A 56,028-nucleotide genomic window follows, 5' to 3' on the forward strand; every position below is an offset into this window, starting at 1 on the left:
GCTGCGCGCGGCCGGGCGGCTCATCGAGCTGCGCGGGCAGGCGGCCGTTGTGGACGGTCAGCTGTGCGAGGTGGCGCCGGCGCCGATGGCGGTGCTGCGGGCGCTGGCCCGCGAGCCCGGCCGGGTGGTCTCGCGCCGGGAACTGACGTCGGCACTGCCCAGCGGCGGTGAGGAACACGCGGTGGAGACCGCGATCGGGCGGCTGCGCACGTCGCTCGGTGAAGGGAAGCTCGTGCAGACCGTGGTGAAACGCGGATACCGGTTGGCGGTGGAACGATGATCGTGCTGGCAGCGCATGGCACGCGGGACCCGCAGGGCGCGCGGGTGATCGAGGACCTGGCGGACCGCGTGCGGGCGGAGACGCCGGTGCCGGTGCGGGTGGCCTACGCCGACGTGCGGCAGCCCGACGTGGCGACGGTGCTCGACTCGGTACGCGGCTACCAGGCGATCGTCGTGCCGGCCTTTTTGGCGGCCGGGTACCACGTGCGCACCGACATCCCGGCGCAGATCGCCGCGAGCGGCCACCGGAACGTGCGGCTGGCCGACCCGTTCGGCCCGGCGCCCGAGCTGGTCGGCGTGATGCGGGACCGGCTGGAATGGGCGGGCTACCGCGCGGGCGACGCGGTCGTGCTGGCCGCGGCGGGTTCCAGCGACCCGCGCGCGCTGGCCGAGGTGCGGCTGGCCGCGGACGCGCTTGGTGCTGTGTTGGGCACTTCGGTGGGGGTGGGCTACGTCGCGACGGCGCGGCCCTCGATCGCGGACGCGGTGGCCCGGGCGCGGGGGCGGGGCCGCCGGGTGGCGGTGGCGTCGTGGCTGCTCGCGCCGGGGCTGTTCCAGCGGAAGGTGCTGGCCGCGGGCGCCGACGTGGTGGCCGACCCGCTGGGCGTGCACCCGGACGTGGTGGACCTGGTGCTGGCGAGGTACCAGCAGGCGCAGCGCCGGCTCGCGGTCGCGGCGTGAGTCTTGTGGTTCACTGAATCCTGCCGCTTGATCCCGCCGAGCAATCCGGGGTGCTGGTGAAATGCCGCGCACATTCAGCACGGCGTCCGGTCATACGTTGCGGATCACGCCGGCGTTGTTGACCAGCAGGTCGACTCGTCCGACGCTCTCCAGCGTGCCGGGCCACTCAGCGGGCGGTCGCTGTTCGCGGTGCGCGATCGCGCTCGAAGGGGCCCGGGACGGGGTCACGACCGGGCGGGCGAAGCTGGCCGCGCGGGTGCCGATGGGGCACATCGGCGACCCGGCGGACATCGCGGAGGCGGCGGCGTACCTGTGCTCGGAGGCGGCGGGCTACGTGACGGGGGTGGTGCTGGACGTCGACGGCGGGATCAGCATCGGCAGTGCGCTGCGCTGATCTCACCGGGCACCCAGACCCCGGGGCGGACGAGCGATGACCGCTGGCCCACCGGCCACGAGACCCCTGTGCAGCCGCGACTCCCCGCGGCGGAGGCCTGGCAGGCCGGCGTACCCGAGCTCGCCACTCTCGTGGCGCCACGCCGTACTACACCCGGTCGGAACGGCCGCCGGCCGCGCGGTGCTTCCGCCTCACGGGCGGCCGGCTCTAGCTCCAGCTCACCTTCAGGTCCGCGAACCCCCGCGCCCGCGCCACCCGTTCGGCCTCCTCCTCGGCGGCCTTCCGCCACGCCGGCGGCAGTGGGTCGAACGCGGTGATCGTGAAGTCCAGCCGCTTGCGCCCGCTGCCCTTCGTCCGCCACACGCCGGCCACCTCGCCGCCCGCGAGGAGCGCCCCGGGGTTGCCCAGGATCTTCCAGACCTCCTTCTGCCGCGCCCGGTCCGGCACCAGCACCGCCCGGTCGCGCGACTGCAGGAACGGGTCCCACGGCGGCAGCAACCGCACGACGTCCGGCTCCGGCGGGTTCTCCAGAGCGCCCACATCCGCCGACGGCAGCCACACCGTCCGCCCGTCGAACCGCACCTCGGCCAGCTCCTCCGGCCACATCCGCTTCACCACGGCGGCCTTCGTCCCCACGAAATCCGCCGCCTCCTTCGGCGTCGCCGGGCCGTGCAGGTGCAGGTAGTCCCGGACGACGGCGGTCGCGGCGCCGACATCGGGTGTGGTCCGCATCCGCGGCCGGCCCTCCAGCGGCGCGAGCGTCGCGGGCTGGGCCCCGGCCTCCAGCCGCACCCCGCCGTGGATCGCCGCCAGCCGCATGACCTGCTCCAGGATGTGGGTCGCCTGGCAGCCGCGGCACCAGTACGACAACCCGTCCGGGATGATCTTCGTGACGGCCTCGCTCGCCGCGCCCTTGGTCATCACCCGGGTGACGACCTTGCGCATCGCCCGCGCCGCGGTGAACAACCCGTCCAGCGCGCTCATCCCGGCCGCCTCGACCTGCTTGCGTTGCCAGCCCATCCGCGCCATCGCGTCGTCCTCGTCGAGCGGGACCAGCGCGGCGGTGACCCGGCTGATCTCGTCCGCGCGGTGGAAGTGCGGCGCCCCGCGGTGCGTCCACGCCAGCACGAACCGCGGATCGTCCACAAGGGACTCCTCGGTGACCGGGCCGGGCAGCCGCGCCGCGAGGGAGATCGCCGCGGTCTCGCGCTGCGTGCTCTGCAGGCCGAGGTCGAACACGGTCAGCCCGAGCGGCTCGGCGACGTCGCGGTGCAGGCCGTGCGCCGCGATCCGGTAGGCGAGCACCTGCTCGCGGTCGACGTCGGGCATCACAACCGGTGGTCGAAGGTGTAGTTCATGGTCTCGCTCGCTCCTCCGATCGTGCCGGTCCCGGCCAGCCCGGTCAGCTCACCGGTGCCCGAGCCCTCGACCACGGTGAACGTGCCGTGCACGCCGTCGGCACCGTAGGCCACGTCGTGCCGGATCACGAAGCTGCCCTTCCGGCCGTCCACACTGCCCTCGATCCGCTCGAACCCGGGCGCGGTCTGCGCGCTGCCGGTGTAGCCCTCGCCCGGGTAGTACAGCAGGTAGTCGCACGCCGACTCGCCCTCGATCAGCCCGGAGTAGGTGAACGTGGCGTGCGCGTGGGCGTACCGGGGGCCGTTCTCGGGGCCGCTCACGACCTTCTCGTCCCAGGTCCGCATGGTGAAAGTGTTGGTCATGGGTCCATTCTGAGACCGGAGACTGACACCTTCTGTCAGGTTTTCGCGGAATACTGGATCCATGCGCGCGAGCAGGTTGCTGTCGGTTCTGCTGCTCCTGCAGAACCGCGGCCGGATGACCGCCGAGGAGCTGGCCGATGAGCTCGAGGTGTCGGTGCGGACCGTGTACCGGGACATCGAGTCGCTGTCGGCCGCGGGCGTGCCCGTCTACGCCGAACGCGGCCGCGCCGGCGGCTACCGGCTGCTCGACGGCTACCGCACCCGTCTGACCGGCCTGACCGGCGAGGAGGCCCAGTCGCTGCCGCTGGCCGGGCTGCCCGACGCGGCCGCCGAGCTGGGCCTGGGCACCGTGCTGACCGCGGCCCAGCTGAAGCTCTACGCCGCGCTGCCCGACGAGCTGCGCAGCCGCGCGGGCAAGGTCGCCGAGCGGTTCGTGCTCGACGTGCCCGGGTGGTTCCGCGGCATCGAAAGCCTGCCGCTCCTGGCCGACGTCGCCCAGGCGGTCTGGGATTCGCGGCGTGTTTCCGTCCGGTACCGGCGGTGGGACAACAGCGAAACGAACCGGCTCCTGGAGCCGCTGGGGCTGATCCTCAAGGCCGGGAACTGGTACCTTGCCGCACACTGTGAGGGTGCGATCCGGACCTACCGGGTGTCCCGGATCCTCTCGCTCGAACCCGGCGCCGTGTTCGAGCGCCCGGCCGGGTTCGACCTGACCGCCTACTGGCGGGAGTGGTCGGAGCAGTTCGAGCGGCGGATGTACCCGCGGGTCGCCGTGGTGCGGTTGTCTCCGCTGGGCCGGGACCTCGTACCGTTCTACCTGGGAGCGGTGGGCGCCCGCGCCCTGCGCGAGTGCCGCGATGTTCCGGACGAAGACGGGTGGTTGCGCGTGGAGTTACCGGTGGAACCCGGCGCCCCGGCGCTCGGGGAGCTGCTGCGGTTCGGGCCCGAACTGCAGGTGCTCGAGCCCGCGGACCTGCGCGACCAGGTGGCGGCCGCGGTCGGCCGGATGGGTGCGTTCTATGGGTGATCTGAGCGGAGTCACGATCGGGGTGACCGCGGAACGGCGGGCCGAGGAGTTCATCGGCGCGCTGGAACGCAACGGCGCCACCGTGCGGCACGCGCCGTTGATCCACATCGTCCCACTGCCCGACGACGCCCGGCTGCGCGCGGCCACCGAGGAGGTCCTCGCCGAGCCGCTGGACATCCTCGCCGTCACCACCGGCGCGGGGTTCCGCGGCTGGGTGGAGGCCGCCGAGGGCTGGGGTCTGCGGGAGGACCTGCTGGCGTCGCTCACCAGGGCGCGGGTGTTCGTCCGTGGCCCGAAGGGCAAGGGCGCGGTGCGGGGCGTCGGGCTCACCGAGGAGTGGGCGGCGCCCGAGGAGAGCAACCGCGAGCTGTTCGGCCACCTGCTGGAGGCCGGGGTCGCCGGGGCGCGGCTGGCGGTCCAGCTGCACGGCTCGCCGCTGCCGGAGCACACCGCGCCGCTGCGTCAGGCCGGCGCGCGGGTGATCGAGGTGCAGCCGTACCGGTGGGAGTGGCCCGCGGACCTGCACCCGGCGCACGAGCTGCTGGACGGCGTGCTGGACGGCCGGGTGCAGGCGTTGGCCTTCACGAGCGCGCCGGCCAGCGCGAACATGCTCGACCTGGCCCGCGCGCGCGGCAGGTACGACGAGCTGGTGCGGGCCCTGCGGGGCGACGTGGTGTGCGCGTGCGTGGGCCCGGTGACGGCCGCCCCCTTCACCACAGCCGGGGTGCCGACCCTGCAGCCGGAGCGGCAGCGGCTGGGCGCGCTGGTCAAACTGCTGGTGGCGGAGCTGGGCTCCTAGGGGACTCCCGGACGGCCGGATCGCGCGCGGCTCGCTGCCACCGTCTTCCTCGCCCGTGGCGGCAACCCGGACGCGGCGCGGCGTCCGCTGCCCGCCCGGGTCGGCCGCTCCCTCGACCTGACCCGGATCGGGATGTCCGGCCACTCCGCCGACGGTTTCACTGCCAGTTCCTGCTGCCCCGGCTCGGCGTCGATCCGGGGATCACCGCGCCGTGGACCGGCGACGTCGACGCCTTCCGCAGTCTGGCCTTCCAGCGGACGAGCCTCGTCGCGTTCTTCGACCAGCGCCTCTACGGCCGCCAGCGGTAGGTCTTCAGGTTCACCTTCTGCCCGTCCGCCAGCACGCCCTCCGCCCGGAGCAGCTCCAGCTGCCGGTGCACCAGGTGCGGCGCGGGCGTGCCGTTGGCGCGCAGCACCCGGTGCCACGGCAGGTCCGCGCCGTCCTCGGACAGGATGCGGCCGATCATCCGAGGTGAGGGGGCTCCGGCGATGGCTGCGATGTCGCCGTAGGTCGCGACCTTCCCCGGCGGCACGGTCGCGACCACCTCGCGCACCCGCTCGTGCAGCTCCTCGTCCACGTGACCAAACTACCGCCAGGGTGTGCCGGTCCCCGGTTCTGTCGGGCGGTCGTGATTCCATGCCAGACGTGAGCGGAGAGGGCACCCGGTCCCGGGCGGGCGCGCGGCTGGTTCGGCCGCCCGTCCCCGAGCCGCGCCCGGAACGCTGGGACGACGACGCGCGGGCGGTGCTGGCGGCGCCCCGCGGGTTCGTCCGCGTCCTCGGTGGGCCCGGCACCGGCAAGACCACCCTGATCACGAGCGCGGCGGCCGCCCGCATCTCGAGCGGCGCCGATCCGGAGAGCCTGCTGGTGCTCACCGCGTCCCGCCGCGCCGCGAACTCCCTGCGTGCCGAGATCACCCGGCGCGTCACCGCCGGTGACGGCGTGCCCCGCACGATCCGCGAGCCGATCGTGCGCACCGTCCACTCGTACGCGTTCTCGCTGCTGCGCCTGCAGGCCGGGCTGCAGGACGTGCCGGCGCCGCGGCTGCTGTCCAGCCCGGAACAGGACGTCGTGGTCCGCGAGCTGCTCGCCGGCGACCTCGCCGAGGGCGCGGAGGATTGGCCCGAGCAGCTGCGGCCCGCGCTGGCCGTGCCCGGCTTCGCCGAGGAGCTGCGCGACCTGCTGCTGCGTGCCGCCGAGCGCGGCCTCGGCCCGGAGGACCTGGTCAAGCTGGGGCGGCGCAAGGACCGCCCGGAGTGGGTCGCGGCCGGGGTGTTCTGGCGGCAGTACGAGGAGGTCACGGTCCTGCAGGGCGCGGGAGGCAACGCGCTCGGCGCGCCCGGTTCGCCCGCGCTGGACGCCGCCGAGCTGGTCGCGAGCGCGCTCGTCGAGCTGGAGGGCGACCCGGACCTGCTGGCGCGCGAGCAGGCGCGGATCCGGCACGTGTTCGTCGACGACGCCCAGCACCTGGACCACCTGCAGTTCCGCCTGCTGCGGCTGCTCGGCACGGCGGCCGAGGACTTCGTCGTGACCGGCGACCCGGACCAGGCGATCTTCTCCTTCCGCGGCGCCGACCCGGGCCTGCTCACGCGTGCCGACGCCGACGGCGGCCGCACCGTCACGCTGACCCGGACCCACCGGCTGAGCCTGGCCGTGCACGAGGCGGTGACGAAGCTCGGCACGACGCTGCCGGGCGCGAACCGGCACCGCGCGATCACCGTCGATCCGAAGGCCGACGAGGGCGAGGTCAAGGTCCGGCTGCTGCCGACCCCGTCCGCCGAGGCGAGTTGGGTCGCCGACCAGCTGCGCCGCGCGCACCTCATCGACGGTGTGCCGTGGTCGGAGATGGCCGTGCTGGTGCGCTCGCCGGGGCGGTCGTTCCCGGTGCTGCAGCGGGCGTTGCGCGCCGCGGGCGTGCCGATCGCGTCGGCGGCCGACGAGCTGCCGCTGGCCCGCCAGCCCGCCGTGCGGCCGCTGCTCGCGGTGCTGCGCGTCGCCGGTGATCCCGCGCTGCTCGACGTCGACACCGCCGAGATGCTGCTGGCGTCCCCGCTCGGTGGCGCCGACCCGCTGGCGCTGCGCCGGATGCGGCGTGGTCTGCGGCGGCTGGAGCTGGCCGGCGGCGGTGAGCGGTCCAGCGACGAGCTGCTCGTGGAAGTGTTGCGGGACAACGACAAGCTCGGCGGTCTCGCGGAGGCCGAGGCGGCGCCGATCCGCCGCGTCGGGGGCCTGATCGCGGTCGCGCGCGCGGCGATCGCGCGGGGCGCGGGGGTCGAGCAGGTCCTGTGGGACGTGTGGCAGGAGAGCGGCCTGCAGAAGCGGTGGGTGCGGCTGTCCGCGCGCGGCGGGACGCTGGGCGCGCAGGCCGACCGCGACCTGGACGCGGTGGTGGCGCTGTTCCACGCCGCGGGCAACTACGTCGACCGGCTGCCGAAGGCGAGCGTGGCGGCGTTCGCGGACTACCTGTCGTCGCAGAACATCGCGGGCGACAGCCTGGCGCCGGTGGCGATGCGCGGGGAGGGCGTGTCCTTGCTGACCGCGCACGGGGCCGCCGGTCGCGAGTGGACGGTCGTGGCCGTGGCGAACGTGCAGGAGGGCAGCTGGCCGGACCTGCGGCTGCGCGGGTCGCTGCTCGGGGTCGAGCGGCTGGTGGACCTGCTGTCCGGGCTGGAGGAGGAGACGGTGTCCGCGACGGCGCCGATCCTGGCCGAGGAGCGGCGGCTGTTCTACCTGGCGCTCGGCCGGGCGAAGCGGACGCTGCTGGTCAGCGCGGTGATCGGGGAGGACGAGCAGCCGTCGCGGTTCGTCGACGACCTGGAGGCCAACAGCGCGGACGAGTCCGGAATGGACTCGCGGGTCAAGCCGCCGGGGCGGTCGCTGGTGCTGGCCGAACTGGTCGGCGACCTGCGGCGCGCGGTGTGCGATCCGGACGTGCCGGCGGACCGGCGGGCGCGGGCGGCGCGGCAGCTGGCGCGGCTGGCGCGGGCCGGGGTGCCCGGCGCGCACCCGGATTCGTGGTACGGGCTGGTGGAGACTTCGACGGACACGCCGCTGTACGGCGAGGGTGACGTCGTGCGCATCTCGCCGTCCACTGTGGACACGCTGAAGAAGTGCCCGCTGCGGTGGCTGATCGAGCGGCACGGCGGGTCCGACCCGGCCCAGCTGGCGGCGATCACCGGGACGCTGGTGCACGAGCTGGCGCAGGCCGCGGCGGGCGGTATGGACGACGAGGGTTTGCGCCGCGCGCTGGACGAGGCGTGGGCGAAGGTCGACGCGGGCGCGCCGTGGTTCTCGCGGCGCGAGCGGAACCGGGTCGAGCAGATGGTGCGGAACTTCCTCGCGTGGCTGGCGAGTTCGCGGCACGAGCTGCGGCAGATGGGGATCGAGCAGGACATCGAGGTCGAGGTGCCGGTCGGTGCCGATGGCCTGCTGGTCAAGCTGCGCGGTCGGGTGGACCGGCTGGAGCACGACGCCGAGGGGCGCCCGGTGATCGTCGATCTGAAGACCGGGAAGACGGTGGTGAGCGCCGCGGACGCCGAGCTGAACCCGCAGCTGGCGGCGTACCAGTTGTCGGTGTTGCTGGGCGCGTTCGGCGGCGGGAAGCGGCCCGGCGGTGCCAAGCTGGTGTACCTGGCGAAGTCGCACAACAAGACGGGCGCGACGGTGCGGGAGCAGCCCCCGCTGGACGACGAGAGCGGCCGCGAGTGGCTGGAGCTGGTGCGGAAGGTGGCGGCGTCGGCGACGGGCCCGTCGTACGAGGCCACGGAGAACCCGGAGTGCGACCGCTGCCCCGCGAAGGGTTCCTGCCCGCTGCGGCCGGAGGGCCGGCAGGTGACGGGCCCATGAGCGGCTTGGTGTGGGGCGTGGTTGCCGGCGTAGCGGAGTGGGGAGTTGTTGCCGGGGGAGCGGTGCGGGGTGTTGTTGCCGGGGGAGCGGTGCGGGGTGTTGTTGCCGGGGGAGCGGGGTGGGGAATTGTTGCCGGGGGCGCGGTGCGGGGTGATGTTCCCGGGGGCGCTAAATGGGCGGGTGCCGCTGCCGGGGCCGCCGCCCCGGGCGCTGCTGCGCACGCTGTCGCGACGGTGAAGTCCGCTCCTGTGCGGGTGCCCGCCACGGGCGGGTTGCTCGCGGCTCCGCGAGTGGGACTTTGGTGCGGCCACGGTTGGTCCAGTCGTGCGGATGCGAGTGGTGACCGCGCGAGTGGACATCTCGTGGGTGCGCGACTGACCCCTCCGTGTGGGCGCGAAGGGGCCAGTCGTGTGGCCGCGAGTGGTGACCGTGCGAGTGGACGTGTCGTGGGTGCGCGAGTGGGACTTTCGTGCCCACACCAAGCGTCCAGTCGTGCGGACGCGACTGGTAACCGCGCGAGTGGACCTGTCGTGACTCCGCGAGTGGCACTTTCGTGCACCCACGAAACGTCCAGTCGTGTGGATGCGAGTGGTGACCGTGCGAGTGGACCTGTCGTGGGTGTGCGAGTGGGACTTTCGTGCATCCACGAGGCGTCCAGTCGTGTGGATGCGAGTGGTGATCGTGCGAGTGGACCTGTCGTGGGTGTGCGAGTGGGACTTTCGTGCATCCACGAGGCGTCCAGTCGTGTGGATGCGAGTGGTGACCGCGCGAGTGGGCATCTGGTGGGTGCGCGAGTGGGACTTTCGTGCTCACACGAAGCGTCCAGTCGTGTGGATGCGAGTGGTGACCGTGCGAGTGGGCATCTCGTGGGTCCGCGAGTGGGACTTTCGTGCCCACACGAAGCGTCCAGTCGTGCGGATGCGACTGGTGACCGCGCGAACGGACACGTCGTGGCTCCGCGAGTGGCACTTTCGTGCACCCACGAAACGTCCTGCCGTGGAAACGCGAGTGCGCCCACCTCCCGGGGAGCCAGGCCATGACCCACCTCGCCACCCCGGCCGAGATCGCCCACGCCCTCGGCCTTCACCCGCCCACCCCGGAACAGGCAGCGGTCATCGCGGCGCCGATCGAGCCCGCGCTCGTCGTCGCGGGGGCTGGGGCCGGCAAGACCGAGACCATGGCCGCCCGGGTGGTCTGGCTCGTCGCCAACGGGTTCGTCACCCCGGAGCGTGTCCTGGGCCTGACGTTCACCCGCAAGGCCGCCCGCCAGCTCGCCGACCGCGTCCGCGCCCGCCTGCGCCGCCTCGCCGGCTCCGGCCTCCTCGACCGCCTCGACCCGGGCGGCGCGCGCCGGGCCGCGGTGCTCGCCGGGGAACCCACCGTCCTCACCTACCACGCCTACGCCGGCCGCCTCCTCGCCGAGCACGGCCTGCGCCTGCCGGTCCAACCCGGCGTCCGCCTGCTCTCCGAAACCAGCTCCTGGCAGCTCGCCCACCGCGTCGTCTCCACGTGGGACGAAGACCTGGACACCGACCGCGTCCCCGCCTCGGTCACCGCCCAGCTCCTCGCCCTCACCGGCGAACTCGGCGAGCACCTGGTCACCGAGGACGAACTCGCCGAGTACACCCGCTGGCTCTGCGACCTCATCGAACGCGCCCCGCGCGCCAAGGGCCAGCGCGCCGCGATGCCGAAGACCCTGACCGACATCGTCGCCGCGCAGAAGTTCCGCCTCTCGCTCATCCCGCTCATCGAGGAGTACCAGCGCCGCAAACGAGCCGAGGGCGCACTCGACTTCGCCGACCAGATGTCTCTGGCCGCCACGCTCGCCGACGGCCACCCCCAGGTCGCCGAGGGCGAACGCGCCCGCTACGGCGCCGTCCTCCTCGACGAGTACCAGGACACCGGCCACGCCCAGCGCATCCTGCTGCGCGCCCTCTTCGGCGGCGTCGAGAACGAGCCCCTGCCGGTCACCGCGGTCGGCGACCCCGCACAGGCCATCTACGGCTGGCGCGGCGCGAGCGCGGCCAACCTGCCGCGCTTCACCACCGACTTCCCGCGCAAGGACCGCAAACCCGCCCACGAGTACGGCCTGCTCACCAGCTTCCGCAACCCCGCCGAAGTCCTCGTCCTCGCCAACGGCATCGCCGAACCGCTGCGCCGGCGCGGCCTCGGCGTCGAGCGGCTCCGCGCCCGCGACAACGCCGACCCCGCCGACATCGAGGTCGCCCTGCTGCCGGACATCCGCACCGAACGCGAGTGGGTCGCCGACGCCTTGGCGCGCCGGTGGTTCGCCCACCAGGACGAGCACGGCGCCCCGCCCACCGCCGCCGTCCTCGTCCGCCGCCGCGCCGACATGGCCCCGATCGCCGCCGAGCTGCGGGCCCGCGGCCTGCCGGTCGAGGTCGTCGGCCTCGGCGGGCTCCTCGACGAACCCGAGGTGGCCGACCTCGCCGCCACCCTGCGCGTCCTCGCCGACCCGCTCGCCGGCACCGCCGCCGCCCGCCTGCTCACCGGCGCCCGCTGGCGACTCGCGGCCGCCGACCTCGCCGCGTTGTGGCGGCGCGCCAACGAGATCTCCGCACCACCGCCTACCGAAGAGTCCAAGGTGGACGACCTGTTCGCCGAACGCGCCGAGCAGACCGGCCTCATCGACGCGCTCGACGACCCGGGCGACCCCAAGCGCTACTCCCCGGAGGGCTACCGCCGCATCCGGCGGCTCGGCCAGGAACTCGCCGCGCTGCGCCGCCGCCTCGACCAGTCGCTGCCCGAGCTGGTCGCAGACGTGGAGCGGACCATGCTGCTCGACGTCGAGGCGCAGGCCCGCCCCGGCAGCGCGCGCCGCGCCCACCTGGACGCCTTCGCCGACGTGGTCACCGACTTCGCGGAGACCTCGCCCACCGCCACCCTGATGTCCTTTGTGGACTACCTGGCGACCGCGGCGCACGCCGAGGACGGCCTCACCCCGGGCGAGGTCGAGGTGGTGCCGGATCGCGTGCAGGTGCTGACCGTCCACTCGGCGAAGGGCCTGGAGTGGGAGGTCGTCGCCGTGCCGCACCTGGCGCGCGAGGTCTTCCCCAACAAGCGCCGCTCCTCGTCCTGGCTGCGCACCGTCACGTCGCTGCCCGCCGCGCTGCGCGGTGACTCCGCGGACCTGCCGAAGCTGCGCGTGTCCGACGGCATGGACCGCAAGGAGGTCATCGAGGCCTTCGAGATCCACGAGCAGGACTTCGCCGAGCGCGAGGCCGACGAGGAACGCCGCCTCTGCTACGTGGCGCTGACCCGCTCCGAGCGCGCGCTCATCGTGTCCGGCCACTGGTGGAACCAGACCAGCACACGCCCCAAGGGCCCGTCGGACTTCCTGCTCGAGGTCGGCGAACTGGCCGCCGACGGTGTCGGCAAGGTCGCCGCCTGGGCCGACGAACCGCCCGCCGACGAGGAGAACCCGCTGGTCAGCCAGGCCCGGTCGGCGCAATGGCCGTCCGATCCGCTGACCGGCCGCCGCGACGCCGTGCACGAGGGCGCCGACCTGGTCCGCACCGCGCTCGACGAGGGCGAGATCGAGGACGAGGACGAGGACGACCCGGACGGCTGGATCGCCGACACCGACGTGCTGCTCGCCGAGTACGCCAAGCGCGCCGGCACAGCCGAGCAGGTCACGCTGCCCGACCACCTGTCGGTGAGCCAGCTCGTCGAGCTCGCCGCGGACCCGGCCGGGCTGGCCCGCCGATTGCGCCGGCCGCTGCCCGTGCCGCCCAACACGTTCGCCCGTCGCGGCACCGCGTTCCACGGCTGGCTGGAGCGGCGCTTCGCCGGTGACCGCCTGTTCGACCTCGACGAGCTGCCCGGCGCCGCCGACCCGGACGAGGCCGGCGACGACGCGCTCGAAGCGCTGCAGGAGGCCTTCGACCGCAGCGCCTGGGCGTCGCGCACCCCGCACGAGGTGGAGGTGCCGTTCTCCACCGAGGTGGACGGCGTGACCGTGCGCGGGCGGATGGACGCCGTGTTCGCCGATCCGGACGGCGGCTGGACCGTCGTGGACTGGAAGACCGGCGCCGTGCCCGAGGAGGGCCGGATGGCCTCGCTCGCCGTGCAGCTCGCGGCGTACCGTCTGGCTTGGGCGTCGCTGTCCGGAACGCCGTTGGAGAAGGTGCGCGCGGCCTTCCACTACGTGCGCGAGGACCACACGGTGCGCCCGGTGGACCTGCTCGACGCGGACGGTCTCCGTGATCTGCTCCGCAGCGTGCCACAGCCCTAGCGAGGCCTGACATGATCGCTTACGATCCGCGGGTGCGTGTCGCGGACGAACCGGACCACTCGCTCGTCGGCGTCGTCCGGATGCCGGAGCCGGCGCTCAGCCCGATCCGGTCCATCGGCAGACGGGTCCTGTGGGCGCTGGTCGCGCTCGGGGCGGCCGTGGCCATCGTCTACCTGGGGCGGGACGGCTACCGCGACGTCAACGAGGACGGGCTCTCGCTGCTCGACGCGTTCTACTACGCCACGGTGTCGCTGTCGACCACCGGCTACGGTGACATCACCCCGGTCACCAGCTCGGCCCGGCTGATCAACGTGCTGGTGATCACCCCGTTGCGGGTGCTGTTCCTGATCGTCCTGGTCGGCACCACGCTCGAGGTGCTGACCGAACGGTCGCGGCAGGCGTTCCGGATCCAGAAGTGGAGGACCAAGGTGCGGGACCACGTGGTGGTCGTCGGGTTCGGGACCAAGGGTCGGGCCGCGGTCAAGACCCTGCTCGGGGACGAGGCGGTCGAGCCGAACAAGATCGTCGTGGTGGACACCGACCAGCAGGCGCTGGACGCGGCCGCCGCACTCGGGCTGGTCACCGTGCACGGCTCGGCCACCCGGTCGGACGTGCTGCGGGTGGCGGCGGTGCAGCGGGCGCGGGCGGTCGTGGTCGCCGCGGACCGCGACGACTCGGCGGTGCTGGCCACGCTCACCGCGCGGGAGCTGGCGCCCAAGGCGCACATCGTGGTTTCGGTGCGCGAGGCGGAGAACGTGCACCTGCTCAAGCAGTCCGGCGCGAACCAGGTGGTGGTGTCGAGCGAGACCGCGGGGCGGCTGCTCGGCATGGCGACGTCCACCCCGGTGGTGGTCGACATGTTCGAGGACCTGCTGACCCCGGAGTCCGGGCTGGCGATCGCCGAGCGCCCGGCGGAGAAGTCCGAGGAGGGCGGCTCGCCGCGGCACCTGCCGGACATCGTGCTCGGCGTGGTGCGCGACGGGCAGCTCTACCGGGTGGACGCGGCCGCCGTGGACGCCATCGAGCCGGGCGACCGGTTGCTCTACGTGAGGAAAGTGACCCCGGCCGACCAGGTTGAGTGATAGCTCTCGGCAGCCTGTCGGCGGCTGGGCTTCACCCGGAGCTTCTGGAAGCATGGAGATCGTGCTGCGCTGGAACACCCTCGCCGTCGCCGTGCTGGTCGGCATCGCCATCGTGACCGCCGTGTGGTGGGCGGGTCCGGGCATGCTGGGCACCGCGGCCGCGGCGCAGGGCACGGTCGCGCAGGCCACGGTCACCAAGGGTGCCGAGTGCACGGCGCCGAACCCGCAGGAGACGGTGGAGATCACGCTCGACGGCCGGACCCGCACGGGGACCCTGGACGCGTGCGGGCACGACCAGAACGACCGGGTCGACGTCACGGTGCCGGCCTCGGCGGGCGACGGGGACATCCAGGTCCACCTGGCGGACGTGGTCACCGGCCACGACGACCTGCGCCGCCCGGTCGGGCTGGCGCTGCTGGCGCTGAGCTGCCTCGGTGGAGGCACCTACGCGTTCCTGGTGCACCGCGGCCCGCGCCGCGCGGAGGCGCCGACCGCGGCCTGACGTCCGGCGGGGGAGTGGATGGTGTGCCGGCGGTTGCGTGAGCCTGGGGCCTCCGCGGCCGGTGGGGTGGCTCCGCGTCGGGGCGGATGCCGCCCAGCGGCCGGCACCGGCGCGAGTCGTTGCCGGCTTCGGCGGTCGGTGCCGCGGGCCCGAGCTGAGTTTCGAGGCCCTCCGGCGGTGGCTGCCGTCCCCGCGCCCGGCCCCCGCCGCCAGGCTCAGCTGACCTCGGCCGCCGGCGCGGCGAACGTGTTGCACTTCGCGATCCGGTTGAACTGCGCGCCCGTCCGCCACCACTGCGCGTAGTGCGCGTTGGTGCCGTGGTCGGCGCTGCCGGAGGTGTTGTCGCCGCGGGTGTCCTGGTCTCGCCAGGCCTTGGAGTACATGTCGCGCGTCACCGAGCCGCCCCGGTCGACCACCGCGCCCAGGAACATCCCGGAAAAGCACTGCGCCTGCAGCTCCTTGCGCCGCGACAGCTCCAGCCCGGCCGGGGTGTTCTGGCCGACGGCGTAGATCTGCTGCCACACCGCGTCCATGATCCCGGCGACCTCCTGCACGTGGTGGCCGTACTCGTGCGCGAACAGCGCCAGGTACACACCCGGGTTGTCGCCGTACTGGTCGGTCTGCAGGCCGCGGAAGGGCACGTACAGGTTGTCGTCGCAGTAGTAGGCCGCCGTCGCCACGCTCACCGCTATCGTGCCGCACGCGGTGGTGAAGTGGGTGCCGGTCGGGAAGTGCAGCGTCGGCGGCGTGAACGGCAGGTGGTAGCGCTCCAGGAACTGGCCCCACGCCTGGTTGAGGCACTGGTCGGCGGCGGTGAAGAACGCCTCGGCGGAGGCCTGGTCGCTGTGCCACTCCGGCAGCTCGCACGCGAAGTTCTGCAGCCCGTCGTCCGGGTTCCGCAGGATCGGGTGGTTCGCCAGTTCCAGGATCTTCTCGCCGTCCACCGAGCTGGTCGCCGCGCCCGCCGCGTTGCCGCCGCTGGCCGCGGTGCTCGTCGGCGCGGCCACCGTCGGTGACGGCGCGTCCGGCCCGTTGCCGACCGCGATGAACACCACCAGCCCCGCGAGCAGCACCACCACGGCGCTCAGCGCGAACGCGGTCACCGGCCGCGAGGAACGACGCTCCGCCCGGTGCCGCGGCGCGGACGAGGGCGGCGGCAACGGGTCCCGGGGCGGGGGAGACGTCATCGGCCGCCAGCATAGTCAGCGCGTGCCGCGAGGGAGAGATCACGACTCGGCGGCGGCGGCGTGCCACCCGTGGCCGGTGCCGGACCGCTCTGCGAGAGTGGGCGGCGAAGCGACCCGCAGGAAGTTGGAGAAGACCCGATGAGCGACACCGGAGGCTGGACCGGCCCCGATCCGAAGGACCGGCCGGACGACAAGACGCCTCCCGCCGGGAACCCGATCCCGCCTGCCCCGCCGCCGCCCGGCGCGCCCTACCAGCAGCAGGGCTGGGGACCGCGGCCCGGCTACGGCAAGCCCGGCGTGATCCCGCTCCGCCCGCTGTCGGTCGGCGAGATCCTCGACGGCGCCATCACCACCATGCGCCGTCACCCCGCGCTCGTGTTCGGCTCGTCGGCCGTGGTCGCGGTGATCGGCGCGGTGCTGCAGCTGCTCGCCAGCCGCTACCTGCTGCCGGACTTCCAGAGCCTGCAGAACCTCAGCCCCGCCGCCACCGACCAGCAGGTCCAGGACGCCGCCCTCCGGGCCCTCGGCGACAGTGCCATCGTCATCGGTGTGTCGGTGATCATCACCGTGCTGACGCAGACCTTCCTGTCCGGCTTCCTGACCGTGGTCATCGGCAAGGCCGTGCTCGGCAGGCCGGTCACGTTCGGCGAGGCGATGGCCGAGGCGCGGCCGCGGTTCCTGCCGCTGCTCGGCGCGACGATCATCTACGTCATCGCGGTCGCTGTCGGCTCGCTGCTGTGCGTGGTCCCCGGCATCTGGCTCTACACCCTGCTGGGTCTGACCACTCCGGCGCTGGTGCTGGAGCGTGCGCGCGTGGGGCAGTCGCTGAAGCGCTCGGCGAGCCTCGTGTCCGGCTCGTGGTGGCGGTGCTTCGGCATCCTGCTGCTGGCCGGGCTGATCGCCTCGGTGCTGGCCTACCTGATCGACATCCCGTTCAGCCTCGGTGCCGGCGGCACCGACGTGCTGACTGGTGAGGCCGTGCCGTCCGGCTGGGGCGCGCTGCTGATCATCGCCGTGGGACAGGTGATTTCGCAGACGATCGTGCAACCGTTCGCCGCGAACACGACCGCCCTGCTCTACATCGACCAGCGCATGCGCAAGGAGGGCATGGACCTCCAGCTGGCGCGGGCGGCGGGCACGGCTTGATCCGGCTCGCCGACGTCCCGGTCGTCATCGACGCCGACGACGCCCGCCGCGCCGCCGAGGCCGAGCTGTCCGACCCCGCCTACGCGCTCGCGCAGCCGAGCTGGTTCGACCGCGCCGTGGGCTGGCTCGCCGAGCGCCTCGCCGACCTGGTCGAGGGTGCGGCGAACGTGGTGCCGGGCGGCGGGTTCGGCGTGGTCGTGCTGATCGCGGTGCTGGTGCTGGTGATCGTGGTGGTGCGGCTGCGCGTCGGGCCGCTCGCCCGGGCCGCGCGCCGCCCTGGCGTGGTCTTCGCCGACCGCACGCGCACCGCACAGGACTACCGGGACGCGGCCGAGCAGGCGTTCGCGGCCGGCGATCCCGGTGCCGCGGTGCGCGACCGCTTCCGCGCCGTGGTCCGATCGCTGGAGGAACGCGGAGTGCTCGACGAACGCGCCGGGCGCACGGCGGACGAGGCCGCGCGCGAAGCCGGCGCGCGCCTGCCCTCGGCCCAGGACGCCCTGCGGCAGGGCGCCGAGTTGTTCGACGCCGTGCACTACGGCGGCCGCCCGGCCACCGCCGAGGACTACCACCGCCTGGCCGGCCTCGACGACCTGGTCCGCCGGAGCCGTCCCGAGGTGCCGGCGTGACCAGTGTGGCTCCCGACGCCCGCCGGATCTGGCGGGCGGCCCGCGCTCCGCTGGTGATCGCGGTGATCGTGCTCATCGGCGCGGTGGTCGTGCTGCTCGGCTCGGCCGGGCAGCAACGCGGGTCGCTCGACCCCGAGTCCGTCCAGCCTGGCGGATCACGCGCGCTGGCGCGGCTGCTCGAACAGCAGGGCGTGCGGATCGTGCCCGCGCGGACCTACGCCGAGGCCGAAGCCGCGTTGCGGGGCGAGGCGACGCTGCTCGTCACCGGTCCGGACGCGGTCGAACCGGGCCGCCTCGCGGCGCTGCGGTCCCGCGCGACCGACGCGGTGCTGGTCGGCCCCGGCGATCCGGTCCTGGACATCCTGGTGCCCGGTGTGGTGGTCAGCGGCGAGGTCGAGCCGTCGGCGCGCGAGCCCGGGTGCACGGTCGCGGGCGCGGTCGCCGCGGGCAACGCCGTGCTGGGCGGCTTCACCTACGAGGCACACGGCCGGGCCCGCGGCTGCTACGACGGCACGCTGCTGCAGCTGCCCGGCGACCGCGGCACCACCACCATCCTCGGCGACGGCACCCCGATGACCAACGACCGCCTGGACGAGGTGGGCGACGCGGCGCTGACCATGCGCCTGCTCGGCCGCCACGCGACGCTCGTCTGGTACGTGCCCACGCCGGGCGACACCGGCGCCGGGCTCGGGGCGCGGTCGTTCACCGATCTCATCCCGCGGCCCTGGCTGTTCGGCGCCATCCAGCTCGGCGTCGCCGCGGTGCTCTTCGCGTTGTGGCGCGCCCGGCGGCTCGGGCCGGTCGTGACCGAACAGCTGCCGGTCGTCGTGCGCGCCGCCGAGACGACCGAGGGCCGCGCCCGGCTCTACCGCCGCGCGGGCGCGGCCGATCATGCCGCGGCTACGCTTCGGCAGGCGGCGATCGGCCGGATGCGGCCGCTGCTCGGCCTCGGCGCGGGCGCGGAACCGGCGGCCGTGGTCGCCGCGGCCGCGGCCCGCACCGGACGGCCCGGCGCGGCCGTCGGGGAGCTTCTGTACGGTCCCGCGCCGGGGGACGACGCCGGTCTGGTCCGCCTCGCCGACGAGCTGGACCGCATCGAGAGGGAGATCAGTTGACCAGCACGGACACCACTTCGGACGCCCGGAACGCGTTGGTCGCGTTGCGCGCCGAGGTCGGGAAGGCGGTGGTCGGCAACGACGCCGCGGTCACCGGGCTCATCATCGCGCTGCTGTGCCGCGGCCACGTGCTCGTCGAGGGCGTGCCGGGGGTGGCGAAGACGCTGCTGGTGCGGGCACTGGCGACGGCGCTGGACCTGGACACCACGCGCATCCAGTTCACGCCCGACCTGATGCCCGGCGACGTCACCGGCTCGATCGTCTACGACTCGCGCTCGGCCGAGTTCTCCTTCCGCGAGGGGCCGGTGTTCACGAACCTGCTGCTCGCCGACGAGATCAACCGCACCCCGCCGAAGACGCAGTCCGCGCTGCTGGAGGCGATGGAGGAGCGGCAGGTGTCGGTGGACGGGCGGCCGCGCCCGCTGCCGGACCCGTTCATCGTCATCGCCACCCAGAACCCGGTCGAGTACGAGGGCACCTACCCGTTGCCGGAGGCGCAGCTGGACCGGTTCCTGCTCAAGCTCACCGTGCCGCTGCCCACGCGCGAGGACGAGATCGGCGTGCTGGCCCGGCACGCGCAGGGGTTCGACCCGCGTGACCTGTCCGCGGCCGGGGTGCGTCCGGTCGCGGGGGTGGAGCAGCTCGCGGTGGCGCGGGCCGCGGTCGCCGGGGTGACCGTCGGGCCGGAGGTGCTCGGCTACATCGTCGACCTGTGCCGCGCGACGCGGGCGATGCCGTCGGTGCGGCTCGGCGTGTCCCCGCGCGGTGCCACCGCGTTGCTCGCCGCGACGCGGGCCTGGGCCTGGCTGTCCGGGCGTGCGTTCGCGACCCCGGACGACGTGAAAGCGCTTGCGCGGCCGGCGTTGCGGCACCGGCTGGACCTGCGTCCGGAGGCCGAGCTGGAGGGCGCGACCGCGGACGGCGTGATCGAGCGCGTGCTGGCCACCGTCCCCGTCCCGCGCTGACATGGCGATCACCGGCCGGGCCGGCCTGCTGGCGCTCGTGGGCATCGTCGTGGTGGCGCTCGGGGTGCCGTCGTGGACGGGGGTGCTCGCGGTGCTCGGCGTGATCGCGCTCGGTGTCGTCGTGGACCTGGTGCTCGCGGCTTCGGTGCGGGGACTGGTGTTCGCGCGGTCCGGGGCGAGCGCGGCGCGGCTCGGCGAGACGGTCGAGGTGACGCTGTCGGTGACGAACCCGGGATCCCGTCCGCTGCGCGGGGTGCTGCGGGACGCGTGGCCGCCGAGCGCCGGTGTGGAGCAGGACCGGTTCCGGATCGCGGTGCCGGCCGGGGAGCGGCGGTCGGTCGTCGTGCGGCTGACTCCGGTGCGGCGGGGCGACCGGTCGCCGGCGCGGGTGACCGTGCGCGCGCTGGGGCCGCTCGGGCTGGCCGGGCGGCAGGGGTCGCACCAGGTGCCGGGCGGTGTCCGGGTGCTGCCGCCGTTCACCAGCCGCAAGCACCTGCCGTCGCGCCTGGCGCGGTTGCAGCAGCTCGACGGCAGGCAGGCGGCGCTGGTGCGGGGCGAGGGCACGGAGTTCGACTCGCTGCGGGAGTACGTCATCGGCGACGACGTGCGGTCGATCGACTGGCGGGCTTCGGCGCGGGCGGCGGACGTGATGGTGCGGACGTGGCGGCCGGAGCGGGACCGGCGGGTGCTGCTGGTGCTGGACACCGGGCGGACGTCGGCGGGCCGGGTCGGCGACGTGCCGCGCCTGGACGCGGCGATGGACGCGGCGTTGTTGCTGGCGGTGCTGGCGTCCCGGGCTGGGGACCGGGTCGACTTCCTGGCCTACGACCGGCAGGTGCGGGCGGACGTGCGCGGGCTCGCGGCCGCGGAGTTGTTGCCAGGCCTGGTGAACGCGATGGCGCCGCTCGAGGCGAGCCTCGTGGAGACCGACGCGCGCGGCATGGTGGCGCAGGTGCTGCGCCGCGCCCGGCGGCGGTCGCTGGTGGTGCTGCTGACCGGGCTGGACGCGGCGCCGCTGGAGGAGGGTCTCCTGCCGGTGCTGCCGTCCGTGGTGGGACGACACCAGCTGCTGGTGGCCGGCGTGGCGGACCCGGCGGTGGCCGCGATGGCCAGCGCCCGCGGCGACGCGGAGGCGGTCTACGAGGCGGCGGCGGCCGAGCGGACCCTGGCGGAGCGGCGGCACGTGACCAGCCTGCTGGCGCAGCGCGGGGTCGAGGTGGTGGACGCGGTGCCGGCGGAGCTGGCGCCCGCGCTGGCCGACCGGTACCTGGAGCTGAAGGCCACCGGACGGTTGTAGGCCACCCGCTCAGTCCGTGGCGATCACCATGAACAAGCGCGTGCTGAGCCGCTGCATCAGCTCCTCCGGCACCTCGCCGACCTGGCGCGTCAGGGACTCCTTCGGCACGTGGTCCAGCCACGTGTACCGCACCCACCCGCCGGCGCCGGTGGCCACGCTCAGCGGCACGGCGTGCTCGATGACCTCCATCGTCACCACGTGCTCGTCGTCGATGTCGTTCAGCATGTTGCCGGAGAAGACCAGCACCCGCCGCGAGCCGCCGGACACCGTCCAGATCTGGCCCCTACGCGGCCGAAGAGCCACGGGCACGCCAGTCGTCCGCGGCGGCGCGCACCTGCTCGGGGTGCTCGGCGTTCCACCGCGCCTGCTGCTCGCACAGCTGCCGGTACGCCTCACGCTCGACGGCAGCCCGGACCCACTCGTCCACGGACTGGCCCGCCGCCTCGGCAAGGGCCCTCACCTGGGCGTACGTGTCATCGGAAAGCTCCAGCCGCATCCTGTCACCATAGGACGCGCCACCGACAATCCCGGGCAGCGGCGTGTCACCCGGCCTCGGGCAGCAGGTCACCGCGGTCGCGCGCGGCGCTGTCGCCGGTGACCCCGGCCCGCACGGCCCGCCGCCCGAGGACGAACACGTACACCAGGAACAGCACTTCGGCAGCGACGCCGATCGCGATCCGCCCCCACGTCGGCAGCCCGGACGGCGTCACGAACGCCTCGATCACGCCCGACACGAACAACACGCACGCCAGCCCGAGCGCCATGCCGGCCGCCGCCCGGCCCTCCTGCGCCAGCGCCACCGCGCGGGACCGCCGTCCCGGGTTGACGACCGTCCACCCCAGACGGAGACCGGTGCCCGCCGCGACGAACACCGCGGTCAGCTCCAGCAACCCGTGCGGCGTGATCAGGCCGAAGAAGACGTCCAGCCGTCCGGCCGCGGCCATGAACCCGGCCGACAGCCCGACGTTGAGCGCGTTCTGCCACAGCGCGACCAGCACCGGGATGCCCAGCAGCACCCCGAAGAACAGGCACACCGCCGCGACCCAGGCGTTGTTCGTCCACACCTGCGCGGCGAACGAGGCGGCCGGGTTGCTGGAGTAGTAGGTCTCGAACCGCCCGCCCGGCTCGGTGAGCGCGCGGATGGCCTCCGGCGCCGCGATGCTCGCCTGCACCTGCGGGTCGGACGCGATCCACGCGCCGATCAGCCCGCCCACCACGATCGCCACCAGCGCGGTCGGCAGCCACCACCGGACCGTCGTGTAGACGGCGGCGGGGAAGCGCTGCGCGAAGAACAGCCCGACCTCGCGCCAGGCCGGCGTGTGCGAGCCGGTGACCGCCGAGCGGGCGCGCGTGACCAGCGACGACAGCCAGGACAGCAGGGCCGGGTCCGGCGCCGAGGACCGCACCACGGACAGGTGCGTGGCGGCGCGCTGGTAGAGGGTGACCAGCTCGTCGGCCTCCGGCCCGGTCAGCCTGCGGGCGGCCAGCAGCTGGTCCAGCCGGGCCCATTCGGCGCGGTGGGCCGCGACGAACAGGTCCACGTCCATGGGGGCAGATTACAGTGAGCCCGTGACAGGCGAACCCGATCTGGTGACCGGCGAGGCCGTGGTGCTGGAGCTGCCGATCGCGCAGGTCGCCAGCCGGGCCGCGGCGTTCGCGATCGACGTGGCGGTGCAGGCCGCCGCGCTCGTGCTCTTCATGCTGGCGCTGTCGGTGTCCGGCGTGACCGACGAGGCGTTGTTCGCCGCGCTGGCGCTGAGTTTCTTCGTGCTCGTGCGGGTCGGGTACTCGGTGCTGTTCGAGACGCTCAGCCGTGGCCGCACGCTCGGCAAGATGGCCATGGGCTTGCGCGTCGTGCGCGACGACGGTGGCCCGGTCCGCTTCCGGCAGGCACTGACGCGGGCGCTGGCCGGCGCGATCGTCGACTTCGGACCGGTGCTGGCGTGGAGTGCGGTGGCGTTGTTCGTATCGCTGTTCTCGCCGCGGTCCAAGCGGGTCGGGGACTACCTGGCGGGCACGGTGGTGATCCGGGAACGCGCGGCGCGGACGGTGGCGCCGAACATCGCGATGCCACCCGCGCTGGCCGGCTGGGCGGCGCAGCTCGACTTGACCGGGTTGAGCGACGAGCTGGCCCTGATGGCGCGGCAGTACCTGGCGCGGTACGCCGAGCTGAGCGACCGGGCGCGGGAACCGTTGGGCCACCAGCTGGCCCAGGACGTGGCGGCGCGAATCGGGACGCCGCCGCCGTGGGGCGTGCCGCCGTGGGCGTACCTGCAGGCGGTGCTCGCGGAGCGGCGGCGCCGGGCCGGCGGGTACGCCGGAGCGCCCGGCTGGCCGCTGGCGCCGGGCGCGCCGGCGGTGCCGCAGCAGGTGGTGGTGCCGCAGCAGGCGCCGGTGGCGGTGCCGCAGCCGACGTCCGCGCCGCCACCGGCGGCGCCGGGCGAGCCGACGCCAGGCGCGTCGGCGCCGCAGGTTCCCGTGCCGCAGACGCCGGTGGCTGCTCCACCGGCATCGCAGCCGCCACCGGCGGAGCCCGGTGAGCCGACGCCGCCGCGCGGATTCGCGCCGCCGAGCTGAGCTTCCGCTGTGGGCTGATCAGCGGCGCGCCCCGCCCCGCTGATCAGGCCGCCGACGCCAGGCGTCCGCCCCCGTCCACGCGGAGGACCACTCCGGTCGTGTACGTGTTGTCCGTCAGGAACGCGATCGCCGAGGCGATGTCGTCCGGCGTGCCCACCCGGCGCGCCGGCAGCCCGGCCGCGATGGCCTCGAACGTCGCCGCCTTCGTGTCGGCGTCCAGGAAGTCCCACCACGCCGTGTCGACCACGCCCGGCGACACCGCGTTGACCCGCACCGGCGCCAGTTCCACCGCCAGCACCGGCACCATCGCCTCGATCGCCGCGTTCACCGCCGCCAGCGTGGCCGTCCCGGGCATCGCCGCCCCGGCCGACGCCGCCGTCACGAACGTCAGCGAACCCCGCAGCACCGGCAGCGCCGCACGGGCCGCGGCGGTGTGCGGCACCAGCTTCCCGTCCACGCCCTCGCGCACGCCGTCCATCGTCAGGTCGGCGAACGCCGTCGTCCCGGGCGCCCCGGTGACGGTGACGACCAGGTGGTCCACCGGCCCGGTCGACCCGAAGAACGCCTCCAGCGCCGCGTAATCCCGCGCGTCCACGACCTCACCCCGTGCGTCGCCCAGCTTCGCCAGCGCGGCGTCGAGCTTCCCGGCGTCGCGCCCGGTCACGATCACCTCCCGGCCGCTGTCGGCCATCCGGTGCGCGGTCGCCAGCCCGATGCCGGAGGTGCCACCCAGGATCACGACTCGTTCGGTCACGATCTCTCTCCTCAATTTCGAGACAGTGTGCACCGAAAACATATCCGAGGCACGGTGTCTTGTAAAGTGCCGCGCATGAGAGGACGCCCCCGCAGCGAAGAGGCCCGGCGCGCGATCCTGGACACCGCCCTGCGCATCTGCCACCGGGACGGCTACCAGCAGGTCACGATCAAGGCGATCGCCGACGAGGCCGGCGTCGGGCGGCAGACCGTCTACCGCTGGTGGCCCGATCGCGCCCAGGTGCTCCTCGACGCCCTCATCGACCTGCGCACCCGCGAGCCCGACCTCGACCGGCACACCGGTGACACGCTGCGCGACGTCGAGCGCGTGCTGGTCCGCACCTTCGAACTCACCCACGAGATCACCGGCCCGGCGCTGATCGGCCTGATGGCCGACGCCCAGACCGACGACGACCTGTCCGCCCGCTTGCAGGGCACGGTCATCGGCCCCCGCCGCGACGCCCTGCGCGAGATCCTCCGGCGCGGCGTCGACTCGGGCGAACTCGCCGAGAACGTCCCGCTCCCGCTCGTCGTCGACTTCGCGTTCGGCACGATGTGGTACCGCCTGCTCAGCCGCCACGCCCCGGTCGACGACCGCCTCGCCGCCGACATCACCGCCGCGATCGCGCGCCTGCTCGCCCGCTAACCTGCGCGGGTGCGATGGCTGTGCGCCGCCCTCCTGCTCCTCACCCCGCCGCTGCCGACCCTGCCGAACAGCGCCGAGGTCGAACTGCGGCTCCAGCCCGACGGCTCGCTGTCGGTCGTCGAGGCGATCGACGTCGGCGCCCGCACCACCCGCACCATCCCGCTGCGCACGCCCGCCGGAGGCGATCGCGACCAGGTCTACACCCTCCGCGACCTGAGCCTCGAGGGTTCCGGCTCGGCCGAGCGGCGCGACGATGCCGTCACCCTCAGCCTGAACCCCGGCACCTCGATCGTCCGGTACACAGTGGACGGTGCGGTCCGGGATGCGGGTGACCGGCTCGAGGTCACCTGGACCCTGGAAGGCTGGGACACCGCCCGCACCCTCGTCCGCGCGAGCTTCGCCGCGCCGCGCATCGCGATCGGCGTCCGCTGCAGCGGCTGCGCCGCCGCCCAGAACGACCAGACCGGGCTGACCCGGTTCTCCGGGCAGCGCCTCGGCCCGGGCCAGACGCTGGACATCGCGGTCGACCTCCCGCCCGGCACCGTCCCCGCCAACGCCCGCGTCCAACCGGCCAGGACGCTCGCCGGCGCGTTCGTCCTGACCGCACCCGTCGCCTGGGCGTGGATCGCGTTCGGGCTCCTGCTCCTCGCCGGGGCGGTGTCCCTCCTGCTCATCCGCCGCGACCGCGAGCCCCTGCCCGCCGGGTTCACCGCGGAGCCGTTCGCGACCCCGGACGGCGTCCTGCCCGGCCACATCGCCTTGCTCCGCAACGAGAACCCGGCGGTCGTCACCGCCGTCGACCTCGCGATCCGCGGCTACCTCGGCGCGGACGCCGCACCGACCCACCCGCCCGACGACCGGCTCACCGCGTTCGAGCGCCGCGTCCTGGCCGGCGAGGACCCCACGGCGGCCCTGGCAGCCGACGCGATCCGCCGCGGCTGGCTCCGGCCGCCCGGGCGCGCGCGCCGGGCGGGCATCCGGATCACCTGCTACGGCCTGTTCCTGACGATCGTGCTCGCCCTGACCGTCGGTTACGCGCAACTCGGCGTGATCCTCACCCTCGCTGGGCAGGCGCTGACGTTCGGCGCGCGGTTCCTCCCCACGCTCACCCGTCGCGGCCGCACGTTGGAGCGCCGCCTGCGTGACCCGGCCGGACTGCCCGCCGGTGAGCGGTTCGTCCCCTACGCGCTCGCCCTCGGGCGGCCGGCGCCGGACACCGCGTTCGCTCTCGGTGAATTCCTGGTCGCGCTGCAGGACCGTCGGCGGACCCCGGCCCCGTGATGGCCGTATGGTGGGGCGCATGGCCGAGACCTCCCGCTTCACCCTGCACAACGGCCTGCGCGTAGTGCTCGCGCCGGACCCGACCGCTCCGGTGGTCGGCGTCGCCGTGCACTACGACGTGGGCTTCCGCTCCGAGCCGGAAGGGCGCACCGGGTTCGCCCACCTGTTCGAGCACCTGATGTTCCAGGGCAGCGAAAGCCTGGAGAAGCTCGCGCACTTCAAGCTCGTGCAGTCCAGCGGCGGCACCTTCAACGGGTCGACCCACCCGGACTACACCGACTACTACGAGGTCCTGCCCTCGGCGGCGCTGGAGCGCGCGCTGTTCCTCGAGGCCGACCGCATGCGCGCGCCGAAGCTGACGAAGGAGAACCTCGCCAACCAGATCGACGTGGTGAAGGAGGAGATCCGCCTCAACGTGCTCAACCGGCCCTACGGCGGGTTCCCGTGGATCCTCCTGCCGCCGGTGCTGTACTCGACGTTCCCCAACGCGCACAACGGCTACGGCGACTTCACCGACCTGGAGCAGGCCAGCCTGGACGACTGCGCGGCCTTCTTCGACACCTACTACTCGCCGGCCAACGCGGTGCTCACCGTCGCCGGTGACGTCGACCCGGACCGGGCCCGCGAGCTGATCGAGAAGCACTTCGGCGACGTGCCGCACCGCCCGGCGCCGCCGAAGCGCTCGTTCGCCGAGCCGCCGCCGTCCGGCGAGGTCCGCGGGAACCACACCGACCCGCACGCGCCGCTGCCCGCGCTGGCCGTGGGCTACCGGATGCCGGACCCGGTCGGCGAGCTGGACGCCTACCTCGCCAACCTGGTGCTGGCCGGGGTGCTGACCGACGGCGACGGCTCCCGGCTGCAGCAGCGGCTGGTGCACCGCGAGCCGCTGGTCACCGACATCGGCGCGGGCGCGGGCCTGTTCGGCCCGTTCGAGGCGCGCGACCCGGACACCTTCTCCATCACCGCGATCCACTCGCCGGAGGTCTCCGCGGAGCGGGTGCTGACCGCGATCGACGAGGAGCTGGAGAAGCTGGCGGCCACGCCGCCGGACGCCCAGGAACTGGCCAAGGTCACCGCGCGCTGGAGCGCGAGCCTGCACGCCGAGCACGACCGGCTGATGTCCCGGACGCTGTCGCTCGGCGCGTTCGAACTGCTCTACGGGGACCCGACGCTGGTGTCCCGGCTGCCGGACCGGATGGCGGCCGTCACCAGTGAAGACGTGGCCGCCGCCGCCAAGGCGCTGCGGCCCGACTCGCGCGCGGTCCTGCTCGTCGAGCCCGAAGGGGGAGCCAAGTGACTACCGCCGGACACCGCAGCGCCGAGGAGATCGGCCGCACCGCCACCGGGCCGCGCCCGGTCCCGGAGCTCGGCGCCCAGAAGGCCGCCGCGGACCTGTCCCATGTGGACACCGTGCTGTCGAACGGCCTGCGCCTGCTCGCGGTGCGCAAGCCGACCGTGCCGCTGGTCGAGCTGCGCCTGCGGATCCCGTTCGGCGGCACCGCGCCGCTGCACGCGGCCACCGCCGAGGTGCTCGCCGAGACCATGCTCACCGGCACCGCCCGGCGCGACCGCATCGAGATCGACACCGAGCTGGCGCTGATCGGCGGCGAGCTGGACACCGTGGTCGACCCGGAGCGGCTGACCATCTCCGGCAACGGCCTGGCCACCGGCCTGCCGACGCTGCTGGACGTGCTCGCCGACGCGCTCACCGCGGCGTCCTATGTGGACGAGGAGGTGGCGCGCGAGTCGGCGCGGCTGGTCGAGCGGCTGGCCGTGTCCCGCACGCAGCCGCGGGTCATCGCCCGCGAGGCGCTGCTCCGGCACGTCTACGGCGACCACCCGGCCACCCGCGAGGTGCCGCAGGCGGCCGACGTCGAGCAGGTCACGCCCGAGGCGGTCCGCGCGCTGCACACCGCCGCGGTGCTGCCGCGTGGTTCGGTGCTGGTGATCGTCGGCGACATCGACCCGGAGCGCATCGCCGGGGACGTCGAGCGCGCCTTGGCCGGCTGGTCGTCGGAGGCGTCCGCGGTGCCGATGCCCGGCCTGCCCGAGGTGACCGGCGGTGACCTGCTGCTGGTGCCGCGGGCCGGGGCGGTGCAGTCGCAGATCCGGCTCATCGCGGAGTCGCTGCCGCGCACCGACCCGCGGTACGCCGCGCTGCAGCTGGCGAACCTGACCTACGGCGGCTACTTCTCCTCGCGTCTGGTGGAGAACATCCGCGAGGACAAGGGCTACACCTACAGCGCGCACTCCGGGTTCGAGTTCACCGGCACCACCGCGACGGTCGGGGTCGACGCGGACACCGCGAACGAGGTCACCGCCGCCGCGCTGCTGGAGACCCGCTACGAGCTGGGCCGGCTCACGGTCGTGCCGCCGTCGGCCGAGGAGGTCGAGTCGGTGCGCCAGTACGCCGTCGGCTCGCTGCTCACCGCGACGTCCTCGCAGGCCGGGCTGGCCAGCCAGCTCGCCGCGCTGACCGCGGCCGGCCTGGGCACCGAGTGGCTGGCCGAGCACCCCGAGCGGGTCGCCGCGGTCACCGTCGACGAGGTCGCGCAGGCGGCGCTCGACTTCTTCGCCCCGACCCGGTTCACCGGCGTCGTGGTGGGCGACGCCGAGACGCTCGCGCCGCAGCTGACCGCGCTCGGCGGCGTCGTCGTGGGGGAGCCCGGGAAGTGACCGTCGCACCGTTCACGCTGGGCCGCCTGCCGACCCTGTCCCGGTCCACTGTGGACCGGCAGGAGATGTTGCGGACCAACCCGGAGCGCCTGCGCACCCGGTGGCCGGACGCGCAGGTGATGCTGCTGGACAAGCAGTTGCGGACGCCCGTCCGCGAGGGAGAGGCGGTGCTGGCGACCCGCAAGGCGCTGGCGTTCGGCGAGGAGCCGCCCACCGAGGCGGTGTTCCTGGGCGAGTGGCAGGGCGTCGACTACTGGGCGCTGCCGGGTGAGCCGGAGGGCGAACCGGAGCTCGTCGGGATGCCGGGCAGCTGGGGCGTGACCGAAGAGGTGCCCCGGGCCGGTGGCGAGCTGTGGGTGACGCTGCGCGCGTACGGCGACCAGCTGGACGACACGGCGGCCGGGCTGTTCACCACGGCCCAGGCGCTGCGGGTGTGGCACCGGCAGGCGCGGTTCTGCGTGCGCGACGGCAGCCCGACGCGGCTGGTGCAGTTCGGGTGGGCGTCGCAGTGCGAGGCGTGCGGCCGCGAGGAGTACCCGCGCACCGACCCGGCGGTGATCTGCCTGGTGCACGACGAGGAGGGCGTCAACGGCGAGCACGTGCTGCTGGCGCGGCAGCCGGTCTGGCCGCCCGGGCGGTACTCGGTGCTGGCCGGGTTCGTCGAGGCCGGCGAGTCGCTCGAAGGCTGTTGTGTGCGGGAGATCCGCGAGGAGGTCGGCGCCGACGTCCACGACGTGCGCTACCTGGGCAGCCAGCCGTGGCCGTTCCCGCGCTCGATCATGCTCGGCTTCACCGCCAAGGCCGACCCGTCCCGCCCGCTGGTCCCGGCCGACGGCGAGATCGAGGCCGCGCTGTGGGTGCCCCGCGCCGACGTGCGCGCGGCGTTCGAGGCGAAGGGCGAGCCGGTGCCGATCCTGGGCGGGGCGAGCGAACTGATCCTGCCGGGCAACTCGTCGATCGCGCGGGTGATGCTGGAAGCCTGGGCGTACGCCGACCGGGGCTGATGCCGAAGAACGGGCCTTCGGCGCGATGGTGCGCCGAAGGCCCGTTCCGGTTCAGGCGAGCAGCGCGCCCAGCGGCAGGATGATCACGATCGCCACCACGGAGATCACCGTCTCCATGATCGACCAGCTGCGGATCGTCTGGCCGACCGACAGCCCGAAGTACTCCTTGACCAGCCAGAACCCGGCGTCGTTGACGTGCGAGAAGAACAGCGAGCCGGCGCCGATCGCGAGCACCAGCAGCGCGGCCTCGGTGGGCGACATGGTGGCCGCCAGCCCGGACACCAGCCCGGCCGCGGACACCGTCGCGACCGTCGCCGAGCCCGTCGCGAGCCGGATCAGCACCGCGACCAGCCAGCCGAGCAGCAGTGCGGGGATGTTGGCCCCCTCGGCGAGCTGCGTGACCACGTTGCCGACGCCCGCGTCGACCAGGATCTGCTTGAACCCGCCGCCCGCGGCGACGATCAGGATGATCCCGGCGATCGGGCCGAGCGAATCACTGACCGTCGACGCCAGCCGGTCGCGGGTGAACCCGGCGGCGCGGCCCAGCGTGAACATGCCCAGCACCACGGCGGCGAGCAGCGCGATCAGCGGGTCGCCGACGAAGTCCAGCACGCGGCGCGCCGGGTTCCCGCTGCTCGCGACGATGTCCGCGATCGCCTTGCCCAGCATCAGGACCACCGGCAGCAGCACCGTCACCAGCGTCGCGCCGAAGCTCGGCCGCCGGCGCACGTCCTCGCTTCCGCCGGCCGCCGGGATCAGGTGCTCCGGCGCCTTGGCCTCGGGCACCCACCGCGCGGCGATCTTGCCGAAGACCGGACCGGCGATGATCACGGTCGGGATGGCCACCAGCAGGCCGAGGCCGAGCACGATGCCGACGCTCGCGTTCAGCGCGCCGGCCGCGGCCAGCGGACCGGGGTGCGGCGGCACCAGGCCGTGCAGCACGGAAAGCCCGGCCAGGGCGGGAATGCCGACCAGCATCAGCGGTTTGCCGCTGCGCTTGGCGACCAGCAGCACGACCGGGATCAGCATGACCAGGCCGATCTCGAAGAACATCGGCAGCCCGATCAGGGCGGCGACCAGGGCCATCGCCCACGGCAGCGCCTTCGACGAGGTGCGGGACAGGATCGTGTCGACGATCTGTTCCGCCCCGCCGGAGTCGGCCAGCAGCTTGCCGAGCATCGCGCCCAGCGCGATCAGCAGGCCGACCGACGCGACGGTCGAGCCGACCCCGCTGGAAAAGCTCTTGATCACTTTGTCGACCGGCAGCCCGCCCAGCAGGCCGACCACCAGCGATCCGATGATCAGGGACAGGAAGGCGTGCATGCGGGCCTTGCTGATCAGCACCACGATCAGGGCGATGCCGACCAGCGTCGCGACGACCAGCCGGGTGTCGGTCCCGGTCCAGGCGGCGGCGAGAGTACTCACGGCTGCTCCTTTGCCAGCTCGGTGAGCGCGCGGTCCAGGATCGCCGCCGGGGATTCCAGGATGTCGGCGACCATGCCGCGCTCATCGGTTTCGAGGGGTTCGAGGTCAGCGAGCTGGGAGTCCAGCAGCGACACCGGCATGAAGTGCCCGGTCCGCCCGCGCATCCGCTCCGCCAGGACGTCCCGCGGGCCGTCCAGGTGCAGGAACCACACGTCCCCGCCGGTCCGCAGCACGTCCCGGTAGCGCCGCTTGAGCGCGGACGACGACACCACACCGCCGGTGCGCTGGTGTTCGGAGATCCACGCCGCGATGGCGTGCAACCAGGGCCACCGGTCGTCGTCGTTCAGGGGATGGCCGGAGGACATCTTCTTGATGTTGGCCGGCGGGTGGAAGGCGTCGGCCTCGGCGTATTCGACGCCCAGGCGCTCGGCCAACGCCGAACCCACCGTCGTCTTGCCCGAACCGGCGACACCCATCACGACGATGACCGTCATTGGCTTCGCTCCTCAGACCTCGCTGTCACTCGATCAGTGCAACGCAAAAGTACTACTTATTCAACCCACAAGTACTACTTAATCGAATCAGTGGTTTAGCGTCACCTACGTGGCCGAGGGAATGCACGAGCGCATGCTCGACGCGGTGGGGACCGCGATCGCCTGTGGTGAACTGCCGCCGGGTTCGGTGCTGCGGCTGGAGGAGCTGCAACAGACCTACGGCGCTTCGCGGACGGTGGCGCGCGAGGTGGTGCGCGCGCTCGAGGCGATGCGGCTGACCACGAGCAAACGCCGCGTCGGCGTCACCGTGCGGGACTGCGCCGACTGGAACCACTACGACCCCCGGTTGATCCGCTGGCAGCTGGACAGCGAGCAGCGGGCGGTGGCCCTGCGCAACCTGATGGAGCTGCGGTGGGCGGTCGAACCGAGCGCCGCGCGCTTCGCCGCGATCCGCGCGACCCCCGAGGAGCGCGGACGGCTGCGTGCACTGGGTGCCCGGCTGGAGGTCACCGCACACGCGCGGGACCTGCACACCTTCCTCGGGCACGACATCGACTTCCACCACCTGGTGCTGGCGGCGTCGGGCAACCCGATGTTCACGCAGCTCTCCGAGGTGGTGGCGGAGGTGCTGACCGGGCGGACCGAGCACGGCCTGATGCCGGCGGAACCCCAGCCCGAGGCCGTCGCGCTGCACCTGGAGGTCGCCCACGCGATCGATTCCGCCGACGCGGACCGGGCCGAACGCGCGATGCGGGACATCATGGTCCAGGCGCGCGACGAGGTGGCACAGCAGTTCCAGTAGTCTCACGCCGGGATTCGACTTCGGGGGGCCACGAGTGAGTGCCGCACGGGCGATCGGACTGCTGCTGGGGGCGGCGGCGGACGGGGTGATCGGCGAGCCGAAGCGCGGCCGGCCGGTCACCGTGTTCACCCGCGCCGTCCGGGCGGCCGACGCGAACCTGCCCCAGCACCGCCTCGCCGGCGTCGCCTTCGCCGGCGGGCTGGCCGGTTCAGCCGTGGTGGCCGGGTTGCTGGCCGAGCGGTCGGTGCGGCGCAGCCCGGTCCTGCAGGCCCTCGCGACGGCGGTGGCGACCTGGGCGGTCCTCGGCGGCGCCGGTCTCGCCGCGGACGGCACCGAACTGGCCCGCGACCTGGAAGAGGGCGAGCTGGACGCGGCCCGCGAAACGCTGTCCGAACTGGACAGCCGGCAGACCGGCGGGCTGAACGTGGTGGGTCTGTCCCGTGCCTCGGTCGAGTCGGTCGCCCAGCACACCGCCGATGCCGTCGTCGGGCCGCTGTTCTGGGGCGCGGTCGCCGGGATGCCCGGCCTGCTCGCCGCGCGGACGGTGTCGGTGCTGCGCACCCTGGGCGATCCGACGCGGCCGGCCGGCTGGTTCGCCCGGCGCCTGGACGACCTGGTCAACCTGCTGCCGACGCGGTTCGCGGCCGCGTTGACCGTGACGAGCGCGCCGGTGGTCGGTGGTTCGGCAGCCGGGGCGTGGCGCGCCTGGCGGCGGGACACCGCGGCCCACCCGAGTCCGAACGCCGGTCGCATGGAGGCGGCGTTCGCGGGGGCGCTGGAGATCCGCCTCGGGGGCCGCACGGTCTACCCGCACGGGGTCGAGGAACTGCCGGTGCTGGGCGACGGCCGGAACCCGGACGCCGGGCACGTGACGCGGGCGGTCGAGCTGTCCCGGGTGGTCGGGTGGCTGGCCGGGGTCAGTTCCGCTGTGCTGGCTGGTCTGCTCGGTCTGCGGCGGTCTCGCTAGGCCCGGCCTCGCCCGCCCGTCGCCCGCCACCACCCTCAACGGAGGCGCTGCGCGCCGCTGCTTCGTCCTCGGCCAGGATCTCCGCGACCGACCGGCGCTTGCGCTTGTTCTTCTCGGCCATCTCGTTGAGCACGCCGCCGGGCTTCATCTCGCGGATCGTGAAGTAAAGCAGGCCGGCGATCGCCATGACGCCGAACGCGATCCACTGCAGGGCGTAGGAGAAGAAGGGGCCGGCGTCGGTCTGCGGCAGGGGGAGCGGGTTGAGCACGCCCGGCTGGTCGGAGTCGAGCTGGAAGTAGCCGCTGCGGATGTCCAGGCCGCTCGACCGCGCCACGACGCGGGAGTCGACGGTGTAGCTCTGGAGCTTGCCGTGGGTGGAGGCGTCGGCGAAGGCGTCGCGGTTCTTCGGGTCGTTCTCATCCTCCCGGATCCGCGCGACGATCGTCACGGTGCCCGCCGGGGGTGCGGCGTAGGGCGGGACCTCGGTGCGGGAGTCCGGCTGGAGGTAGCCGCGGTCGACGAGCACGATCTGGCCGTCGGTGGTGCGGAACGGGGTGAGCACCTCGAAGGCGGGCTGACCCTGAACGGTCCGCAACCGGGCGACGACTTCCTGCTCGGGGAGGTAGGTGCCGGTGATCTCGACGCGGGACCACTCGGTGTTCACGTCCGGCGTGGCGCCCCGCGGGAGAACGTCGTTCAACGGGCGTGGGTCGGCGGTGAGGGAGGCCTCGATGGCCCGGTTCTGGGCTTCGCGCTGGTCGTTGCGGGAGAACTGCCACGGAGACAGCAGCGTGAAGCAGGCGAACGCGAACGCGAGCACACCCACCACGAGGGCGAGCCAGCTCGGCCGGAGGAGGAACTTCAGCCGCACAGGTACACGGTAGGCGGTCCCCGGTAGGGGCGGTGTGGGGAGGTCAGCGCAGGGTGTGGCAGGTGACATCGGACTAGCGGTGGGGCTGCGCGCGCTCGGCGCCGCGCCCGGTGGGGGCAACGCCACGCCCGGCGGGCGTTTCGCGCTCGGGCGCCGCCGCGCCCCGGCGGGCGTTTCGCGCTCGGCCGCCGCCGCGCTCCGGCCGCCGCCGCGCTCCGGCGGGGCGCTTCGCGCCGCGGCTCCCGGTGGCCGCGCTGCTTCGCGCTCGGCTTTCGGCGCTCCGTGGAGCGCGCGCCCCGGCGGCGCGCCCTGCGAGGCGCACCGCCGCCCGCCTCGCCCGCGTTGTCCCGCTCCGCGCTGCCTACGCCCCGCTCCAGCGCCCCCCGCCCCGCGGGGCCCCGCTTCGCCCGCCCGGGGCGCCGCGTGCCGCGCGCCCTACGGTGCCTTGCCCCGCGCGCTTCGCGCCCCGCCCGGCGCTTCGCCCCGCGCCACCGCTTCGATCGGTGCTCGGCGCTTCCCTCCGCGCCCCGCTAGCGCTTCGGGCGCCCCGCGCCCCGCGCTCGGCGCCCCGCGCCCCGCGACCCGCTTCGCCGCGGGCCCAGCCGCTTCGCCCCGCGCGCCCTGCGGGCGCTCGGCGCCCCGCGCGCTTCGCGCCCCGCGACCCGCTTCGCCGCGCGCCCTGCGGGCACCTCGCCCCGCGCTCGGCGCTCCGCGCTCCGCGCGCTTCGCGCCGCGCTCACCCCGCCAGCTTCTCCGCCACCCGGAGCGCCTGCCGCGCGTACCCGGCCCCGAACACGGCCGCGTGCATGAGCAGCGGGAACAGCTGGTGCAGCTCCACCCGCTCGTGCCACCCGTCACCGAGCGGGGCGTCCAGGTCCTTCGCCGCCTCCTCGTACGCACCGAGGATGTGCTCCAGCAGCGGCGTCCCGAACAGGCGCAGCATCGCCAGGTCCGTCTCGCGGTGGCCGCCGTGGGCGGCGGGGTCTATCAGCCACACCGCGCCCTGCGCCCAGTGCACGTTGCCGCTCCACGCGTCGCCGTGGAGGCGGGCCGGCGGTTCGGCCGGGACGCCCAGCTCGGGCAGCCTCGAGCACACCCGCTCGAACACCGCGGCCTGCCCGGCGTCGTACAGGCCCTGGTCCACGCACATCCGCACGTACGGCAACACGCGGTACGAACCGTAGAACTCCGCCCAGTCGGCGCACGGCTCGTTGCGCATCGGCGCCAAACCCATCCACGCGTCGGCCGGTCCGCCCGGCGGGGGCGATCCGTACGCGGGCGCGCCCCGCAGGTGCAGGCGCGCCAGGCCGCGTCCGAACGCTTCCGCCGCGTCGGCCTCGGGATACGTCGGCGGCACGTACTCCATGACGATCCACTCGTCGTCGTGCGCGTGGACCCGCGGGACCGGCACGTCGCCGTGCTCGCCGAGCCAGCGCAGCCCAGCGGCCTCGGCGTCGGTCGCGCCCGGGCCGCTGCCCTGCTTGGCGACCAGCACGCCACGCACCTCGGCCGTCACCAGGCACACCGCGCCACCGCTGCGGCGCACCCCGGTGACCGGGACTCCCAGCAGCCGTTCGACGGCTTCGCGCGCGCTCATCGGTGTCGATGTACCCAGTCCAGCAGCCCCGGAACGGCGGCTTCGATCATTTCCAGCACCTTCTCGTATTCCTCGGCCCGGCCGTGGTACGGGTCGGCGATTTCCGCCCCGGGCGGTGCCTCCGGGTCGAACTCGCGCAGCAGCCGCACCCGCCCGGCACCGACCTTCGCGCTGAGCACCTCCGCGTGCTCCCGGCCCGCGGCGAGGAAGAGGTCGGCGCCGAGGTGTTCGTCGCCGAGCTCGGTGGCCACGTGTTCGCCACCGTAACCGTGCGCGGCGAGAACCGCACGGGCGCGCGGGTCGGCGGGTTCGCCGGCGTGCCACCCGCCGGTGCCCGCGCTGGTCACGCGCACGTCGTCGAGGCCGGCCCGGGCCAGGTGGGCGCGGAACACCATCGCCGCCATCGCCGAGCGGCAGGTGTTGCCCGAGCACACGAAGCACAGGTGCATCAGAGCCTGGCCTTCGCCCAATCCAGCAGCGCGGGGACGGTCCGCTCGACCATGGCGAGGACCTCGGGGAAGCCGTCGTCGCCGCCGTAGTACGGGTCCGGCACCTCGGCACCTTCGGGCGCCTCCGGGTCGAAGGACCGCAGCAGCCGCACGCGCGACGGGTCGTCCACCATGCGCCGCAGCTCCCGCAGGTGGCCCTGGTCGGCGGCCAGGAGCAGGTCGGCGGCGAGGTGGTCGCTGTCGACCTGCGCGGCCACGTGCTTCCCGCTGTAGCCCGCCTCGCGCAGCGTGTCGCGGGCACGCGGGTCGGCCGGTTCGCCGACGTGCCACGGCCCGGTGCCGGCGCTGGTGACGCGCACCCGGTCGGCGAGCCCGGCGCGTTCGAGGTGCGCCCGGAAGACGATGGCCGCCATCGGGGAGCGGCAGATGTTGCCGGAACAGACGAAGCAGATGTGCAGGCTCGGCTCGGTCACACCCCGCAGTGTGCCCCACGGCCCATGCGAAGATCGGCCCATGCCCGCGCTCGCCGAAGTGATCGCCGCCCTGGAGGACGCCTACCCGCCCGCGCTCGCGGAAAGCTGGGACGCCGTCGGCCTGGTCTGCGGCGACCCCGCCGAGCCGGTCACCGACGTCCTGATCTGCGTCGACCCGGTCGCCGCGACCATCGACGAGGCGATCGAGACCGGCGTCCAGCTGGTCGTCGCGCACCACCCGCTGCTGCTGCGCGGCGTGCACGGCGTGCCGGCCGACACCCCGAAGGGCGCACTGGTGCACCGGCTCATCCGCGCCGGCATCGCCCTGTACTGCGCGCACACGAACGCCGACTCCGCGAATCCGGGCGTGTCCGACGCGCTCGCCGAGGCGATCGGCCTGCGGGAGCTCCGCCCCCTCGACCCGCACCCGGACGGCGCCACCGGCCTTGGCCGCATCGGTGAGCTGCCCGAGCCCGAGCCGTTCGCCGAGTTCGTGCGCCGGGTGGCCGGCGCCCTGCCGCGCACCGAGCCGGGCGTCCTCGGGGCCGGCGACCCCGATCGTCTGATTAGGACGGTGGCGGTCTCCGGCGGGGCCGGGGACGGCTTCCTGGGCGCCGCCACCGCCGCCGGGGTCGACGCCTACGTCACCGCCGACCTGCGCCACCATCCGGCGGGCGAGCACCTGGAGACCGGCCCGGACGCGCCCGCCCTGGTCGGCCTGACCCACTGGGCCAGCGAGTGGCCGTGGTGCGGTCAAGCCTCGGCGGTCCTGCGTGCCGCCTTTGCGGGTAACGTCAACGTGCACGTGTCCGCGCGCCGAACCGATCCGTGGACCATCCGCGCGTAATCCGAGGGAGTACCAGTGAAGGCAGAGCCAGCCGTCCAGCGTCAGCTGCTCGAGCTCGCGAAAGTGGATGCCGAGCTGTCCCGCGTCGAGCACCGCCGCCGCACCATGCCCGAGCTCGCCGAGATCGAGGGCATCCAGAAGACCCTGCGCGAGCTGCGCGACACCGCGATCCGGCACGAGACCGCGGCCTCCGACCTGGACCGCGAGATCGCCCGCCAGGAGAAGGAGATCGAGTCGGTCCGGGCTCGCGAGGACCGCGACCGCAAGCTGATCGACGGCGGCACCCTCCCGGCCAAGCAGGTCGCCGACCTGCAGCACGAGCTGGAGACCTTGGCCCGGCGCCAGAGCGCGCTCGAGGACGACCTGCTCGAGCTGATGGAGCGCCGCGAGGCGCTGGGCCTGGACGTGCAGCGCACCGGCGCCGAGGTGGACAAGACCGAGCAGGCGCTCGCCGACGTGGAGAGCCGTCGCGACGACCTGCTCAAGGACCTGGACACCACGAAGGCCCGCCGCGAGGAGGACCGCGCCAAGCTGGTGCCGCGGTTCCCGGAGGGCCTGCTCAAGCTGTACGAGCGGGTCCGCGCGCACAAGGGCATCGGCGCCGCGCTGGTGCGCGCACGCAAGTGCCTGGCCTGCAACATGGAGTTCGACCGCAACACGGTGTCCGAGCTCAAGGCGGCCGCCGAGGACGAGGTCGTGCAGTGCGAGAACTGCGGCGCGATCCTGGTGCGGACCGTGGAGTCGGGTCTGTGAGGGTGCTCGTCGAGGCCGACGGCGGTTCGCGGGGCAACCCCGGGCCGGCCGGGTACGGGGCCGTCGTCCGCGACGCCGCGACCGGCGAGGTCCTGGCCGAGCGCCAGGAGGGCCTGGGCGTGGCGACGAACAACGTCGCCGAGTACTCCGGCCTCATCGCCGGGCTGCGCGCGGCCGCCGAGGCGGGGGCCACCGAGGTCGACGTGCGGATGGACTCCAAGCTCGTGGTCGAGCAGATGTCCGGCCGCTGGAAGATCAAGCACGAGGCGCTGAAGCCGCTCGCCGAGCGGGCCCGCGAGCTGGCCGCCGGGTTCGCTCGCGTCAGCTACCAGTGGATCCCGCGCGCGGAGAACGCGCACGCCGACCGGCTCGCCAACGAAGCGATGGACACCCAGGCCGGCAAAGGCCCCTCGCCGGAGCACACGGGCCCGGAGCGCACGACGCCGCAGAAGTGGACCGGTGCGCAAGGCACGCCGGTCCGGATGATGCTGCTGCGGCACGGTCAGACCGCGATGTCGGTGGACCGCCGGTACTCTGGCCGCGGTGACGTGCCGCTGACCGAGCACGGCAGGCAGCAGGCCGCGGCGGCCGCGAAGCGCCTGGCCGCGCTGTCCGACCTGGGCACGGACACCGCGATCGTGGCCTCTCCGCTGACCCGGACGAAGCAGACCGCGCAGGCCGTCGCCGACGCGCTCGGCGCCCGCGTGGAAACCCACCCCGGCCTGCTGGAGACCGATTTCGGCGAGTGGGAGGGTCTCACGTTCGCCGAAGCCGCCCAGCGCGACCCGGAGCTGCACGGCCGCTGGCTGCGCGACCCGTCGGTGCCGGCGCCGGGCGGGGAGAGCTTCGACGCGGTGCACCAGCGGGTCCGCCGGACACGCGACGAGCTGGTCGGGACCCACGCCGGGAAGACGATCATCGTGGTCAGCCACGTCACCCCGATCAAGTCCCTGCTGCGGCTGGGCCTGGACGCGGGGCCGTCGCTGCTGTTCCGGCTCCACCTGGACCTGGCGTCGCTGTCGATCGTCGAGTTCTACCCGGACGGCAACGCCTCGGTGCGGCTGGTGAACGACATCTCGCACCTCGCCTGAGGCGCGCTACGGCAGCACCAGCCACAGCGCGACGGTCGCCGCGGCCAGGCTCGCCGGGACCGTCGCCAGGCCGAGCCGGGTGAACTCGCCCAGGCCGGGGGCGTCCCGGCCGAGCACGCGCCGCCACAGCAACGTCGCCAGCGAGCCGACGTAGGTGGCGTTCGGGCCGATGTTCACCCCAAGCAGCACGGCGAGCAGCACCCCCGGAGCCGGGTGCGGGCCGAGCGCCGCCAGCAGGATCAACGTCGCCGGGAGGTTGTTCACCAGGTTCGCCAGCGCGGCTGCCAGGAACGCCGTGAGCAGCAGCTCGGGCAGCCCGGTCGTCTCCGGCAGCAACTCCCGCAGCGGGCCGCCGAGCAGGTGGTCCGACACCGCCTCGACGACGATCGCGAGCCCCAGCACGAACAGGCTGAGCAGCGGGTTCGCCGCGACCACCAGCCGCGCCGGGCTCGTCTCCCGCCGCGCCAGCGCCCGCGCGGCCAGCACGGCGGCGGCGATCGCGGCCACCCACCCGGGCGCGAGCCCGACCAGCGGCCCCGCCCCGAACCCGGCGAGCGTTAGCCCGAGGACGACCAGCGCGAAGACCGGCGCCTCCCGGTCGTCGACCGCGGGGCGCGCGAGCCCGGTCAGGTCGCGCCGGAAGAACCACCGGAACACCGCCAGCTCGACCACGATGGTGACCAGCCACGGCAGCGCCATCAGCGCGGCGAACCCGGTGAAGGTCAGCCCGGACGCGGCGAAGGCCAGCAGGTTCGTCAGGTTCGAGACCGGCAGCAGGGTCGACGCCGAGTTCGCCAGGTGCGCGCACGCGTAGACGTGCGGCTTCGGCGGCAGGTCGAGGGTTCTCGTGGTGGCGAGGACGACCGGTGTCAGCAGGACGACCGTCGCGTCGAGGCTCAGCACCGCGGTCGTGCCCGCGGCGGCCGCGAAGGTCAGCGCGAGCAGCCCCCGCGGCCGGCCGCGGCAGGCGGTGGCGAGCCGCGCGCCGAGCCACCGGAAGACACCCTCGCGGTCGGCCAGGTCGGCGAGGACGAGGATCGCCGCGAGGAACCCGAGCGTCGGGGCCATCGCGGTGACCTGTGCCCACGCCTCGCCCGGCGACACCAGCCCGAAGGCGAGCACGACGAGCGCGGCCGGCACCGCGACCAGCGCCTCCGGCAGACCGCGGGGACGCGCCATGGCGAACCCGAGAACAGCAGCGAGCGTCCCCACGCTCCCGACCGCCGCGACCATGCCCTCACGCTAGCTCGCGGTCGATTCGGACAGGGTGAAGGCCACCCCCGCGCCCCTGGCCGGCAGCGAGGGTGGCCTTCCGGCAACCGGTGGCCTAGGTGTACCAGGTGGGTTCAGGGAGCCGGCCGTTCAGCGCGTAGTCCCCGACCTCCCGCCGCTTGTACGGCAGCGGGTCGTGCAGCGAGTGCGTCCGCAGGTTGCGCCAGAACCGGTCCAGCCCGTACTTCGACGCGCTCGCCCTGGCACCGGTCAGCTCGAAGATCTTCGTGCCGATCTCCAGGCCGGTGTCGACGATCCGCTGCTTGGCTGCCGCGATCAGGACCGCCACCTCGCCACGCGCCTCGGGCGTCAGCTCCGCGCGCGGCGCGTGCAGGATCGGCGAGATCGCCGCCCCGGCCTTGTCCACCAGCGCTTCCGCCGCCCACAGCTTGGCCTGCAGGTCGCCGTAGCCCTCCAGGACGTACCACTCCTCGGTCGCGGACTGCTTGTCGTCCCCGCCGTAGGGCCACGCCCGGGTCCGCTCACGCGTGTAGGCCAGCGCCGATTCCAGCGCGCCCTGCGCGATGCCGAGGTAGAAATTGGTGAACACGAGCTGGATCGTCGGCACGTTCAGCGTGTTGTAGACGAGCGGCTGGAATTCCCGGTCCACGTACCCGGCGGCATCCGACCACGGCACCCGGACGTCGGAAATGGTGACGCTGCCCGATTCGGTCAGGCGCTGCCCGATGTTGTCCCAGTCGTCGTGGAACTCGATTCCCGGCTGTTTCGACGGCACGATCGCGAAGATGTGTTCGTCGGTCCCTTCGAGCACGCCCTCCAGCACGGTCAGGTCGGACACCTTGCTGCCGGTGGAGAACGACTTGTGCCCGTGGTAGACCAGCTCGTCGCCGTCCTGCGTGATCTTCAGGTCCGAGTCGCGCGGGTTGACCGCGCCACCGAAGAAGAAGTTGTTGCGCGTGTAGAGCTCCTCGACGGCGGCGATCTGCGCGTCCGTGCCGACCAGGCGCGCCGCCCACGCCCACAGGTAGTGGTAGCCCAGCAGCTGGCCGATCGAGCCGTCCGCCTTGGCGATCTCGCGGATCACCCGGTAGGCGGTCTCCCAGGTCTGCCCGGCGCCGCCGTGCTCGACCGGCCCGAGCAGGGTGACCAGGCCGGTGTCCTTGAGCAGCTGGACCTCGGCGTAGGGCGTCCGGTTCTCCCGGTCGCGCTGGACGGCGTCCACCGCCAGCCGCGCGGCGACCTCACGGGCACGTGCGATCCAGTCGGTCACGAGAAACTCCCAACGGGTTCCGGGGTGGCGGCGCTGGTTTCCTTCTCCAGCTCGCGCACGATGGGCAGGACGTGACGGCCGAAGTACTCGACGTCCTCGTGGTAGTGCAGGAAACCGAGCAGCAGCAGGTTCGCCCCGCGCCGCTTGTACTCGACCACGCGGCGGGCGATCTGCTCGGGCGTGCCGATCAGCCCGGTGCGGAACCCGTCGTTGTACTGGACCAGGTCGGCGAACTCGGAGTCGGCCCACATGCCCTTGCGGTCCGCGGTGGACTTGCCGGCCTGCTGGACCGCGGACCGGAATCCCTCCACGGCCTCGACGTCGGCCTTGTCCACGATCTCCCGCAGCACGTCGCGGGCCTCGGCCTCGGTGTCGCGGGCGATCACGAACCCGTTGAGCCCGAACCGCACCGTGTGGTCGTGCTCGGCCGCGTACCCGCGGACCTCGGCGACCTGCTCGCTGAACCCGTCGAAGTCCTTGCCGTTGCTGAAGTACCAGTCGGACACCCGGCCGGCCAGCCTGCGCGCCGCCGTCGAGTTGCCGCCCTGGAACACCTCCGGGTGCGGGCGGTCCGGTGTGGACACCGGCTTGGGCTTGATGTCGAAGTCGTGGATCCGGTAGAAGTCGCCGGCGAACTCGGCGGCGTCGCTGGTCCACAGTTCCTTGAGGACGCGGATGAACTCCTCGGACCGGCGGTAGCGCTCGTCGTGCTCCAGCCACGGTTCGCCGAGGCCGGTGAACTCGTCCTTGAACCAGCCGCTGACCACGTTGACCGCGGCCCGGCCGCCGGACAGCACGTCCGCGCTGGCGACGAACTTGGCCAGCACGCCGGGGTGCCACAGTCCGGGGTGGACGGCCGCGATCACCTTGAGCCGCTGGGTCGCCAGCAGCAGCGCCAGGCTGAACCCGGTCGACTCGTGCTGGTAGGCGGCGCCGTAGCTGGCGGTGTAGCGGACCTGGGTGAGCGCGTACTCGAAGCCGTTGTTCTCCGCGAGCACGGCGAGTTCGCGGTTGTAGTCGTAACCCCAGTCGGTGCGTTGTTCGATCCGGCTCGTGACCAGTCCGCCGCTGACATTCGGCACCCAATAGGCGAATTTCAGCGGTTCGTGCGGATCGGGTGGGGGAAATGCGGGCATGAAGGCTCCACGGAAATGGTGAGGGGAATTGTGCGTCGACGGCCGCGCGATCTGTTTCCGAGTAAAGCGGCGGGCGGATGGAGGGGCAACCGACGTCCACGGCGTGGGAACGGTTACCCTGAGTGGGCGGACGAGTTGGCCGGGCGGCCGCGAGGGTCACTCCCTCGAGGAAAGTCCGGACTCCGCAGGGCAGGGTGGTTGCTAACCGCAACCCGGGGCGACCCGCGGGACAGTGCCACAGAAAACAGACCGCCCCGGCCTTCACGGGCCGGGGTAAGGGTGAAACGGTGGTGTAAGAGACCACCAGCACCCCGGGTGACCGGGGTGGCTCGGTAAACCCCACCCGGAGCAAGGCCAAGAGGGCGCCGCGAGGCGCCTGCGCAGGCGATCGAGGGCGGCCCGTCCGATGCCTGCGGGTAGGCCGCTCGAGCCTGCCGGCGACGGCAGGCCTAGATGGATGGCCGCCACCGCGGCTTCGCGCCGCGGGACAGGATCCGGCTTACAGGCCAACTCGTCCGCCCCTTTCCCGCCGGCCCGCCGGTGGCCTACGGTCGGGCCGTGGATCACGCAGAAGCCCGCGACGTCGCGTTCCGGTGCCACCGGGTGCTCGAACCGCTTCACTCGTTCATCTACTTCGCGCCCGAGGCGGAGCAGGCGCTCACCGAGGCCGGGCTGCGGCCGGGCCGGATGTGCTACTTCGCCAGCCGAGCGGCGCCGATGGGCACGGTGGGCGCGGGCGTGGTCGCGGCCACCTTCTACAACTTCAACCCGGAGCTGGTCGCCCGGCACATCCCGCGGGCGTGGACGCTGGCCTCGCCGTCGCGGATCCTGCAGGCCCGGCTGGCGGCGGCCGACGCCGGGCTGCGCCGCGTGCTGGGACAGGAGCTGATCACCTCGCCGCGGCTGGCCGAGGCGGCGGAGCTGGCCCGCTCGGCGGCTTCGGCGTGCACGGCGGAGGGGCGCCCGCTGTACGCGGGGCACGCGGAGCTGGAGTGGCCGTCCGAGCCGCACCTGGTGCTCTGGCACGCGGCGACGCTGTTGCGCGAGTACCGCGGCGACGGGCACATCGCGGCGCTGGTCGGCCACGGGCTGGGCGGGCTGGCCGCGTTGATCACCTACACGGCGACCGGGAAGGGCTTCCTGGAGCCGGTCGCGAAGAGGAGCCGCGGCTGGTCCAACGAGCAGTGGGACGCCGGTGTGGCGGACCTGCGCGAGCAGGGCCTGCTCGACGCCGACGGCCGGCTCACCCCGGAGGGCACCGTGCTGCGGCAGAGCCTGGAGGAGCAGACGAACGCCTCCGCGGCGGCCCCGTGGCGCCACCTGGGCGCCGAGAAGGCCACGCGGCTGCACGAGCTGGGCCGCGAGCTGGCCCGGCACGCGGTGGCGCACGGAGCCTTCCCGGACGGCATCTTCGCGGCGGCGCGGGCCTGAGTTCCGGCGATCACGACGGACGCGCTCGCCGGAAGGGCCCGCCGCCCCGCGCGCGCCCAGCGTCGGACTTTCACGTTGGGTGAGGATGAAGGCGTTCGCGCTCGCCCTGTGTCACCGCAGTCCGCGGAAAGCGCTCGCCACCGCGCTCCACCGCGGCACCCGGCACAGTGAGCGCTTACACCCGAGTCCACCCGAAAGTGCGTATCGATCACGCATCGTGAGGGCAAATCGGGTCCACCTGGGCGCTGGGTGACGGTGTTCGCTGGATCGGATGATCGACTCGCCCGGAGAAGTCGTCACGCCCGGGTACGTGGCATGCGGCCGATCGGGTCATGCCACACTGGTGTCCGCGCCGTCGAGGAGCGATACCGCGCACCCAGAGTGAAGCGTGAATGCGCCTGTGGGTGAGTCCCTACCCACACTAGGAAATCCGGGTGCCGGGGGTTAACCCTGAGCGGTGTTACCACGATGATGGAGGGCGACGAGTTCAGGAGAAGTGGCCGTACTGTGCCTGGTGTGAATGGACTGCCGTTCGACAGAGAGCGCTTTGACCGTCACAGCTCGTGACGCCATGATGGGCTAGACAGACCGGACGAACTTTCCGACCTCGTGGGCCCGCCCCGCGCTGACCCACCCGACACCCACACTCCTCGCACCTGGGAGTACGCGATGACCATGATGACACTTGTGCAGCACCTGGCGCAGGGCGAGATCAGGACCCGTGGAGTCCAGCAGTGGCTCCTCGACAACATCATCCCCCTGGTCCTGCTCGCCGTCGCGCTGCTGCTGCTCTGGCTCGGTGGCGGCAAGGGCGACAACGCCGGCGTCATGCGCCGCCTGGCCGGTGTGGTGATCGCGCTCGCGATCGTCGGCCTCGCCGTGAGCGGGCTCGGCGTCAACGTCGGCGAGTGGATCGCCGGCTTGTTCACCAGCTGACGGCGCGGGGTAGCGCGCGTGCGGATTCGAACCGATGACGAGGTCTACCGGGTCGACGCGGTCTGGCTCGGCCCGCCGAAGGCCACCTTCCCGTGGCGGGCGCGGTACGTGGCCTGGGGTGTCGGCATCCCGGTGTTCCTCGTCGTCCTGGCCGTCGAGCGGCAGCTCGGCTTCGGGTTCGGCTTCTTCTCCACCGCGTGGGCGTTCGTCATCACGATCTTGATCACCCGGATGATCACGGCCAAGATCAGTCACGAGCGTCCGCTCGGCGCTGTCATGACCATGTGGCTGCGCGAGCTGCAGACGCCCCGCGAGAAGACCTCCGGAGAGGGCGGTGCGGTCACGGCCACGAAGATCCGCGTGCGGAACGAGCGGCCGCTGCCCAAGCACAAACGGCACCTCGCCGCGGCGGGGTCGCATCCTCACCACCAGCCAGCACGACCGCGTGGCGCGCGCACTTCGGCGCCACGGTAGGAGGTAGAGGTTGTTCGGAAGCGGCGGACGCCGGAAGGCCGGGAAGTCCGACCCCAGCGGGGCTGCGCAGTGGCCGCCGCAACCGGGTCGCGCCCCCGGCAAGCAGGGCCGCCGGCTGCCCGGTGAGCAGGCGATACCCAGCTACACCCCGTCGATCGCGCTGCGCACCATCGACGGGCACCTGGTGCGCACCGAGAACGAGGTCTACGCCTGGTACCGGCTGGCGCCGCAGCGGTGGTCGTTCCGGTCGGACTCGCAACGGCGCGACCTGATCGCCGCGATCGCCGGCCAGTACGCCGAGCTGCAGGGCCGCTGGCTGCACCTGCGCGTCACCACCCGGCCGTACCCGATCCGCATGTGGGCCGAGGCGCACGTGCACAACGCCATCCGCCGCCCGCCGGACGTGCCGGGCGCGCTGTCGTTCGACGACTACCTGATCGGTGAGCAGCAGCAGCTGCTCGGCCGGTCGATGGCGGAGAAAGAGGTCTACATCGGCGTCCAGGTGCAGACCCGGCGCGTGGTCGACCGCGCGGTGGAGCGCGCCGCCCCGCTGCTGCGCCGCATCCTGCCCGAGGCCGTCGACGCCGAGCTGGCCGCGCTGGACTCCGAGGTCGAGCACCTGGACCAGGTGATCGGGTCGTCCGGCCTGGAGGGCCGCCCGGTGCACGCCGAGGAGATGACCTGGCTGATGCACCGCTCGTGCTCGCTGGGCCTGCCCGCGCCCCGGCACCTGCCCGCCGTGCCCGGCGCGGCCTGGGAGCCGGAGGACCTGGCCAGCTTCACCGACGCGGCGGACTTCCACGCCGAGCCCTACGCGCCGACGCTCACCGTGCGCGGCCGCACCGGGTCCAACGCCGGGGTTCAGCGGCACCTCGCGGTGCTGACCGTGGGCCAGATGCACGGCCTGCAGATCCCCGAGGTCGACGACCCGTGGGTGCAGCACGCCGACCGGCTGCCGGCCTCGGTCGAGTGGTCGGCCCGCATCTACGTGCGCCGCCCGGAAGAGGTGGCCGGCGAGCTGCAGCGCCAGATGAACAAGGTGCGCTCGCAGGTCAAGCACTACACCGACGAGCACGAGCTGGAGCCGCCGCAGTCGCTGGCGCGGCAGGCGACCCGCGTGCTCGAGATCGACGACGAGATGACGTCGGGCTTCACGGCGCTGGCGACCCGGGTGCGGTCGTGGTGGCGGCTGGCGGTGTCCGGCGACACCGAGCGCGAGGCGTTGCGGCTGGCGCAGCAGCTGCTCGACCTGTACAAGCCGAAGATCGCGATCGAACACCCCGAGGCGCAGTACGCGCTGGCGCGGGAGTTCATCCCGGGCGAGCCGTTGTCCTCCTCGGCCTACATGCGCCGCGGTTCGGTGGTCTGGGCCGCGGCGGCGGTGCCGACGGCGACGGCCGAGGTGGGCGACCGGCGCGGCATCCTGCTCGGCGAGACAGTCACCGCGACCCGGCGCCCGGTGGCCTGGGACCCGTGGATGGCGCAGGAGATCCGCGACGGGTCCGGTCTGACCGCGATGGTCGCCGGTCTCGGTGGCGGCAAGTCGTTCCTCGGCGGCGGCATCGTCTACAAGACGCTGCGCGCCGGGGCGCACTGGACGCTGCTGGACCCGTCCGGCCCGCTGTCCCGGTTGTGCGACCTGCCGGAGATCCGGCCGTACGCGCGGCCGATCAACTTGCTGAATGCACAACCCGGCATCCTCAACCCCTACCGCGTGGTGGCCGAGCCGCTGCTCGAGCACTTCATGGACGAGGAGGACCCGGAGCGGGCGTGGCGGCGCGAGCGGGCGCTGGCCGGCGCGACCCGGCGGCGGCTCGTGCTGGACGTGCTCACCGGGGTGCTGCCGTACGAGGTCGCGCGGATGCCGCAGAGCCGGATCGTGCTGCTGCGGGCGGTGCGCGCGGTCGGCGGCCGGTACGACGCTGACCCGGGCCAGGTGATCGACGCGCTGCGCCGGGACTCCAGCGAGCACCACGAGCACGCGGTGGTCGTGGCGGACTTCCTGGACGAGATGCGCGAGCGCATGTCGCTGCTGATCCCGGAGAACGACGCCGACCCGTACTCGGAGACGCGCGACGACCGGCTGACGGTGCTGACGATGGCCGGGCTGACGCTGCCCAAGGACGGCGTGGGCCGCGAGCACTGGACCGACGCCGAGGCGCTCGGTGTCGAGATGCTGAACCTGGCCGCGTGGCTGACGCAGCGGTCGGTGTACGAAAAGCCCAAGGACCTGCGCAAGGGCGTGTGGATCGACGAGGCGTTCTTCCTGTCCGAGGTGCCGACCGGGCGCGTGCTGATGAACCGGTTCGCGCGTGACTCGCGGAAGTGGAACGTCCGGGTGCTGCTGTCCTCGCAGATCCCGGCGGACTTCCTGAAGATCCAGGGTTTCGTCGCGCTGCTGGACTCGGTGTTCGTCGGGCGCCTCGACGACGACGAGGCGCAGGCCGACGCGCTGCGGCTGCTGAAGGTACCGGTCGGCGTCGGGTACGAGCAGGTGGTCGCGTCACTCGGCCGCCGGCCCGGTGCGCAGCGCGGCCTGGAGCGCGACCGCGAGCCGAGGCAGTTCATCTTCGGCGACGGTGCCGGCGGGGTGGAGCGGATCCGGGTGGACTTCTCCGGCCCGCACCTGGCCCACCTGCGCGCGGCCCTGGACACGACGCCCGGTTCGAAGGACGCGTTGCCTGCGGACACGCACGCCCGGGACGAGGACCCGCCGCGCGAGCAGCAGCACGTGGCGGCCCCGCCACCGGACGACGAGCTGGAGCCGGACCTGGAGCTGGCCGCCGAGCGCGACCTGGGCCTGACGGAGGAGCAGATCCTGGCCGAGGACGTGCCGGGTTCGGGCAACGGGTCCGGCTCGGACGAGCGCGCGGGCGAACGAGCGGGCGCGGGCAAGCGCGGCGGCTGGGACGCCGCATGACGCTCGTGACGGTCCTGAGCGTGCTGGCCGTGGCCGGAAGCTGGCATGCCCTCCGAAGGGGCCTGAAGACCCGCGGGAGCCGCCGGAAGAGACCACCCCGCTGGGCGGCCGTGGTGGCGGTCGCCCTGCTGATGGGGTTCCAGACGACGGTCATGGCGCCATCAGCCTCCGCCGCGGCATGTGGAGACGCACCCATCCCGGAGCGACCGGGCTCGGGGCTCGTCGGCGCGCTGGATCCGCCGCGCAGTCACGGTGAGGCGGGCAGCGCGTACTACGACTACAGCTACGCGGGCATGGTCTGGTACGTCTACCAGACCGACTGCGGGCCGCTGTCGGGAATCACCAGTCCCAACACGACGATCGACACGTGGGCCGGCAACCAGGCCTTCAACATCGGCAAGAACATCGTCGGTGCGACCAACTCCCTGCACTACACCGTGCTCGAAGGTGGTCTGCTGAACCCGATCTACGGTGCCGTGAAGTCGGGCGCGGAGAAGGTCTACAACAACATCTACGCCCAGCTGTTCGGCCTCGTGGCGCTCCTGCTGGCGATCGTCATGTTCCGCAACATCTGGCGTGGCGACCTCGCGGCGGTCGGCAAACGCGGCCTCTACGCCCTCGCCGCGGTCTGGCTCGCGGCGTCGTCGATGGCGATGCTGAGATACCTGGAGCCGTTGGACAACGCCATCGTCAAGACCTCGACGAACATCCAGGCCGGGTTCATCGACGACTCCGAGAACCGCGTCATCTGGGAGGTCCTGCCGACCGACCTGCACAACCAGGTCATCTACAACAACTGGCTGCGGGGTGAGTTCGGGGCGACGGATTCCCCACAGGCGCAACAGTTCGGCCGGCCGTTGCTGGACGCACAGGCCTTCACGTGGACCCAGATCCGCAACGGTGACGACGCGAACCAGGGAGTCGTCGACGCCAAGAAGGCGGCCTACAAGAACATCTCGACCCAGCTCGGCCCGGCGACTCCCTATTTCACGGGTGAAGGCGGCAGCCGCACCGGGTCGGGTTTCCTCGCGCTCGGCCAGAGCCTGGTCTACGCCTTGTTCCAGTTGCTGGCGAAGGCGTCCGTTCTGCTGGCGCAGGTGCTCATCCGGCTCTTCGTGCTCACCGCGCCCCTGATCGGACTCGTCGCGCTGCTGCACCACGACATCCTGCGTCGCGTGGCGCGGTTGCTCGGTGCGGTGGGCTTCAACCTGCTCGTCCTCTCCGTGCTCGCCGGCGTGCACGCCCTGCTGCTGCAGGCCATCTTTGCCGCGGGGAACTCGCTCTCGATCCTCACCCAGATGGTCATGGCGGGCCTGGTGACCGTCCTGCTCTTCCTCGTCGGGCGGCCGGTTCGCCGGCTTTGGCAGATGGTCGAGATGTCCGTCGGCATGGTCGGGTCCTCCATTCCGGCCCCCAGCGGCGGCCTGTTCAGCCGCTTCCGCAAGAAGCAGGGGCCCACTCCGCAGGACGAGTTCTGGGAGAGCGTCCGCGAGAGCGAGGAGAGCGAGGTCGCCAGCCCGACCGGATCCGCCGGCCGTGGGCGTCCCGAGGCGACCGTCTTCGCCACCGCCCAGCGGCTCGACGGCGCCGGTGCCATGGCCGCCCGCCCGGCGGCCGCCTGGTCCGGCGCGCCCTGGCCCGGCGGCGGGCCGGCGCTGCCCGGACACGCCAGGCCCGGCCTGCCCGCCGGCGGCGGCAACCAGCCCGCCTTCGCCGGTTACGCACCCGAAGGCGCGGACCCGGACGCGTTCGTCTACTCCGCCCCGCCGGGCACCACGCGCCGTTCGGACGGCTGGGTGCCGCCAGTCGCGCAACGGCCCAGCCGCCGGGTGGACACCTCGCCCGTCTACGACCGCGGCTGGGACGAACCCGACCCCGTCGTCGTCCCGTCGCGCATCTCGCGGCCGGGCATGAGCGCCACCCCGGCGCAGCGGCCGGAACCGCGCCGCGCCGGGCGGGAACTCGTCGGCGGCAAGCCGGTCCACGTGCTGTACCGGCCCTCCCGCGGGCTCGAGGTGCGCGACGACTCCCGTGACACCGACCGGATCGTGCGGTGATGTAGATGCCGATCCGGACCAACCGCGGCCGCGCCGCCGTCTACCGCCGCATCTGGGGCTTCCCGCTGCGCTCGCCGGCCCACCTTGTCGGCACGGCCGTCGCGGTGATCGTGCTGATCGTCGCCATCGGCATCGTCGTGCCGCAGCTGCTGGGCAACCCCAACAAATCCGGCCCGACGCCGGTCCGCATCCAGGACCCCGGCGGCGGCACCACGACCAGCGCGCCGAGCGGCACCACGTCGACCCCTATGTCCACCCGCCTCACCGCGCCGCTGCTCCAGCCGACCTCCGCCGCGCCGGACCCGGCGGCCCTGCAGATCGCCAAGCAGTGGGCCACCGCGTGGGCCACCCACCCGGCCGGCATCACCAACGCCCAGTGGCTGGAGGGCCTGCGTCCACTCACGACGGAGGAGTACCTGCCGGAGATGTCCACTGTGGACCCGGCGAACATCCCGGCCACCCGGGTGACCGGCGAGCCCACCGTCACCAAGTCCTACACCAGTTCCGTCGAGGTGCTCGTCCCCACGGACGGCCCGAAACTGTCGATCACCGTGGCGAAGACGCCGTCCGGCTGGCTCGTCACCGGCTACGACCAGGCGAGCTGACCCATGCGGCTCGGTGTCCTCGTCGGCGTTCTCGTCGCCGTTCTCTTCGCGGGGGTCGCGACCGTCGGTGTGGTCACCAAGGTGGTGACCGACCAGCAGCAGGCCCAGATGCAGGCCGCCTACAGCAACGTCAGCTGCGACGCGGCGATCGGCCCGAGCGTGCCCGGCAGCGACCAGGGCGCCGCACAGGCCGCGAGGCTCAACGACGAGCAGCGGTACATCATCAGCCAGATCATCGAAATCGGCAAACAACGCGGGTTGTCGCCGCGGGCGTGGCAGATCGCCATCCAGGCCGGCATGACCGAGTCCGGCATGCGCAACCTGAACTACGGTGACCGCGACTCGCTGGGCATCTTCCAGATGCGGCCGTCGATGGGCTGGGGCACGCCGGCGCAGCTGCAGGACATCCCGTACCAGATCAACAAGTTCTACAACGTCCTGCTCACCGTGCCGGACTGGGACAAGCAGCGCCCGGGTGCCTCGGCGCAGGACGTCGAGCGGTCGGCGTTCCCCGAGCGCTACCACAAGTGGGAGCAGATGGCGGCCCACCTGGTGGAAAACCTCGGCCAGGTCGCGGACATGGTCGGCTGCGGTGAGAGCGCGGGGCTGGTGCTGCCGACCAACAACGCCGCGGCCGCCGCGATCCGGTTCGCGCTGGGGGAGCAGGGCAAGCCGTACGTGTGGGGCGCGACGGGCCCGAACTCCTACGACTGCTCCGGCCTGATGCTGCGCGCGTACGAGGCGGCGGGCATCACACTCAGCCGGGTGTCGCGGGACCAGTACAAGAACGGCGCGATGCTTCCGGTGCGTGACGCCCAGCCCGGTGACCTGCTCTTCTGGGCGTATGACCCGTCGAACCCGGCGACCATCCACCACGTCGCGATGTACCTTGGCGACGGGAAGATCGTGGAGGCCCAGCAGACCGGCGTGCCGGTGCACACCCGGAAGGTCTCCTGGAACGAAGACGAGCTTGTGCCGCAGGCAGTCCGGCCCGGCGTGTAGAAGGTGATGCCCCGTGGCGAAGAAGTTCGGTAAGCGCAACAAGAAGCCGGCACAGCTGAACGACCTGTTCGGCGCCCCGCCGCCCCCGCCGCGCTCGGGGCCGCCCGCGTCGAGCACGCCCCTGTCCGACTACCTGTCGCAGGGGCTGCCGGGTGTGGACGAGGGTTACGTCGTGCTGCCGCGTTCGCTGGCGGAGTCGATGTCGCTGCCGTGGCAGCAGCAGATGGCCGGGTTGCTGGCGCAGTTCCACCAGACGCACCGGTCGCTGTCGTGGCCGATCTACCGCACGGTCCCCTCGCGCTACGAGAAGCTCGTCGACCTGGACGAGGAGCAGCTCGCCGAGGTCGGCTACCTGGTCGAGATCGACGCGGACGGCGACATGGTCTACCGCGAGCGCAGCGGGCGGAAGGTCGAGGAGCCGGAGAACACCACGGTTCTGGTGCCCTGCCTGGACCCGATCCCGCCGCGCGGGCAGGCTCGCCGCGAGGCGGCGCCGGCCCCGGACCCGGACGCCCCACGGGCCGCACCGATGATCATCCCGCCCGCGCCGGTGTGGCGGACCACGCCGACGACGCCCTCGCCGGAGGTGCCGCCGCTGCCGGAGCCGCCGAAGAAGCTCGCCGCACCCCGCACACCCCCCGGCACGGGCCCGGGTGCTTCGCCGGCCGCCCCCGCGGTGCCGGGTGGCCCCCAGACCGGCCCGGCGGTGCCCGGAATGCCCGAGGCTGGCCCGGCGGTGCCCGGCGGCCCCCACGCCGCCACCGCGGCGCAAGGGCCTTCTCCGGCTGGCCCGGTGGAGGGCGGTGGCCCCGAGGCCGCCTCGGCGGCGCCCGGAGTACCCGAAGCTGGATCAGGAGCATCGACGCCCGGTGCTTCGCAGGCCGGCTCGGTGGCGGGCGGTGGCCCGCAGGCTGCCTCGGCGATCCCCGGAGTGCCCGAGGCCGGCCCGGGAGCAGCGGCGTCCGGTGCTTCGCAGCCCGGCCCGGCGACGTTCGGTGGCCCCGAGGCCGCCTCGGCGGCGCCCGGCGCTTCGCAGGCCGGCCCGGCGGTGCCCGGCGGCCCTCAGGCCGCCCCGGCGGCTGGCCCCTCCGGCACGGGCCCCACCCCGTCGCCCGAGGCGGCCCCTCGGGTGACCAACCCGCAGGCCTGGCGCACGATCGAGCCTCCCGAGGAACCCGCGCGCTTCACCGAGCCGCTGCCCCCGCAACCGCAGCCCACCCCGGCGGCCGGCATCCCGCTCGGCGGCCTCACCAGGCACGACCCGGAGCCGACGCCGCCGCAGGGCACGCCCAAGGTGAACCGCGACTGGTTCGAACCGGACCAGCCGGAGCACGAGTTCGGCCCCACCGGCCAGCCGACCGAACTGCCGTACCGCTACCGCCCCTGACCGCTGGCGCGGCCCGCGCACTGGTGCGAAGCTCGAACCATGGCGAAGAGCAAGGACCCGAACCCGGACCAGGGCTGGTACTACAACACTCGCACCGGCGAGGTCGAGCACCTCGAGCGGTCGCGGTCCATCGATCTTCTCGGGCCGTACCCGGACGAGGCCACCGCCCGCCGGGCGCTCGAGATCGCGCGTGAGCGCACCAAGAAGGCCGACGAGGAAGACGCCAAGTGGCGCTGACCGACGAGCAGGAGCCCCGGACCACGCAGGTCCGGGGCTCCTGACACAACCGTCAGCAGTCCCGCAGGGCGGGGCTCTGGTTGCGCAGCTGGCCGGCCGGCGAGATGAACTCCCGGTAGGTCTCACTGTCGACGGCGGCCGGGCGGAAGGCCGCGACCCGGTGGCAGTTCTGGAACGCCAGCTTCATGCCGAAGTGCCGCTCCAGCCCACCGCGGATGGCGTCCGAAGCCAGCGCCCGCAGCAGCTGGCCCCGCTCCTTCTCGCTCGGCGGCGGGGTCGCGTGGTCGGCGAAGTCGGCGGCGCCGCCCTCGAGGTCCGCGGCCACTTCGCTGATCACCTGCCACGCGTAGGGCAGCGAGTCGCGCACGCAGGCGACGAACTCGGCGTCGCTCACCTCACCGGATTCGGCGCGGGCGAGCAGGTCGGCGGGTACATCGAGGGACATCATGCTCCTTTCGATTTCTTCCTACGCCCCGGCCAGCGCGGGCGGGCCGGGCACGAACTCGTGGTCCACCTGCGCGGCCAGGTCGGTTCCGGTGCGCTCGTTGCCCCACGACCGGGCGTTGCGCAGGTGGAACTCGACCGCCTGGCGGTGGAACTTCGCCCAGTCCCGCGGAGTGGCATCCACAGTGGACTGGATGGTGGCCAGCGCGTCCAGGTTGTGCGGCTCCAGCGCGGTGATCGGCCGGGTCCGGCCGCGCTCGGCGGCCCGCACGTGCGACGACCCGGTCAGCCAGCACAGCAGGTCGGGACCCAGCTGGTCGCGCAGGAACTCGACGTCCTCGTCGTCGGTGACCTTGTTCCCGACCACCGCGAGCCGCACGCCGAAGTCCCGCGCGTACTCGGCGTACTGCCGGTACACGCCGACGCTGCGCAGGGTCGGCTCGCACACCAGGAACGTCACATCGAACCGCGTGAACAGGCCGGAGGCGAACGCGTCGGCGCCCGCGGTCATGTCCATCACCACGTACTCGCCGGCGTCGTCGACCAGGTGGTTCAGCAGCAGCTCCGCCGCGCCGACCTTCGAGTGGTAGCAGGCCACGCCGAGGTCGTCCTCGGTGAACTGCCCGGTCACGCCCAGCCGCACCCCGGCGACGTCGCGGAAGCACGCGTCGAAGACCGGGTTGTCCTCGAACGGCCGCACCAGCCGCGAGCCGCGTCCGGGCGGGGTCGTCTTGATCATCGCGTCGGCACTGGGGATCCGCGGGTTGTCGCCGCGCAGCCAGTCCTTGATCAGGGGGAGGTGCTCGCCGAGCGTCGGCAGCGCGGCCGCCTCCTCGGCGGACGCGCCCAGCGCGACGGCCAGGTGCTGGTTGATGTCGGCGTCGATGGCCAGGACGGGGCGCCCGGAACCGGTGAGGTATGCGGCGAACAGCGAGGTCAGCGTCGTCTTCCCGCTTCCGCCCTTGCCGACAAAGGCGACTTTCACAGTGTGCGCACCCTTCATCCAGTTGAAAACGATATCGCTTTTCGGTGGTGTGCGGGCAAGATACACCCGTCCGGCTCAACCCCGAACGGGCGACCGAACCGGCGATACCGCGTTAGGGTCTAGGTGTGCACCACGTCGTGACCAGCACGAACTCGGCGGACGGCGGCTTCGCCCGGCTGCGCGCCGAGTTCGAGCTGCCGGAGGACTTCGACCCGGCCGTCCTGGCCGAGGCCGAGGGCGTCGTGATGGATCCGTCCGAGTTCGCCGCCGACCGCGCCGACGC

General features: G+C 73.3%; 54 protein-coding genes and 1 other RNA gene (2 of these 55 running past the window's edge). 36 read left to right on the forward strand and 19 right to left on the reverse strand.

The window, feature by feature from the left end; genetic code table 11:
* The 3 genes from IE290_RS33220 to IE290_RS38095 form a co-directional block, all read left to right on the forward strand.
* Positions 1–280, forward strand: the 3' end of a protein-coding gene (locus IE290_RS33220) for a uroporphyrinogen-III synthase (RefSeq protein ID WP_191248687.1). It extends 833 nt beyond the left edge of the window; the window shows 280 of its 1,113 coding nt (coding positions 834–1,113); its start codon lies off the left edge, out of view; the stop codon is at positions 278–280.
* A complete protein-coding gene (locus IE290_RS33225) occupies positions 277–960 on the forward strand; it encodes a sirohydrochlorin chelatase (protein WP_191248688.1) in 684 nt (227 codons plus the stop codon). Before IE290_RS33220 ends, IE290_RS33225 begins: the two co-directional genes overlap by 4 nt.
* 61 nt (positions 961–1,021) lie before the next feature.
* The gene (locus IE290_RS38095) at positions 1,022–1,354 is read left to right on the forward strand and encodes an SDR family oxidoreductase (RefSeq protein WP_229874856.1); all 333 of its coding nucleotides are present in this window, start codon (positions 1,022–1,024) and stop codon (positions 1,352–1,354) included.
* Between the two features lie 207 nt (positions 1,355–1,561).
* On the opposite strand, the gene IE290_RS33235 is transcribed toward IE290_RS38095, so the two are convergent.
* Positions 1,562–2,683 carry a DNA glycosylase AlkZ-like family protein gene (locus IE290_RS33235; RefSeq protein ID WP_191248689.1) on the reverse strand — a complete coding sequence of 374 codons (1,122 nt, stop codon included), beginning with the start codon at positions 2,681–2,683 and terminating at the stop codon, positions 1,562–1,564.
* Positions 2,683–3,075 (reverse strand): DUF3224 domain-containing protein, encoded by a 393-nt coding sequence (locus IE290_RS33240; protein WP_191248690.1) that lies wholly within the window; start codon positions 3,073–3,075, stop codon positions 2,683–2,685. The genes IE290_RS33235 and IE290_RS33240 overlap by 1 nt, the downstream gene beginning before the upstream one ends.
* Before the next feature lie 61 nt (positions 3,076–3,136).
* On the opposite strand from IE290_RS33240, the gene IE290_RS33245 reads away from it, so the two are divergent.
* Positions 3,137–4,102 carry a helix-turn-helix transcriptional regulator gene (locus IE290_RS33245; protein ID WP_191248691.1) on the forward strand — a complete coding sequence of 322 codons (966 nt, stop codon included), beginning with the start codon at positions 3,137–3,139 and terminating at the stop codon, positions 4,100–4,102.
* Positions 4,095–4,901: a uroporphyrinogen-III synthase gene (locus IE290_RS33250; RefSeq protein ID WP_191248692.1), complete on the forward strand. Its 807-nt coding sequence runs from the start codon at positions 4,095–4,097 to the stop codon at positions 4,899–4,901. Before IE290_RS33245 ends, IE290_RS33250 begins: the two co-directional genes overlap by 8 nt.
* Positions 4,902–5,190: 289 nt before the next feature.
* On the opposite strand, the gene IE290_RS33255 is transcribed toward IE290_RS33250, so the two are convergent.
* Positions 5,191–5,478: an MGMT family protein gene (locus tag IE290_RS33255; RefSeq protein WP_191248693.1), complete on the reverse strand. Its 288-nt coding sequence runs from the start codon at positions 5,476–5,478 to the stop codon at positions 5,191–5,193.
* 59 nt (positions 5,479–5,537) lie between these two features.
* Here IE290_RS33255 and IE290_RS33260 point away from each other — a divergent pair, with 59 nt between their 5' ends.
* From IE290_RS33260 to IE290_RS33275, 4 genes are all read left to right on the forward strand, one after another.
* Entirely contained in the window at positions 5,538–8,747 is a 3,210-nt protein-coding gene (locus tag IE290_RS33260; protein WP_191248694.1) for an ATP-dependent helicase, read from the forward strand.
* A gap of 1,036 nt (positions 8,748–9,783) precedes the next feature.
* Complete coding sequence (locus IE290_RS33265; RefSeq protein WP_191248695.1) at positions 9,784–13,002, forward strand: ATP-dependent helicase; 3,219 nt, start codon at positions 9,784–9,786, stop codon at positions 13,000–13,002.
* 11 nt (positions 13,003–13,013) lie between these two features.
* A complete protein-coding gene (locus tag IE290_RS33270; protein WP_191248696.1) occupies positions 13,014–14,084 on the forward strand; it encodes a potassium channel family protein in 1,071 nt (356 codons plus the stop codon).
* 52 nt (positions 14,085–14,136) lie between these two features.
* Positions 14,137–14,586 carry a hypothetical protein gene (locus tag IE290_RS33275; protein ID WP_191248697.1) on the forward strand — a complete coding sequence of 150 codons (450 nt, stop codon included), beginning with the start codon at positions 14,137–14,139 and terminating at the stop codon, positions 14,584–14,586.
* A 215-nt stretch (positions 14,587–14,801) separates the two neighbouring features.
* Here the strand turns inward: IE290_RS33275 and IE290_RS33280 are convergent, their stop codons facing one another.
* The gene (locus tag IE290_RS33280) at positions 14,802–15,773 is read right to left on the reverse strand and encodes a neutral zinc metallopeptidase (protein ID WP_229874857.1); all 972 of its coding nucleotides are present in this window, start codon (positions 15,771–15,773) and stop codon (positions 14,802–14,804) included.
* Between the two features lie 138 nt (positions 15,774–15,911).
* On the opposite strand from IE290_RS33280, the gene IE290_RS33285 reads away from it, so the two are divergent.
* Genes IE290_RS33285 through IE290_RS33305 form a run of 5 tightly spaced genes read left to right on the forward strand, consistent with a single transcriptional unit; the run spans position 15,912 to position 20,922 of the window.
* Entirely contained in the window at positions 15,912–16,919 is a 1,008-nt protein-coding gene (locus tag IE290_RS33285) for a hypothetical protein (protein ID WP_191248698.1), read from the forward strand.
* The gene (locus IE290_RS33290) at positions 16,916–17,545 is read left to right on the forward strand and encodes a DUF4129 domain-containing protein (protein ID WP_191248699.1); all 630 of its coding nucleotides are present in this window, start codon (positions 16,916–16,918) and stop codon (positions 17,543–17,545) included. The genes IE290_RS33285 and IE290_RS33290 overlap by 4 nt, the downstream gene beginning before the upstream one ends.
* Positions 17,542–18,660, forward strand: a complete 1,119-nt coding sequence (locus IE290_RS33295) for a DUF4350 domain-containing protein (protein ID WP_191248700.1) — start codon at positions 17,542–17,544, stop codon at positions 18,658–18,660. The genes IE290_RS33290 and IE290_RS33295 overlap by 4 nt, the downstream gene beginning before the upstream one ends.
* Positions 18,657–19,625, forward strand: a complete 969-nt coding sequence (locus IE290_RS33300; protein WP_191248701.1) for an AAA family ATPase — start codon at positions 18,657–18,659, stop codon at positions 19,623–19,625. The genes IE290_RS33295 and IE290_RS33300 overlap by 4 nt, the downstream gene beginning before the upstream one ends.
* 1 nt (position 19,626) lies before the next feature.
* A complete protein-coding gene (locus tag IE290_RS33305) occupies positions 19,627–20,922 on the forward strand; it encodes a DUF58 domain-containing protein (protein ID WP_191248702.1) in 1,296 nt (431 codons plus the stop codon).
* 9 nt (positions 20,923–20,931) lie between these two features.
* On the opposite strand, the gene IE290_RS33310 is transcribed toward IE290_RS33305, so the two are convergent.
* The 3 genes from IE290_RS33310 to IE290_RS33320 are packed head-to-tail and all read right to left on the reverse strand — an operon-like array spanning position 20,932 to position 22,469.
* A complete protein-coding gene (locus IE290_RS33310; RefSeq protein ID WP_229874858.1) occupies positions 20,932–21,231 on the reverse strand; it encodes a hypothetical protein in 300 nt (99 codons plus the stop codon).
* The gene (locus IE290_RS33315; protein WP_191248703.1) at positions 21,206–21,418 is read right to left on the reverse strand and encodes a ribbon-helix-helix protein, CopG family; all 213 of its coding nucleotides are present in this window, start codon (positions 21,416–21,418) and stop codon (positions 21,206–21,208) included. The genes IE290_RS33310 and IE290_RS33315 overlap by 26 nt, the downstream gene beginning before the upstream one ends.
* A 46-nt stretch (positions 21,419–21,464) precedes the next feature.
* Positions 21,465–22,469, reverse strand: a complete 1,005-nt coding sequence (locus IE290_RS33320; protein ID WP_191248704.1) for a stage II sporulation protein M — start codon at positions 22,467–22,469, stop codon at positions 21,465–21,467.
* A gap of 43 nt (positions 22,470–22,512) precedes the next feature.
* On the opposite strand from IE290_RS33320, the gene IE290_RS33325 reads away from it, so the two are divergent.
* Complete coding sequence (locus IE290_RS33325) at positions 22,513–23,499, forward strand: RDD family protein (RefSeq protein ID WP_191248764.1); 987 nt, start codon at positions 22,513–22,515, stop codon at positions 23,497–23,499.
* A 43-nt stretch (positions 23,500–23,542) separates the two neighbouring features.
* Here the strand turns inward: IE290_RS33325 and IE290_RS33330 are convergent, their stop codons facing one another.
* Positions 23,543–24,253, reverse strand: coding sequence for an SDR family oxidoreductase (locus tag IE290_RS33330; RefSeq protein ID WP_229874860.1), 711 nt, complete (start codon positions 24,251–24,253; stop codon positions 23,543–23,545).
* Between the two features lie 75 nt (positions 24,254–24,328).
* Here IE290_RS33330 and IE290_RS33335 point away from each other — a divergent pair, with 75 nt between their 5' ends.
* From IE290_RS33335 to nudC, 5 genes are read left to right on the forward strand one after another with little or no spacing between them, the layout of a single operon-like run.
* On the forward strand, positions 24,329–24,898 hold the full coding sequence (locus IE290_RS33335) for a TetR/AcrR family transcriptional regulator (protein ID WP_191248706.1): 570 nt from the start codon (positions 24,329–24,331) through the stop codon (positions 24,896–24,898).
* Between the two features lie 9 nt (positions 24,899–24,907).
* A complete protein-coding gene (locus IE290_RS33340; protein WP_191248707.1) occupies positions 24,908–26,179 on the forward strand; it encodes a DUF2207 domain-containing protein in 1,272 nt (423 codons plus the stop codon).
* A gap of 19 nt (positions 26,180–26,198) precedes the next feature.
* Positions 26,199–27,476 carry a M16 family metallopeptidase gene (locus IE290_RS33345; RefSeq protein WP_229874861.1) on the forward strand — a complete coding sequence of 426 codons (1,278 nt, stop codon included), beginning with the start codon at positions 26,199–26,201 and terminating at the stop codon, positions 27,474–27,476.
* Positions 27,473–28,855, forward strand: a complete 1,383-nt coding sequence (locus IE290_RS33350; protein ID WP_191248709.1) for a M16 family metallopeptidase — start codon at positions 27,473–27,475, stop codon at positions 28,853–28,855. Before IE290_RS33345 ends, IE290_RS33350 begins: the two co-directional genes overlap by 4 nt.
* On the forward strand, positions 28,852–29,859 hold the full coding sequence (gene nudC, locus IE290_RS33355; protein WP_191248710.1) for an NAD(+) diphosphatase: 1,008 nt from the start codon (positions 28,852–28,854) through the stop codon (positions 29,857–29,859). The genes IE290_RS33350 and nudC overlap by 4 nt, the downstream gene beginning before the upstream one ends.
* A gap of 51 nt (positions 29,860–29,910) precedes the next feature.
* Here nudC and IE290_RS33360 read toward each other — a convergent pair whose 3' ends face one another.
* Complete coding sequence (locus tag IE290_RS33360) at positions 29,911–31,284, reverse strand: GntT/GntP/DsdX family permease (RefSeq protein WP_191248711.1); 1,374 nt, start codon at positions 31,282–31,284, stop codon at positions 29,911–29,913.
* Entirely contained in the window at positions 31,281–31,778 is a 498-nt protein-coding gene (locus IE290_RS33365) for a gluconokinase (RefSeq protein ID WP_191248712.1), read from the reverse strand. Before IE290_RS33365 ends, IE290_RS33360 begins: the two co-directional genes overlap by 4 nt.
* 133 nt (positions 31,779–31,911) lie before the next feature.
* Here IE290_RS33365 and IE290_RS33370 point away from each other — a divergent pair, with 133 nt between their 5' ends.
* Positions 31,912–32,580, forward strand: coding sequence for a FadR/GntR family transcriptional regulator (locus IE290_RS33370; RefSeq protein WP_191248765.1), 669 nt, complete (start codon positions 31,912–31,914; stop codon positions 32,578–32,580).
* 34 nt (positions 32,581–32,614) lie between these two features.
* Positions 32,615–33,547: a cobalamin biosynthesis protein CobD/CbiB gene (locus IE290_RS33375; protein WP_191248713.1), complete on the forward strand. Its 933-nt coding sequence runs from the start codon at positions 32,615–32,617 to the stop codon at positions 33,545–33,547.
* On the opposite strand, the gene IE290_RS33380 is transcribed toward IE290_RS33375, so the two are convergent.
* The 4 genes from IE290_RS33380 to IE290_RS33395 all read right to left on the reverse strand — a co-directional run bounded on the left by IE290_RS33380 (position 33,498) and on the right by IE290_RS33395 (position 36,979).
* Positions 33,498–34,418, reverse strand: a complete 921-nt coding sequence (locus tag IE290_RS33380) for an SURF1 family cytochrome oxidase biogenesis protein (RefSeq protein WP_229874862.1) — start codon at positions 34,416–34,418, stop codon at positions 33,498–33,500. The two genes, IE290_RS33375 and IE290_RS33380, sit on opposite strands and share 50 nt — an antisense overlap.
* A 736-nt stretch (positions 34,419–35,154) precedes the next feature.
* On the reverse strand, positions 35,155–36,015 hold the full coding sequence (locus IE290_RS33385; protein ID WP_191248714.1) for a fructosamine kinase family protein: 861 nt from the start codon (positions 36,013–36,015) through the stop codon (positions 35,155–35,157).
* Complete coding sequence (locus tag IE290_RS33390; protein ID WP_308431404.1) at positions 36,012–36,467, reverse strand: low molecular weight protein-tyrosine-phosphatase; 456 nt, start codon at positions 36,465–36,467, stop codon at positions 36,012–36,014. The genes IE290_RS33385 and IE290_RS33390 overlap by 4 nt, the downstream gene beginning before the upstream one ends.
* Positions 36,464–36,979 (reverse strand): low molecular weight protein-tyrosine-phosphatase, encoded by a 516-nt coding sequence (locus IE290_RS33395; RefSeq protein WP_373300602.1) that lies wholly within the window; start codon positions 36,977–36,979, stop codon positions 36,464–36,466. The genes IE290_RS33390 and IE290_RS33395 overlap by 4 nt, the downstream gene beginning before the upstream one ends.
* Between IE290_RS33395 and IE290_RS33400 the strand changes: the two genes are divergently transcribed.
* From IE290_RS33400 to IE290_RS33410, 3 genes are read left to right on the forward strand one after another with little or no spacing between them, the layout of a single operon-like run.
* Positions 36,978–37,784, forward strand: a complete 807-nt coding sequence (locus tag IE290_RS33400) for a Nif3-like dinuclear metal center hexameric protein (protein WP_191248717.1) — start codon at positions 36,978–36,980, stop codon at positions 37,782–37,784. The two genes, IE290_RS33395 and IE290_RS33400, sit on opposite strands and share 2 nt — an antisense overlap.
* 15 nt (positions 37,785–37,799) lie before the next feature.
* Entirely contained in the window at positions 37,800–38,537 is a 738-nt protein-coding gene (locus tag IE290_RS33405; RefSeq protein ID WP_191248718.1) for a zinc ribbon domain-containing protein, read from the forward strand.
* Positions 38,538–38,539: 2 nt separating this feature from the next.
* Complete coding sequence (locus tag IE290_RS33410) at positions 38,540–39,628, forward strand: bifunctional RNase H/acid phosphatase (RefSeq protein WP_191248766.1); 1,089 nt, start codon at positions 38,540–38,542, stop codon at positions 39,626–39,628.
* 6 nt (positions 39,629–39,634) lie between these two features.
* Here IE290_RS33410 and IE290_RS33415 read toward each other — a convergent pair whose 3' ends face one another.
* The 3 genes from IE290_RS33415 to sfnG form a co-directional block, all read right to left on the reverse strand.
* Complete coding sequence (locus IE290_RS33415) at positions 39,635–40,861, reverse strand: SLC13 family permease (RefSeq protein WP_191248719.1); 1,227 nt, start codon at positions 40,859–40,861, stop codon at positions 39,635–39,637.
* 94 nt (positions 40,862–40,955) lie between these two features.
* On the reverse strand, positions 40,956–42,131 hold the full coding sequence (locus IE290_RS33420) for an acyl-CoA dehydrogenase family protein (protein WP_191248720.1): 1,176 nt from the start codon (positions 42,129–42,131) through the stop codon (positions 40,956–40,958).
* Entirely contained in the window at positions 42,128–43,267 is a 1,140-nt protein-coding gene (gene sfnG, locus IE290_RS33425) for a dimethylsulfone monooxygenase SfnG (RefSeq protein ID WP_191248721.1), read from the reverse strand. Before sfnG ends, IE290_RS33420 begins: the two co-directional genes overlap by 4 nt.
* Before the next feature lie 131 nt (positions 43,268–43,398).
* On the opposite strand from sfnG, the gene rnpB reads away from it, so the two are divergent.
* From rnpB to IE290_RS33475, 10 genes are all read left to right on the forward strand, one after another.
* An RNA gene (gene rnpB, locus IE290_RS33430) (RNase P RNA component class A) lies at positions 43,399–43,785 on the forward strand.
* 40 nt (positions 43,786–43,825) lie between these two features.
* Entirely contained in the window at positions 43,826–44,698 is an 873-nt protein-coding gene (locus IE290_RS33435; protein ID WP_191248722.1) for an SCO6745 family protein, read from the forward strand.
* Between the two features lie 669 nt (positions 44,699–45,367).
* Positions 45,368–45,634, forward strand: a complete 267-nt coding sequence (locus IE290_RS33440; RefSeq protein WP_094006776.1) for a hypothetical protein — start codon at positions 45,368–45,370, stop codon at positions 45,632–45,634.
* Positions 45,635–45,652: 18 nt separating this feature from the next.
* Complete coding sequence (locus IE290_RS33445; protein WP_094006775.1) at positions 45,653–46,108, forward strand: hypothetical protein; 456 nt, start codon at positions 45,653–45,655, stop codon at positions 46,106–46,108.
* A 10-nt stretch (positions 46,109–46,118) separates the two neighbouring features.
* On the forward strand, positions 46,119–49,028 hold the full coding sequence (locus tag IE290_RS33450) for an ATP-binding protein (protein ID WP_191248723.1): 2,910 nt from the start codon (positions 46,119–46,121) through the stop codon (positions 49,026–49,028).
* Positions 49,025–51,085 carry a magnesium transporter gene (locus tag IE290_RS33455; RefSeq protein ID WP_191248724.1) on the forward strand — a complete coding sequence of 687 codons (2,061 nt, stop codon included), beginning with the start codon at positions 49,025–49,027 and terminating at the stop codon, positions 51,083–51,085. Before IE290_RS33450 ends, IE290_RS33455 begins: the two co-directional genes overlap by 4 nt.
* A 5-nt stretch (positions 51,086–51,090) precedes the next feature.
* Positions 51,091–51,690 (forward strand): hypothetical protein, encoded by a 600-nt coding sequence (locus IE290_RS33460; protein WP_191248725.1) that lies wholly within the window; start codon positions 51,091–51,093, stop codon positions 51,688–51,690.
* A gap of 3 nt (positions 51,691–51,693) precedes the next feature.
* Positions 51,694–52,692 (forward strand): C40 family peptidase, encoded by a 999-nt coding sequence (locus IE290_RS33465; protein ID WP_191248726.1) that lies wholly within the window; start codon positions 51,694–51,696, stop codon positions 52,690–52,692.
* A 13-nt stretch (positions 52,693–52,705) separates the two neighbouring features.
* Positions 52,706–54,079, forward strand: coding sequence for a hypothetical protein (locus IE290_RS38620; protein ID WP_373300604.1), 1,374 nt, complete (start codon positions 52,706–52,708; stop codon positions 54,077–54,079).
* A gap of 39 nt (positions 54,080–54,118) precedes the next feature.
* A complete protein-coding gene (locus tag IE290_RS33475; RefSeq protein ID WP_094006765.1) occupies positions 54,119–54,316 on the forward strand; it encodes a hypothetical protein in 198 nt (65 codons plus the stop codon).
* Positions 54,317–54,368: 52 nt separating this feature from the next.
* Here the strand turns inward: IE290_RS33475 and IE290_RS33480 are convergent, their stop codons facing one another.
* Together IE290_RS33480 and IE290_RS33485 are read right to left on the reverse strand one after the other, a co-directional pair.
* Positions 54,369–54,761: an SCO5389 family protein gene (locus IE290_RS33480; RefSeq protein ID WP_191248727.1), complete on the reverse strand. Its 393-nt coding sequence runs from the start codon at positions 54,759–54,761 to the stop codon at positions 54,369–54,371.
* A 21-nt stretch (positions 54,762–54,782) separates the two neighbouring features.
* A complete protein-coding gene (locus IE290_RS33485) occupies positions 54,783–55,745 on the reverse strand; it encodes an ATP-binding protein (protein ID WP_191248728.1) in 963 nt (320 codons plus the stop codon).
* A 125-nt stretch (positions 55,746–55,870) separates the two neighbouring features.
* On the opposite strand from IE290_RS33485, the gene IE290_RS33490 reads away from it, so the two are divergent.
* Positions 55,871–56,028, forward strand: partial view of an RNB domain-containing ribonuclease gene (locus IE290_RS33490; RefSeq protein ID WP_229874863.1) — the beginning only. 1,246 nt of this gene lie beyond the right edge of the window; only the first 158 of its 1,404 coding nucleotides appear in the window; its start codon is at positions 55,871–55,873; the stop codon falls past the right edge of the window.

Origin of the sequence: Amycolatopsis deserti (assembly GCF_014653945.1) — a bacterium.
GTDB classification, from domain to species: domain Bacteria; phylum Actinomycetota; class Actinomycetes; order Mycobacteriales; family Pseudonocardiaceae; genus Amycolatopsis_E; species Amycolatopsis_E deserti.

Coding starts and splice junctions, on each gene's coding strand:
- IE290_RS33225 (WP_191248688.1), top strand. CDS start 277: ATGATCGTGCTGGCAGCGCATGGCACGCGGGACCCGCAGGGCGCGCGG.
- IE290_RS38095 (WP_229874856.1), top strand. CDS start 1,022: ATGCCGCGCACATTCAGCACGGCGTCCGGTCATACGTTGCGGATCACG.
- IE290_RS33235 (WP_191248689.1), bottom strand. CDS start 2,683: ATGCCCGACGTCGACCGCGAGCAGGTGCTCGCCTACCGGATCGCGGCG.
- IE290_RS33240 (WP_191248690.1), bottom strand. CDS start 3,075: ATGACCAACACTTTCACCATGCGGACCTGGGACGAGAAGGTCGTGAGC.
- IE290_RS33245 (WP_191248691.1), top strand. CDS start 3,137: ATGCGCGCGAGCAGGTTGCTGTCGGTTCTGCTGCTCCTGCAGAACCGC.
- IE290_RS33250 (WP_191248692.1), top strand. CDS start 4,095: ATGGGTGATCTGAGCGGAGTCACGATCGGGGTGACCGCGGAACGGCGG.
- IE290_RS33260 (WP_191248694.1), top strand. CDS start 5,538: ATGCCAGACGTGAGCGGAGAGGGCACCCGGTCCCGGGCGGGCGCGCGG.
- IE290_RS33265 (WP_191248695.1), top strand. CDS start 9,784: ATGACCCACCTCGCCACCCCGGCCGAGATCGCCCACGCCCTCGGCCTT.
- IE290_RS33270 (WP_191248696.1), top strand. CDS start 13,014: ATGATCGCTTACGATCCGCGGGTGCGTGTCGCGGACGAACCGGACCAC.
- IE290_RS33275 (WP_191248697.1), top strand. CDS start 14,137: ATGGAGATCGTGCTGCGCTGGAACACCCTCGCCGTCGCCGTGCTGGTC.
- IE290_RS33280 (WP_229874857.1), bottom strand. CDS start 15,773: ATGACGTCTCCCCCGCCCCGGGACCCGTTGCCGCCGCCCTCGTCCGCG.
- IE290_RS33285 (WP_191248698.1), top strand. CDS start 15,912: ATGAGCGACACCGGAGGCTGGACCGGCCCCGATCCGAAGGACCGGCCG.
- IE290_RS33305 (WP_191248702.1), top strand. CDS start 19,627: ATGGCGATCACCGGCCGGGCCGGCCTGCTGGCGCTCGTGGGCATCGTC.
- IE290_RS33315 (WP_191248703.1), bottom strand. CDS start 21,418: ATGCGGCTGGAGCTTTCCGATGACACGTACGCCCAGGTGAGGGCCCTT.
- IE290_RS33320 (WP_191248704.1), bottom strand. CDS start 22,469: ATGGACGTGGACCTGTTCGTCGCGGCCCACCGCGCCGAATGGGCCCGG.
- IE290_RS33335 (WP_191248706.1), top strand. CDS start 24,329: ATGAGAGGACGCCCCCGCAGCGAAGAGGCCCGGCGCGCGATCCTGGAC.
- IE290_RS33345 (WP_229874861.1), top strand. CDS start 26,199: ATGGCCGAGACCTCCCGCTTCACCCTGCACAACGGCCTGCGCGTAGTG.
- IE290_RS33365 (WP_191248712.1), bottom strand. CDS start 31,778: ATGACGGTCATCGTCGTGATGGGTGTCGCCGGTTCGGGCAAGACGACG.
- IE290_RS33370 (WP_191248765.1), top strand. CDS start 31,912: ATGCTCGACGCGGTGGGGACCGCGATCGCCTGTGGTGAACTGCCGCCG.
- IE290_RS33385 (WP_191248714.1), bottom strand. CDS start 36,015: ATGAGCGCGCGCGAAGCCGTCGAACGGCTGCTGGGAGTCCCGGTCACC.
- IE290_RS33400 (WP_191248717.1), top strand. CDS start 36,978: ATGCCCGCGCTCGCCGAAGTGATCGCCGCCCTGGAGGACGCCTACCCG.
- IE290_RS33395 (WP_373300602.1), bottom strand. CDS start 36,979: ATGGGCCGATCTTCGCATGGGCCGTGGGGCACACTGCGGGGTGTGACC.
- IE290_RS33415 (WP_191248719.1), bottom strand. CDS start 40,861: ATGGTCGCGGCGGTCGGGAGCGTGGGGACGCTCGCTGCTGTTCTCGGG.
- sfnG (WP_191248721.1), bottom strand. CDS start 43,267: ATGCCCGCATTTCCCCCACCCGATCCGCACGAACCGCTGAAATTCGCC.
- IE290_RS33440 (WP_094006776.1), top strand. CDS start 45,368: ATGACCATGATGACACTTGTGCAGCACCTGGCGCAGGGCGAGATCAGG.
- IE290_RS33455 (WP_191248724.1), top strand. CDS start 49,025: ATGACGCTCGTGACGGTCCTGAGCGTGCTGGCCGTGGCCGGAAGCTGG.
- IE290_RS33460 (WP_191248725.1), top strand. CDS start 51,091: ATGCCGATCCGGACCAACCGCGGCCGCGCCGCCGTCTACCGCCGCATC.
- IE290_RS33465 (WP_191248726.1), top strand. CDS start 51,694: ATGCGGCTCGGTGTCCTCGTCGGCGTTCTCGTCGCCGTTCTCTTCGCG.
- IE290_RS33475 (WP_094006765.1), top strand. CDS start 54,119: ATGGCGAAGAGCAAGGACCCGAACCCGGACCAGGGCTGGTACTACAAC.
- IE290_RS33480 (WP_191248727.1), bottom strand. CDS start 54,761: ATGTCCCTCGATGTACCCGCCGACCTGCTCGCCCGCGCCGAATCCGGT.